The 45,044-nt window shown below is 71.1% G+C and carries 50 protein-coding genes, 2 pseudogenes and 1 riboswitch (1 of these 53 only partly in view); of the genes and pseudogenes, 21 read left to right on the forward strand and 31 right to left on the reverse strand.

All coding sequences use genetic code 11. The annotated features are described in order from the left end of the window. The 3 genes in view from ACPEH2_RS11530 to ACPEH2_RS11540 are tightly spaced (at most 57 nt apart) and all read right to left on the reverse strand, a layout consistent with a single transcriptional unit that may run on beyond the window. Window positions 1-255, reverse strand: the 5' portion of a protein-coding gene (locus ACPEH2_RS11530; protein WP_423718752.1) for an MmgE/PrpD family protein. The gene continues 1,272 nt to the left of window position 1, outside the view; 255 of the gene's 1,527 nt are visible here — the first part of the coding sequence; its start codon is at window positions 253-255; its stop codon lies off the left edge, out of view. Further along, the gene (locus tag ACPEH2_RS11535) at window positions 252-923 is read right to left on the reverse strand and encodes a GntR family transcriptional regulator (protein WP_423718753.1); all 672 of its coding nucleotides are present in this window, start codon (window positions 921-923) and stop codon (window positions 252-254) included. The genes ACPEH2_RS11530 and ACPEH2_RS11535 overlap by 4 nt, the downstream gene beginning before the upstream one ends. Before the next feature lie 57 nt (window positions 924-980). Beyond that, window positions 981-1,589: a TetR/AcrR family transcriptional regulator gene (locus tag ACPEH2_RS11540; RefSeq protein WP_423718754.1), complete on the reverse strand. Its 609-nt coding sequence runs from the start codon at window positions 1,587-1,589 to the stop codon at window positions 981-983. Between the two features lie 68 nt (window positions 1,590-1,657). On the opposite strand from ACPEH2_RS11540, the gene ACPEH2_RS11545 reads away from it, so the two are divergent. Next, window positions 1,658-2,635 carry a zinc-binding dehydrogenase gene (locus tag ACPEH2_RS11545; RefSeq protein ID WP_423718755.1) on the forward strand — a complete coding sequence of 326 codons (978 nt, stop codon included), beginning with the start codon at window positions 1,658-1,660 and terminating at the stop codon, window positions 2,633-2,635. A gap of 49 nt (window positions 2,636-2,684) precedes the next feature. Beyond that, window positions 2,685-3,218 (forward strand): ribonuclease H family protein, encoded by a 534-nt coding sequence (locus ACPEH2_RS11550; protein WP_217532471.1) that lies wholly within the window; start codon window positions 2,685-2,687, stop codon window positions 3,216-3,218. A 109-nt stretch (window positions 3,219-3,327) separates the two neighbouring features. Here the strand turns inward: ACPEH2_RS11550 and ACPEH2_RS11555 are convergent, their stop codons facing one another. From ACPEH2_RS11555 to rlmN, 3 genes are all read right to left on the reverse strand, one after another. Beyond that, the gene (locus ACPEH2_RS11555) at window positions 3,328-3,807 is read right to left on the reverse strand and encodes an NUDIX domain-containing protein (protein ID WP_423718756.1); all 480 of its coding nucleotides are present in this window, start codon (window positions 3,805-3,807) and stop codon (window positions 3,328-3,330) included. Between the two features lie 16 nt (window positions 3,808-3,823). Beyond that, window positions 3,824-4,837 carry an aldo/keto reductase family protein gene (locus tag ACPEH2_RS11560; protein WP_423718757.1) on the reverse strand — a complete coding sequence of 338 codons (1,014 nt, stop codon included), beginning with the start codon at window positions 4,835-4,837 and terminating at the stop codon, window positions 3,824-3,826. 80 nt (window positions 4,838-4,917) lie between these two features. Beyond that, window positions 4,918-6,174: a 23S rRNA (adenine(2503)-C(2))-methyltransferase RlmN gene (rlmN, locus tag ACPEH2_RS11565; RefSeq protein ID WP_423718758.1), complete on the reverse strand. Its 1,257-nt coding sequence runs from the start codon at window positions 6,172-6,174 to the stop codon at window positions 4,918-4,920. Between the two features lie 58 nt (window positions 6,175-6,232). Here rlmN and ACPEH2_RS11570 point away from each other — a divergent pair, with 58 nt between their 5' ends. The 3 genes from ACPEH2_RS11570 (at window position 6,233) to ACPEH2_RS11580 (ending at window position 10,721) form a co-directional block, all read left to right on the forward strand. Next, the gene (locus ACPEH2_RS11570) at window positions 6,233-7,126 is read left to right on the forward strand and encodes a PRD domain-containing protein (RefSeq protein ID WP_423718759.1); all 894 of its coding nucleotides are present in this window, start codon (window positions 6,233-6,235) and stop codon (window positions 7,124-7,126) included. Window positions 7,127-7,345: 219 nt separating this feature from the next. Then, window positions 7,346-9,205, forward strand: coding sequence for a beta-glucoside-specific PTS transporter subunit IIABC (locus ACPEH2_RS11575; protein ID WP_423718760.1), 1,860 nt, complete (start codon window positions 7,346-7,348; stop codon window positions 9,203-9,205). Window positions 9,206-9,305: 100 nt separating this feature from the next. Further along, window positions 9,306-10,721 (forward strand): glycoside hydrolase family 1 protein, encoded by a 1,416-nt coding sequence (locus ACPEH2_RS11580; protein ID WP_423718761.1) that lies wholly within the window; start codon window positions 9,306-9,308, stop codon window positions 10,719-10,721. A gap of 52 nt (window positions 10,722-10,773) precedes the next feature. Here the strand turns inward: ACPEH2_RS11580 and mmuM are convergent, their stop codons facing one another. After that, entirely contained in the window at window positions 10,774-11,652 is an 879-nt protein-coding gene (mmuM, locus tag ACPEH2_RS11585; protein ID WP_423718762.1) for a homocysteine S-methyltransferase, read from the reverse strand. 55 nt (window positions 11,653-11,707) lie between these two features. On the opposite strand from mmuM, the gene ACPEH2_RS11590 reads away from it, so the two are divergent. Further along, window positions 11,708-12,175: a GNAT family N-acetyltransferase gene (locus tag ACPEH2_RS11590; RefSeq protein WP_253035262.1), complete on the forward strand. Its 468-nt coding sequence runs from the start codon at window positions 11,708-11,710 to the stop codon at window positions 12,173-12,175. A gap of 46 nt (window positions 12,176-12,221) precedes the next feature. Next, a complete protein-coding gene (locus ACPEH2_RS11595; RefSeq protein WP_423718763.1) occupies window positions 12,222-13,070 on the forward strand; it encodes a Cof-type HAD-IIB family hydrolase in 849 nt (282 codons plus the stop codon). 50 nt (window positions 13,071-13,120) lie between these two features. On the opposite strand, the gene ACPEH2_RS11600 is transcribed toward ACPEH2_RS11595, so the two are convergent. From ACPEH2_RS11600 to ACPEH2_RS11615, 4 genes are all read right to left on the reverse strand, one after another. Next, the gene (locus ACPEH2_RS11600; protein ID WP_423718764.1) at window positions 13,121-13,951 is read right to left on the reverse strand and encodes an SDR family oxidoreductase; all 831 of its coding nucleotides are present in this window, start codon (window positions 13,949-13,951) and stop codon (window positions 13,121-13,123) included. A gap of 15 nt (window positions 13,952-13,966) precedes the next feature. Beyond that, window positions 13,967-14,737: an enoyl-CoA hydratase/isomerase family protein gene (locus tag ACPEH2_RS11605; protein WP_423718765.1), complete on the reverse strand. Its 771-nt coding sequence runs from the start codon at window positions 14,735-14,737 to the stop codon at window positions 13,967-13,969. 11 nt (window positions 14,738-14,748) lie between these two features. Continuing rightward, window positions 14,749-15,510 (reverse strand): SDR family NAD(P)-dependent oxidoreductase, encoded by a 762-nt coding sequence (locus ACPEH2_RS11610; RefSeq protein WP_423718766.1) that lies wholly within the window; start codon window positions 15,508-15,510, stop codon window positions 14,749-14,751. 168 nt (window positions 15,511-15,678) lie between these two features. After that, the gene (locus tag ACPEH2_RS11615) at window positions 15,679-16,026 is read right to left on the reverse strand and encodes a hypothetical protein (protein WP_423718767.1); all 348 of its coding nucleotides are present in this window, start codon (window positions 16,024-16,026) and stop codon (window positions 15,679-15,681) included. Window positions 16,027-16,077: 51 nt separating this feature from the next. On the opposite strand from ACPEH2_RS11615, the gene ACPEH2_RS11620 reads away from it, so the two are divergent. Further along, window positions 16,078-16,581 carry a GNAT family N-acetyltransferase gene (locus ACPEH2_RS11620; protein ID WP_423718768.1) on the forward strand — a complete coding sequence of 168 codons (504 nt, stop codon included), beginning with the start codon at window positions 16,078-16,080 and terminating at the stop codon, window positions 16,579-16,581. Between the two features lie 8 nt (window positions 16,582-16,589). Here the strand turns inward: ACPEH2_RS11620 and ACPEH2_RS11625 are convergent, their stop codons facing one another. The 3 genes from ACPEH2_RS11625 to ACPEH2_RS11635 all read right to left on the reverse strand — a co-directional run bounded on the left by ACPEH2_RS11625 (window position 16,590) and on the right by ACPEH2_RS11635 (window position 19,479). Then, entirely contained in the window at window positions 16,590-17,384 is a 795-nt protein-coding gene (locus tag ACPEH2_RS11625) for an energy-coupling factor transporter transmembrane component T family protein (protein WP_423718769.1), read from the reverse strand. Continuing rightward, the gene (locus ACPEH2_RS11630; RefSeq protein ID WP_423718770.1) at window positions 17,381-18,727 is read right to left on the reverse strand and encodes an ABC transporter ATP-binding protein; all 1,347 of its coding nucleotides are present in this window, start codon (window positions 18,725-18,727) and stop codon (window positions 17,381-17,383) included. Before ACPEH2_RS11630 ends, ACPEH2_RS11625 begins: the two co-directional genes overlap by 4 nt. 113 nt (window positions 18,728-18,840) lie before the next feature. Beyond that, window positions 18,841-19,479, reverse strand: coding sequence for an ECF transporter S component (locus ACPEH2_RS11635; RefSeq protein WP_423718771.1), 639 nt, complete (start codon window positions 19,477-19,479; stop codon window positions 18,841-18,843). Next, window positions 19,473-19,582, reverse strand: a riboswitch (TPP riboswitch). (Overlaps the previous gene by 7 nt.) A 38-nt stretch (window positions 19,583-19,620) precedes the next feature. Between ACPEH2_RS11635 and ACPEH2_RS11640 the strand changes: the two genes are divergently transcribed. Continuing rightward, on the forward strand, window positions 19,621-21,006 hold the full coding sequence (locus ACPEH2_RS11640) for a D-alanyl-D-alanine carboxypeptidase family protein (RefSeq protein WP_423718772.1): 1,386 nt from the start codon (window positions 19,621-19,623) through the stop codon (window positions 21,004-21,006). 3 nt (window positions 21,007-21,009) lie between these two features. Here ACPEH2_RS11640 and ACPEH2_RS11645 read toward each other — a convergent pair whose 3' ends face one another. The 8 genes from ACPEH2_RS11645 to ACPEH2_RS11680 all read right to left on the reverse strand — a co-directional run bounded on the left by ACPEH2_RS11645 (window position 21,010) and on the right by ACPEH2_RS11680 (window position 27,194). Further along, a complete protein-coding gene (locus ACPEH2_RS11645; protein WP_423718773.1) occupies window positions 21,010-21,942 on the reverse strand; it encodes a J domain-containing protein in 933 nt (310 codons plus the stop codon). Between the two features lies 1 nt (window position 21,943). Beyond that, complete coding sequence (locus tag ACPEH2_RS11650) at window positions 21,944-23,005, reverse strand: enoyl-CoA hydratase/isomerase family protein (RefSeq protein WP_423718774.1); 1,062 nt, start codon at window positions 23,003-23,005, stop codon at window positions 21,944-21,946. A gap of 44 nt (window positions 23,006-23,049) precedes the next feature. Continuing rightward, window positions 23,050-23,526, reverse strand: coding sequence for a hypothetical protein (locus ACPEH2_RS11655; RefSeq protein ID WP_253035249.1), 477 nt, complete (start codon window positions 23,524-23,526; stop codon window positions 23,050-23,052). A gap of 72 nt (window positions 23,527-23,598) precedes the next feature. Beyond that, window positions 23,599-24,426: a uroporphyrinogen-III synthase gene (locus tag ACPEH2_RS11660; protein WP_423718775.1), complete on the reverse strand. Its 828-nt coding sequence runs from the start codon at window positions 24,424-24,426 to the stop codon at window positions 23,599-23,601. A gap of 184 nt (window positions 24,427-24,610) precedes the next feature. After that, a complete protein-coding gene (locus ACPEH2_RS11665) occupies window positions 24,611-24,877 on the reverse strand; it encodes a hypothetical protein (RefSeq protein WP_423718776.1) in 267 nt (88 codons plus the stop codon). Next, entirely contained in the window at window positions 24,867-25,277 is a 411-nt protein-coding gene (locus ACPEH2_RS11670; protein WP_423718777.1) for a phage holin family protein, read from the reverse strand. The genes ACPEH2_RS11665 and ACPEH2_RS11670 overlap by 11 nt, the downstream gene beginning before the upstream one ends. Beyond that, complete coding sequence (locus tag ACPEH2_RS11675; protein WP_064003418.1) at window positions 25,274-25,690, reverse strand: hypothetical protein; 417 nt, start codon at window positions 25,688-25,690, stop codon at window positions 25,274-25,276. The genes ACPEH2_RS11670 and ACPEH2_RS11675 overlap by 4 nt, the downstream gene beginning before the upstream one ends. Before the next feature lie 88 nt (window positions 25,691-25,778). Beyond that, the gene (locus ACPEH2_RS11680; protein WP_423718778.1) at window positions 25,779-27,194 is read right to left on the reverse strand and encodes a protoporphyrinogen/coproporphyrinogen oxidase; all 1,416 of its coding nucleotides are present in this window, start codon (window positions 27,192-27,194) and stop codon (window positions 25,779-25,781) included. Window positions 27,195-27,245: 51 nt separating this feature from the next. Between ACPEH2_RS11680 and ACPEH2_RS11685 the strand changes: the two are divergent. After that, a pseudogene (locus ACPEH2_RS11685) lies at window positions 27,246-27,344 on the forward strand (HhH-GPD-type base excision DNA repair protein); the annotation flags it as partial. Between the two features lie 75 nt (window positions 27,345-27,419). Here the strand turns inward: ACPEH2_RS11685 and ACPEH2_RS11690 are convergent. Both ACPEH2_RS11690 and ACPEH2_RS11695 read right to left on the reverse strand, forming a co-directional pair. Continuing rightward, the gene (locus tag ACPEH2_RS11690; protein WP_423718779.1) at window positions 27,420-27,737 is read right to left on the reverse strand and encodes a hypothetical protein; all 318 of its coding nucleotides are present in this window, start codon (window positions 27,735-27,737) and stop codon (window positions 27,420-27,422) included. A 5-nt stretch (window positions 27,738-27,742) separates the two neighbouring features. After that, window positions 27,743-28,264 (reverse strand): hypothetical protein, encoded by a 522-nt coding sequence (locus tag ACPEH2_RS11695; RefSeq protein ID WP_423718780.1) that lies wholly within the window; start codon window positions 28,262-28,264, stop codon window positions 27,743-27,745. Window positions 28,265-28,407: 143 nt separating this feature from the next. Between ACPEH2_RS11695 and ACPEH2_RS11700 the strand changes: the two genes are divergently transcribed. Then, window positions 28,408-28,983, forward strand: coding sequence for an HhH-GPD-type base excision DNA repair protein (locus ACPEH2_RS11700; protein ID WP_423718781.1), 576 nt, complete (start codon window positions 28,408-28,410; stop codon window positions 28,981-28,983). 3 nt (window positions 28,984-28,986) lie between these two features. Continuing rightward, window positions 28,987-29,412, forward strand: coding sequence for a DUF1801 domain-containing protein (locus ACPEH2_RS11705; RefSeq protein WP_423718782.1), 426 nt, complete (start codon window positions 28,987-28,989; stop codon window positions 29,410-29,412). Between the two features lie 96 nt (window positions 29,413-29,508). On the opposite strand, the gene ACPEH2_RS11710 is transcribed toward ACPEH2_RS11705, so the two are convergent. Next, window positions 29,509-30,897, reverse strand: coding sequence for a glycine--tRNA ligase (locus ACPEH2_RS11710; protein WP_423718797.1), 1,389 nt, complete (start codon window positions 30,895-30,897; stop codon window positions 29,509-29,511). 103 nt (window positions 30,898-31,000) lie between these two features. Further along, window positions 31,001-31,378 carry a DUF4870 domain-containing protein gene (locus ACPEH2_RS11715; RefSeq protein ID WP_423718783.1) on the reverse strand — a complete coding sequence of 126 codons (378 nt, stop codon included), beginning with the start codon at window positions 31,376-31,378 and terminating at the stop codon, window positions 31,001-31,003. 129 nt (window positions 31,379-31,507) lie between these two features. On the opposite strand from ACPEH2_RS11715, the gene ACPEH2_RS11720 reads away from it, so the two are divergent. The 5 genes from ACPEH2_RS11720 (at window position 31,508) to ACPEH2_RS11740 (ending at window position 36,187) form a co-directional block, all read left to right on the forward strand. Beyond that, window positions 31,508-32,983 (forward strand): SPFH domain-containing protein, encoded by a 1,476-nt coding sequence (locus ACPEH2_RS11720; RefSeq protein ID WP_423718784.1) that lies wholly within the window; start codon window positions 31,508-31,510, stop codon window positions 32,981-32,983. After that, complete coding sequence (locus ACPEH2_RS11725) at window positions 32,980-33,471, forward strand: hypothetical protein (protein WP_423718785.1); 492 nt, start codon at window positions 32,980-32,982, stop codon at window positions 33,469-33,471. Before ACPEH2_RS11720 ends, ACPEH2_RS11725 begins: the two co-directional genes overlap by 4 nt. 78 nt (window positions 33,472-33,549) lie before the next feature. Continuing rightward, entirely contained in the window at window positions 33,550-34,350 is an 801-nt protein-coding gene (locus ACPEH2_RS11730; protein ID WP_423718786.1) for an SDR family oxidoreductase, read from the forward strand. 70 nt (window positions 34,351-34,420) lie between these two features. After that, entirely contained in the window at window positions 34,421-35,821 is a 1,401-nt protein-coding gene (locus tag ACPEH2_RS11735) for an MFS transporter (protein ID WP_423718787.1), read from the forward strand. A 96-nt stretch (window positions 35,822-35,917) separates the two neighbouring features. Next, window positions 35,918-36,187: a hypothetical protein gene (locus tag ACPEH2_RS11740; protein WP_064003430.1), complete on the forward strand. Its 270-nt coding sequence runs from the start codon at window positions 35,918-35,920 to the stop codon at window positions 36,185-36,187. Window positions 36,188-36,204: 17 nt separating this feature from the next. Here ACPEH2_RS11740 and menC read toward each other — a convergent pair whose 3' ends face one another. The 3 genes from menC to ACPEH2_RS11755 are packed head-to-tail and all read right to left on the reverse strand — an operon-like array spanning window position 36,205 to window position 38,967. Then, window positions 36,205-37,338 carry an o-succinylbenzoate synthase gene (gene menC / locus ACPEH2_RS11745; RefSeq protein ID WP_423718788.1) on the reverse strand — a complete coding sequence of 378 codons (1,134 nt, stop codon included), beginning with the start codon at window positions 37,336-37,338 and terminating at the stop codon, window positions 36,205-36,207. 21 nt (window positions 37,339-37,359) lie between these two features. Next, complete coding sequence (locus ACPEH2_RS11750) at window positions 37,360-38,055, reverse strand: GNAT family N-acetyltransferase (RefSeq protein ID WP_423718789.1); 696 nt, start codon at window positions 38,053-38,055, stop codon at window positions 37,360-37,362. Between the two features lie 18 nt (window positions 38,056-38,073). Next, window positions 38,074-38,967 (reverse strand): WcbI family polysaccharide biosynthesis putative acetyltransferase, encoded by an 894-nt coding sequence (locus ACPEH2_RS11755; RefSeq protein ID WP_423718790.1) that lies wholly within the window; start codon window positions 38,965-38,967, stop codon window positions 38,074-38,076. A 105-nt stretch (window positions 38,968-39,072) separates the two neighbouring features. On the opposite strand from ACPEH2_RS11755, the gene ACPEH2_RS11760 reads away from it, so the two are divergent. The 3 genes and pseudogenes from ACPEH2_RS11760 (at window position 39,073) to purU (ending at window position 42,231) form a co-directional block, all read left to right on the forward strand. After that, entirely contained in the window at window positions 39,073-40,788 is a 1,716-nt protein-coding gene (locus tag ACPEH2_RS11760; protein ID WP_423718791.1) for a long-chain-fatty-acid--CoA ligase, read from the forward strand. 31 nt (window positions 40,789-40,819) lie between these two features. After that, window positions 40,820-41,296, forward strand: a pseudogene (locus ACPEH2_RS11765) (MFS transporter); the annotation flags it as partial. A 56-nt stretch (window positions 41,297-41,352) separates the two neighbouring features. Further along, window positions 41,353-42,231: a formyltetrahydrofolate deformylase gene (gene purU / locus ACPEH2_RS11770; protein WP_064003436.1), complete on the forward strand. Its 879-nt coding sequence runs from the start codon at window positions 41,353-41,355 to the stop codon at window positions 42,229-42,231. A 238-nt stretch (window positions 42,232-42,469) separates the two neighbouring features. On the opposite strand, the gene ACPEH2_RS11775 is transcribed toward purU, so the two are convergent. Then, complete coding sequence (locus ACPEH2_RS11775; RefSeq protein ID WP_423718792.1) at window positions 42,470-43,249, reverse strand: SDR family NAD(P)-dependent oxidoreductase; 780 nt, start codon at window positions 43,247-43,249, stop codon at window positions 42,470-42,472. Between the two features lie 81 nt (window positions 43,250-43,330). Here ACPEH2_RS11775 and ACPEH2_RS11780 point away from each other — a divergent pair, with 81 nt between their 5' ends. Continuing rightward, a complete protein-coding gene (locus ACPEH2_RS11780; RefSeq protein WP_423718793.1) occupies window positions 43,331-43,795 on the forward strand; it encodes a MarR family winged helix-turn-helix transcriptional regulator in 465 nt (154 codons plus the stop codon). A gap of 111 nt (window positions 43,796-43,906) precedes the next feature. Here the strand turns inward: ACPEH2_RS11780 and ACPEH2_RS11785 are convergent, their stop codons facing one another. Further along, window positions 43,907-44,710 (reverse strand): MerR family transcriptional regulator, encoded by an 804-nt coding sequence (locus ACPEH2_RS11785; RefSeq protein WP_359919617.1) that lies wholly within the window; start codon window positions 44,708-44,710, stop codon window positions 43,907-43,909. Window positions 44,711-45,044: the final 334 nt, after the last annotated feature.

Below are 45,044 nucleotides of genomic sequence, written 5' to 3' on the forward strand. Positions count from 1 at the left end.
CACCGTGCCGCCGTAGCCGCCCGTCGACACCGGGTGCGACAGCGCCTGCGAACGGGCTGCGCTGACGGGACGACGGGTGAGGGATGCCGCGGCCACCGCCGCGTTGTCGATGACCCGGTTCACGATCATGTCGACGACGTCGTCCTCGACGGCGACCGGGTCGACGGCGACCTGGGCGATCTTGTGGGCGAGCTGCTCTTCGCGGGGCAGCGGTTCGTCGCTGCGGTACACGCGGACGTGGTGGGTGACGGTCATGTCGTTTCCTCCGGGGTGTCGGACAGGGAGTCGAGGATCGAGGCGAGCGCGTTGTGCAGGTGCACATGCGTCGCGTGGGCGGCGAGGTCGCCGTCGCCGGCGGCGATCGCGCCCGCGATGAGGCGGTGCTCGGCGACCGAGGCGGCGAGGCGTTCGGGGTTGTCGCGAGCCAGGCGCCGCACGCGCACGAGGTGAGTGCGGACGGTGCGCAGCGCCGAGGTGAGGTAGTCGTTGCGGACGGCGACGTCGAGTTCGGCGTCGAAGCGGGCGATGAGCGCGTAGTAGGCGTCGGCGTCGGATGCCGCTCCGCCCGACGCCTGCGTCGCTGCGAACTCGGCGGCGAGCGCAGCGAAGACGGCACGATCGCCCGCTCGGGCCGCCAACCGGGCCGCGGTCTCCTCGAGCGCGCGGCGCACGGCGAAGAGGGCCTCGATATCGGAGGCGTCGATGCCGGCGACGACGGTGACCCGCGGGGACGCCTGCTCGACGAGCCCGTCGGCGGCGAGTCGGCGGAGTGCCTCGCGGAGCGGCGTCCGGCTCACGCCGAGTCGTGCGGCCTGCTCGACCTCGGCCAGAACGGCCCCGGGAGGCAGCGCCCCGTCCTGGATCTCGCGCAGCAGCGTCTCGTACGCGCGGACCCCGGCGTACCGCGCGGGTGCATCCGTCATGATCTCAGTGTATGCACAGTGGGCCTAATCGTGGGCGAAAGAGAGAAGATCCCCGCCTTATGTATACACAGGCGTCACGCCGACATCCCACGACGCGACAGCGGTGAGGACCGCGCCGAGGCTGCGATCAGCGGCATCCGGATCCACCCTCGCCACGGCGAGCGCGGCGATCACCAGCGACGCACAGACCTCCGAGAGAGCCGCGCGCGAGGCTGCCGAGATCTCCGGCCGCGCGGAATCCACACCCGCGGCGATCGCTATACGGAGCTCATCGGTGTACGCCGTGACGAGCGCGCGCACGTCGGGGTCGTCGTCGACGACGGGCGCGCACGCGGCGTTGAGCAGCAGGCATCCCGCCTGCGCCCGTGGTGTGCCGCTCGCGATCGCGCGCCGCATCTCGGCGACGTAGTGCTCGAGCGCGTCGGGACCGGCATCCGATCGCTGCAGACGGCCGATGCGGGAGCGCACGACCTCGTCGAGGTACCGCGCGACGACGGCCTCGAACAGACCCTTCTTGCTGCCGAACGCGTGGTACAGGCTCGAGCGCTTGAGCCCCGTCGCCGCTTCGAGTTCCGCCACACCGGTCTCGGCGTACCCGCGCGCCCAGAAGACGTCGCGCGCAGCGCGGACGACGTCGTCGCGGTCGAATGTCGCCGTGCGTCCCATGGATGCCCCTCTCAGCCGTCGGTACTATATTAGACCGATCGTTACAAAATGACGCCTTGGAGGAGAACATGCGCGCAGTCACCCACCCCGTCTTCGGCGAACCGGCCGACGTCCTCGAGACCACGGAGCTCCCCGACCCCACCCCCGGTGCGGGAGAGGTCCGGGTGCGGCTGCTCGCCTCGCCGGTCCACAACCACGACCTGTGGACCATCCGCGGCACCTACGGCTTCAAGCCGGAACTCCCCGCCCGTTCGGGCACCGAGGCCGTCGGCGTCGTCGAGGAGCTCGGTGAGGGCGTCGAGAACCTGCAGGTCGGCCAGCGCATCGCCACCGGCGGCACCTTCGGCGTGTGGGCCGAGCAGTTCATCGCCCGCGCCGCGACTCTCATCCGCGTTCCCGAGGGCCTTCCCGACGAGCAGGCCGCACAGCTCGTCTCCATGCCGTTCAGCGCCATCAGCCTCATCGACTTCCTCGACGTGAAGCCGGGCGACTGGATCGTGCAGAACGCCGCGAACGGCGCCGTCGGCCGCATGGTCGCGCAGATGGGTCGCGCCCGCGGCCTCAACATCCTCGGCCTCGTCCGCCGCAGCGCCGCCGTCACCGAGCTCGCCGAGCAGGGCATCGACCGCGTCGTCGCCGTCGACACCGACGACTGGCGCGACAAGGTCGCCGAGATCACCGGCGGCGCCCCCATCATCGCCGGCGTCGACTCCGTCGGCGGCGAGTCGAGCGGTCACGTCCTCTCGCTCCTCGGCGAGAACGCCACGCTCGTCGTCTTCGGCGCGATGGACGCTCCCGTCATGCAGCTCGCGTCGGGCCCGGTCATCTTCCGCCACATCACGATCAAGGGCTTCTGGGGAAGCAAGGTGAGCACCGAGATGGATGCCGCCACGCGCGGCCGGCTCTTCGGCGAACTCGCCCAGCACCTCTCGTCCGGCGTCCTGACCCTGCCGGTGTCGGCGACGTTCCCACTCGAGCAGGCGCGCGACGCCGCCCGTGCGAGCCTGACCGCCGGCCGCGTCGGCAAGGTTCTGCTCCGCCCGTGATCCCCGACCCGCGCGCGGCCATCGTGCCGCGCGCGGGTAGCGTGGTCGGGTGACAGAATCCTCCCGCTATGTCGTGGCCACCGACGGCGCCTGCAAGGGCAACCCCGGACCGACGGGCTGGGCGTGGGTCGGCGAGGACGGCCACTGGGCGGCGGGCTCGATCATCCAGGGCACGAACAACGTCGGCGAGCTGATGGGCCTGCTCAAGGCGATCGAGGACCATGCGGATGTCCGCGAGCTCGTCGTGCAGGCCGACTCCAAGTACGCCATCGACACGTACGAGAAATGGATGGACGGTCACCGCCGCCGCGGCTGGAAGACGTCCACCGGCGCGCCCACGAAGAACGTCGACCTGCTCGAGCAGCTGATCACCGCGCGCGACGCTCGACGCGCCGCGGGCCTTCCCGACGTGGTCCTCGAGCACGTCCGCGGACACCGCGGTCACGTCCTCAACGAGTGGGCCGACGAGCGCGCCGTGCGCGGCGCCGAACATGCGGCATCCGGCAAGGAATCGGCGTGGTCGTCGCTCGGCGGCCTGCACGAGCGGCTCGACGTGTCCGAGGCGCCGAAGAAGAAGCGCTGACCCGCGCGCCGGTGCGGGCACGGACCGCGGAGTCTTCGCCGAGGTCGAGCTCCGCAACCGGTTCCGACCCGCGACCCCCGCGAATGCTCCGCGGTTGTTGCCGCGGCCGTCAGGTGTCCGCGGCGCTCAGCAGTTCGGCCAACCGATCGAACGCCGGCCGCTGCCCCTTCACGACCCGCTCGCGCGCGCGATCCAGCGGCATCCATTCGGCGCGGTCGACCTCGGAGAAGGATGCCGTCCGACCCGATCGCGGCGGCCACTCCATCTCGAACTCACCGAACACGAACCCCTCCGCCTCGAAGCCCGCACCGTCGGCGACGAACACCGTCACCCGCTTGCCCGACGAGTACGCGAACGTGCCGAGCTCGGCGTAGTCGGCCTCGGGAGGGGCGACGCCGAGCTCCTCGCGGAACTCCCGCTTCGCGGCATCCAACGCTTCTTCGCCGTCTTCGAGTTCACCCTTCGGGACCGACCAGGCACCCTCGTCCTTCGACGCCCAGTACGGCCCGCCCATGTGAGCGACGAACGCCGACACCCCGCCCCCACCGTCGAGACGGTAGAGCAGGATGCCGGCGCTCTGCGTGGCCACGAACGGGCGGCGCTCGTCAGATCAGACGGGACTTCGGCGAGACGGAGTACGTCTCCTCCGGGTCGGTGACCGCCACCGGCGCCAGCGCCTCGTTGATCGCGGCGTACGTGTCGTCGTCGAGCTCGATGCCCGAGGCCTTCACGGTGTCCTCGAGCTGCTCGGGACGCGACGCCCCGATGATCGCCGCGGCGATGTTCGGGTTGTGCAGCACCCACGCGAGGGCGAGCTGCGGCATCGTGATGCCCGCGCCCTCGGCGATCGGCTGCAGCTTCTGCACCGCGGTGAGGGTCTCGTCCTTCATGAAGCGCTCGATCATGTCGGATCCGCCCTTCTCGTCCGTCGCGCGCGAGCCCTCGGGCGCCGGCTGACCGGGCTGGTACTTGCCCGTCAGGACGCCCTGCGCCAGCGGCGACCAGACGATCTGCGAGATGCCGAGCTCCGCAGAGGTCGGGACGACCTTGCCCTCGATGACCCGCCACAGCGCGGAGTACTGCGGCTGGTTCGAGATGAGCTGGAAGCCGAGCTCCTTCGCCAGCGCGTGCCCGGCCCGCAGTTGCTCGGCGGTCCACTCGCTGACGCCGATGTAGAGCGCCTTGCCCTGACGGACGATGTCGGCGAAGGCCTGCATCGTCTCCTCGAGCGGGGTCTCGTAGTCGTAGCGGTGCGCCTGGTAGAGGTCGACGTAATCGGTGTTCAACCGCTTCAGCGAACCGTTGATGCCCTCGAGCAGGTGCTTGCGCGACAGACCGTGGTCGTTCGGCCCCTTGGGACCGGTCGGCCAGTAGACCTTCGTGAAGATCTCGAGGGATTCGCGGCGCTGACCCTTCAGCGCCTCGGCGAGGACGGACTCGGCCGCCGTGTTCGCGTAGGCGTCGGCGGTGTCGAACGAGGTGATGCCGAGGTCGAGGGCCTTGTGGACCGTCGCGATCGCCGCGTCGTTCTCGACCTGCGAGCCGTGGGTGAGCCAGTTGCCGTAGGTGAGTTCGGTGATCTTGAGGCCGCTGTTGCCCAGGAATCGATAGTTGACCATGCCGACGACGCTACTCTCGCGCCCCGGTCGACTCCGCGGGCCTTGACAGGGTTACGCCGCCGGCGGAATCGCCTCCGGAGTCAGACGGATGCCGCCGCGGCCTGGTCCTCTTCGGTCGCGACGAGCTGACCGCACGCGCCGTCGATCTCCTTGCCGCGGGTGTCGCGGAGGGTCGTCGGGATGCCGGCGTCGTTGAGCCTGCGGACGAACTCGTTCTGCACGTCGACGTCGGACGAGGTCCAGATCGAGCCGGGGGTCGGGTTCAGCGGGATCGGGTTCACGTGCACCCAGCCGCGACCGCGCGCGTTGAGCTTCTCGGCGAGGAGATCGGCGCGCCAGGCGTGGTCGTTCATGTCCTTGATGAGCGCGTACTCGATCGAGACGCGACGCCCGGTCTTGTCGAAGTACTCGCGCGCGGCGTCGAGGGCCTCATCGACCTTCCAGCGCGAGTTGACCGGGATGAGCTCGTCGCGCAGGTGGTCGTCGGGGGCGTGCAGCGACAGTGCGAAGGTGACCGGGATCTCCTCGGCGGACAGCTTGCGGATCGCCGGCACGAGCCCGACGGTCGAGACCGTGATGCCGCGGGCGCTCATGCCGAGCCCGTGCTTCTTGTCGACCATCGTGCGGACGGCCTGCATGACGCGGGCGTAGTTGGCGAGAGGCTCCCCCATGCCCATGAAGACGATGTTCGTGACGCGCTCGTCCTTGTGGCCGACCTTGCGGGGATCGCCCAGGCCGCCGTCGGCGATGAGGCGGTTCGCGCGGACGACCTGGTCGACGATCTCGGCCGCCGACATGTTGCGGGTGAGGCCCGCCTGGCCGGTGGCGCAGAAGGGGCAGTTCATGCCGCAGCCGGCCTGGCTCGACACGCACAGCGTGATGCGCCCGGTGTAGCGCATGAGCACGGACTCGACGAGCGCGCCGTCGTGCAGGCGCCACAGGAACTTGATCGTGTCGCCGCCGTCGGTCTCGAGCCGGCGCACCTCGGTCATGAGGTTCGGCAGCAGCCCGCCGACGAGCTCGTCGCGGTTCGCCGCCGGCAGGTCGGTCATGTGGGCGGGGTCGGAGGTGTAGTGCTGGAAGTAGTGCTTCTCGAGCTGAGCGGCGCGGAACCCCGGCATCCTGAGCTCCTTCAGCTTCTCGACGCGCTGGTCGTGGCTGAGGTCGGCGAGGTGCACGGGCGGCTTGCCCCGCTTGGGGCTCGCGAACTGCAGGAGCGGGCGGCCTTCGGCATCCTTCGCCTGCGTCCACCCCTCGGTCGCGGGACGCACCTGCTTGGGCGTCGTCGAGCGCACGGCGGACAGGCCCTCGGGGCGCGCGGGAGTGGACTCGGTCATGCTTCCAGGCTACCGGCGGCGGGCTGGGCGGATGCCGGGCGACTCTAGACTCGTCGCCATGACGGATGGGGCTCCGCAGCGGCGCGGGACGGTCGTGCACAAGGTGCTCAACAACAACGTCGTCATCTCCCTCGACGAGCAGGGCCGCGAGCGGGTGCTCATGGGCCGCGGGCTCGGCTTCCAGCTGAAGCCCACCGACACGATCGATCCCGCGAAGGTCGAGAAGACGTTCATCCTCGAGACGGGCGAGGACGGCGAACGCGAACGGCGGATGCTGGCGGACACCCCGTACGCGATCGTCGAGGCGGTCTCCCGCGCCGTCGATCAGGCGGAGCGCTCGCTCGGCCACCACCTCGGGCGCCAGCTCACCATGGCGGTCATCGACCACGTCCAGTTCGTGCTCGAGCGCCTCGAGAAGGGCATCCGGATCCCCGCCGCGAACATGCCCGAGCTGCGGGTGCTGCACCCGGCCGAGTTCGCCGCGGCCAGGACCATGGCCGAGTCGATCTCCGCCGCGCTGGACACCGAACTGCCCGCCGAGGAGGCCGTCTTCCTCACGATGCACGTCCTCAACGCGACCCGCGACGAACCCAACGGGACGGCCGCCCTGCTGTTCCGACGCGTGCAGCACGTCGTGATGACGGTCGAGAACGGGCTCGGGGTGAAGCTCGACGTCGAGAGCCCCGACTACGCCCGGTTCGTGCTGCACATCCAGTTTTTGCTGCAGCGACTGGTGTCGCGGTCCATGCTCCGCAGCGCCGACAGCTCGTTCTTCGAGTTCGCCAAGCACAGCTACCCGCGCTCGTTCGCCATCGCCCAGGAGGTCAAGGCCTACGTCAAGGCCGCGACCGAGTCCGAACTGACCGATGAGGAGCTGCTGTACGTCATCGTGCACGTCGAGCGGCTCGCGTCGCAGGTCGCGGCACCGCCGGCATCCGCTGCGGAGGAATGACGCTGGCGTCCTATTCGGATGCATGCTAACGTCTCCCCTCGCAGGCCGATGCAGACCTGCGACGCGACGGATTGTTACTGCGGCAGCAGGCAAAACCTGAACTCACATCGCTCACACGAGCGGTGAACGAGTTCAGGTTTTTTTGTTGCCCGGAAACGGCTCGGCCGCGTGTACCACCCGAGACTGCCGCGCCGATGCGGCAAGAAAGAGCGTGTCCCGATGGACTACTCGAAGACCGCGGCCGGCGTCCTGAAGGGCGTCGGCGGAGAAGAGAACGTCAGTTCGCTCGTGCACTGCGCCACCCGCCTGCGCTTCGTGCTGAAGGACGAGTCGAAGGCCGACACCGCCGCCGTCAAGGCGACCCCCGGGGTCGTGACGGTCGCCCAGGCCGGCGGTCAGTACCAGGTGGTCATCGGCAACGACGTCCCCGACGTCTTCGCCGAGATCGGCAAGATCTCGAAGCTCGGCGCGGCCTCGGCCGACGGTGCGACGACGGATGCCCCGAAGGGCAACCTCTTCAACCGCTTCATCTCGATGATCTCGGCGATCTTCACACCGGTGCTGTGGGCCCTCGCCGGGACCGGTCTGCTGAAGGCGTTCCTCGCCGCCGCCGTCACGTTCGGCTGGATCGCCACCGACACCTCGACCTACGCCGTCCTCAACGCCCTGTCGGACGCCTTCATCAACTTCCTGCCGATCGCCCTGTCGATCACCGCGGCGCGCTACTTCAAGGCCAACGAATGGACGTCGCTGGCGATCGCCGGCGCGCTCGTCTACCCGACGATGGCCGGCCTCGTCGGCCAGCCGGGTCTCACCTTCTTCGGCATCCCGTTCACGATGGTGAGCTACGTCTCGAGCGTCATCCCGATCATCGTGATCGTGTGGCTGCAGAGCCACGCTGAGAAGGTTCTCTACCGCGTGCTCCCCGGCGCCGTGAAGCGCTTCATGACCCCCATGATCGTCGTGCTCCTCGCCGTCCCGCTCGTCTTCGTCGTGATCGGGCCGATCTCGGACCTCCTCGGCGGCGGCCTCGGCAAGGGCATCGGCTGGGTGTTCGAGACCCTGCCGTGGCTCGGCGGCGCGATCATGGGCGGCCTGTGGCAGGTCTTCGTCATCTTCGGTCTGCACTGGGGCCTCGTGCCGCTGTTCACCCTCGAGTTCCAGACGACGGGTCAGATCTCGCTCGTCGGTCCCGTCTTCGCCGCCGTCCTCGCGCAGGCCGCCGCCGTCGCCGGCGTGTGGGTGCGCGCCCGCAACAAGAACCTCAAGTCGCTCGCCGCTCCCGCGACCCTGTCGGGCTTCCTCGCCGGCATCACCGAGCCCGCGATCTACGGCATCAACCTGCCCCTCAAGCGCCCGTTCGCCTTCGGCATCGTCGGTGGCGCGATCGGCGGTGCGATCATCGCGATCGGCAAGGTGTTCGCCACGGCGTTCGTGGTCCCCTCCGGCCTCGCCCTGCCCGCCCTGCTCGGCAACGGGAACATGGTGTTCCTCGGCATCGGTCTGCTCGTCGCGATCGCCGTGCCGTTCCTGCTGACCGTCCTCGTCGGCTTCGTCGAGCCGGCCGAGGACGCTGCGCCCGCCGCCACCACGGCCGCGACCGACCTTGAGGTGCTCAGCCCCCTCGACGGCACGGTCGTCCCGCTGTCCGAGACCCCCGACGCCGCCTTCGCCGAGGGTGCCCTCGGTGACGGCGTCGCGATCCTCCCCCGCAGCGGCGCGCTGTATGCCCCGTTCGACGCGACGATCGCCGCCGCCTTCCCGACCGGTCACGCGATCGGGCTGCGGCACGCCGACGGCGCCGAGGTGCTCATCCACATCGGCATCGACACCGTCAAGCTCGGCGGTCGGCACTTCGACGTGAAGGTCACGACGGGTCAGCAGGTGAAGGCCGGCGACCTGCTCGTCGAGTTCGACGGCGACGCGATCGAGAAGGCCGGGTACGACCTGACCACGCCGATCGTCGTCACCAACGGCGAGCTCTACCCCGCGATCTCGAACCGCGCGTCGGGCCCGATCGCCCACGGCGAGCCGCTGTTCACGGCCATCTCGGTCGAGTCGGCCGCCGTCACCGCCTGATCGACGAGCGGATGCCGGGTGCCGCCCCGCAGGATGCGGTGGCACCCGGCATCCCCCGCACCACACCCCACCCGAACACATGACACGAAACGAGAGACACATGAGCACCACCTCCTTCCCCGACGGCTTCCTCTGGGGCGGCGCGACCGCCGCGAACCAGATCGAGGGCGGGTACGACCAGGGCGGGAAGGGACTCTCGGTCCAGGACGTCATGCCGCGCGGCATCTTCGGTCCGCGCACGGCGACGCCCACCCCCGACAACCTGAAGCTCGAGGCGATCGACTTCTACCACCGGTACGCCGAGGACATCGCGCTCTTCGCCGAGATGGGCTTCGGGGTGTACCGCTTCTCGATCGCGTGGAGCCGGATCTTCCCGAACGGCGACGATGCCGAGCCCAACGAGGAGGGCCTCGCCTTCTACGACCGCGTGCTCGACGAGCTCGAGAAGCACGGCATCGAGCCGCTCGTGACCATCTCGCACTACGAGACGCCGCTGCACCTCGCCGAGACCTACGACGGCTGGACCGACCGCCGCCTCATCGGCTTCTACGAGCGCTACGCCCGCACCCTCTTCGAGCGTTACGGCTCGCGCGTGAATTATTGGCTGACCTTCAACGAGATCAACTCGCTGCTGCACGCCCCCTTCATGTCGGGTGGCATCAACACCGCGAAGGACGAGCTGAGCGAGCAGGCGCTGTACCAGGCGATGCACCACGAGCTGGTCGCCTCGGCGCGCGCCACCCGCATCGCCCGGGAGGTCGCGCCGAACGCGCAGGTCGGCTGCATGGTGCTGTCGATGCCGGTCTACCCGCTGAGCCCGTCGCCCGCCGACGCCCTCGAGGTCATGCAGTTCGACCACTCGAACCTCGTCTACGGCGACGTGCACACCCGCGGCGAGTACCCCGGCTACTTCCTGCGCACCCTGCGCGAGAAGGGCATCGAGCTCGAGATCACCGACGAGGACCGCGAGGACCTGACGAACACCGTCGACTTCGTCTCGTTCAGCTATTACATGTCGGTCGCCGCGACCGCCGATCCCGCCAAGAAGGTCACGGGCGAGGGCAACATCATGGGCGGCGTACCGAACCCGACCCTCGAGGCGAGCGAGTGGGGCTGGCAGATCGACCCCACCGGGCTGCGGCTGGTCATCAACCAGTTCTGGGACCGCTGGCAGAAGCCGCTGTTCGTCGTCGAGAACGGCCTGGGCGCGAAGGATCAGCTCGTCGAGGTCGACGGCGTGAAAACCGTCGTCGACGACTACCGGATCGCGTACTTGAACGATCACCTCGTTCAGGTCGGCGAGGCGATCGAGGACGGCGCCACCGTCCTCGGCTACACCGCGTGGGGCTGCATCGACGTCGTCAGCGCGTCGAGCGCCCAGCTGAGCAAGCGCTACGGCTTCATCTACGTCGACCGCAACGACGACGGTTCGGGCTCGCTCGAGCGGTACAAGAAGAAGTCCTTCGACTGGTACGCCGAGGTCATCCGCACGAACGGCGCGTCGCTGACGCGCTGACCCAGACCGGTGCGGCCGCGGTGACCCGGACCCGCGGCCGCACCATCCACCGTCAGCCCTTCAGCCGGCGGGCGAGGCCGGCGATGTCCTCGGGTGTCGTGCGGCAGCATCCGCCGATCAGCCGTGCCCCCGCCTCCACCCAGGCGTCGACGTCGGCGAAGGTGGCCGTCGCGTCGCCGTGCCACGAGCGCGAGGCGGCGTCCCAGACCTCGCCGCTGTTCGGGTAGATGACGCCGGGCGTCGCCGGCGGCATCCGGTCCAGCACACGGGCCAGTGCGGCCGGCGGGCAGCAGTTCGCACCGACCGCGACGATTCCTGGGGCCGCCGCGGCGGCCGCCAGCGCAGCGGCGAGCGCGTCGTCGCGCTCGAACGCCGTACTCGCGCCCGACAGCGAGATCCAGACCGGGATGCCCACGCCCTCGAGCGCGGCCGCCAGCGCCTCGGCCTCGGCGGGCGACGCGATCGTCTCGACGGCGAGGAGGTCAGGCCCCGCCTCCGCGAGCGCGAGCAATCGCCGGCGGTGCCACGCGGTCAGCTCGGCCACCGACAGACCGTACGCACCGGTGTACTCGCTGCCGTCCGCGCGCACGGCACCGAAGGGACCGACGGATGCCGCGACCCACGCCCGGCCGTCCGACGCCTCGCGGGCGAGGCGGACCGAGGTGGTCAGCAGCGCATCGACCTCGGCGGCATCCCGCCCCGCCGCGGCGAGGTTGTCGTACCCGAGCTGGTAGGAGGCCGTCGTGACGACGTCGGCGCCGGCCTCGACGAACGCGGCGTGCACGTCGCGCACGTCACCGGGCGCGTCGATGAGCACGCCCGCCGACCAGAGCACTCCGCTGAGATCGTGGCCGCGGGCCTCGAGCATCGTCCCGAGCCCACCGTCGAGGACGAGCGGACGGGTGGCGATCGCGGCGGCGACATCGGGCATGCGGTCACTCTAAGCCGCCGGCCGCGGGCCGCCGAAGGCGGATTACGCTGAACGGATGAGCACCGCCCGCATCCGTCCCATCACCGTCGACGACGCGGGCGAGGTGCTCACCCTGCAGCGGGCCGCCTTCGTGCAGGAGGCGCTCATCTACGACGCCGTCGACATGCCGCCGCTCACGCAGACGCTCGACGAGGTCCGCGCCGAACTCGAGGACAACCTCGGATGCGTCGCCCTCGACGGCGAGCGCATGGTGGGCTGCGTGCGCGCCCGCGTCGACGGCGACCTGCTCCTCATCGGCCGCATCGCGATCGCACCCGATCAGCAGGGCTCGGGCCTCGGGACCGCGCTGCTGTCGGCGGTCGAGGAGCGCGGCCGCGAGGCCGGCGCCACGACCGCGGAGCTGTTCACCGGCTCGCTCAGCGAGGCGAACCTGCGCCTCTACGAGCGCGAGGGGTACGAGGAGAGCGAGCGCGTCCCCGGCGACGACGGCACCGCGCAGGTGTTCCTCCGCAAGCAGCTCTGACCCGCCCGCGCACCGAGCGTTCATCCGCGTCCGGGAGAATGGACGGATGACGCGCATCGCTTTTCTGGACGTGGACGGAACCATCCTCGAGCACGGAACGGCCATCGCCGACTCGACGATCACCGCGATCCGGACGGCACGCGAGAACGGCCACCTCGTCTACCTCTGCACGGGACGCGCGGCCGGCGACATCCACCCCAAGGTCCGCGAGATCGGCTACGACGGCGCGATCACCAACGGCGGCGCCTACGCGGTGCGCGGCGACGAGCTGCTGTTCGCCGACCCGATGCCGCGCGAGGACACCGACCGGCTGATCGCCTACTTCGAGGCGGAGGACATCGACTACTTCCTGCAGTCGAACGAGGCCGTCTACGCGAGCGAGGGGGTCGGTGCGATGCTCGACGAGTACTTCGCCGAGCGCCGCAAGCGTCACCTCGAGGACGCCCGCCGGCTCGGACAGACCGATGCCGTCGACCCGGAGCCGATCGTCACCTACCGTCCCGTCGGCGAGGCGGACCTGGACGCCATCGCGAAGACCACGTTCATCAGCAAGCGCTCCGACAGCGTCGACAAGGCCCAGGCCGACCTCGGCGAGCGCTTCCACGTCATCCCCGGCAGCATCCCGCTCCCCGGCGGATCGAACGGCGAGATCGGCCTGCGCGGTGTGAACAAGGGCTCGGCGATCCTCCGGGTCCTCGACACGCTGGGCCTCGACGCCGCCGACGCGATCGGCATCGGCGACAGCTGGAACGACGCCGAGATGTTCGACGTCGTCGGCACGCCCGTCGCCATGGGCAACGCCGACCCCGCCCTCAAGGAGCGCGCCGGCAACGTCACCACCGACGTCCTCGACGACGGCGTGTGGAACGCGTTCGTGAAGCTCGGCCTGGTCTGACGCGCGGGCGCGCGTTTGCGCGTTCACGGCCGCGCGTCCGGCCGTGGGCCTCAGTCGAGGAAGATGTCGGGGAACAGCTCGGCGTCGGGTGTCCCCGGCGTCGCGGCGTAGCGCGAGAAGTCGGTGACACCGGCATCCCTCAGCACGTCCTCGACGATGAGAGTCTGCCCGGTGTACTCACGCGCCGGCTTGCAGAGCACCTCGTACGCGGCGTCGGCGTAGACCTCGGGCGTACGGCTGACCTTCATCATCCGGTCGCCGCCGAGGGCGAACTGCACCGCGGCCGTGGCGATCGTCGTCTGCGGCCAGAGGGTGTTGGCGGCGACGTCGTCCTTCGCGAACTCGGCGGCCATGCCGAGGGTCGCCATCGTCATGCCGTACTTCGCGAGCGTGTAGCCGGTGTGCGCGCCGAGCCATTTCGGCGACAGGTTGAGGGGCGGCGACAGCGAGAGGATGTGGGGGTTGGCGGCATCCTTCAGCATCGGGAGCGCCGCCCGCGACAGCATGAACGTGCCGCGCACGTTGACGTCCTGCATGAGGTCGTACTTCTTCGCGGCGAGCTCGAGCGAGCCCGACAGGTCGATGACCGAGGCGTTGTTGACGACGATGTCGATGCCGCCGAACTCGCCCTGCGTCTTCATGACGGCCTCGGTGATGTCGCCGTCGTCGCGGACGTCGCCGACGATCGGCAGCGCACGACCCCCCGCCGCGCGGATCTGCTCCGCCGCCGAGTGCACCGTGCCCTCGAGCTTGGGATGCGGGGTGTCGGTCTTGGCGAGCAGCGCGATGTTCGCGCCGTCCCGCGCGGCGCGCAGCGCGATCGCGAGGCCGATGCCGCGGCTGCCGCCCGACATGAGGATGGTCTTTCCGGCGAGGGTCATGGGTTCTCCAGTGGGTCAGGAACGGCGCGAACGGGATGCCGCGGCGAACGCGGCGATCCGCGTCGCCGCATCGGGGGTGTCGAACGCAGCACCGATCGTGCGGGCTTCGTCGTCGAGGTTGTCGGCGAACGGGCGCGCGGCGCCGGTGCGGACGAGGCGCTTCGCCTGCCCGAACGCGCCGGTCGCGCCGTCGAGCCAGGCCCGCGCGATCTCGTCGGCACGCTCCCCGGGCTGGTCGACGACCTCGGCGATGAGCCCCCACTCGTGCGCAGTCGGCGCGTCGATCGTCGTGTCGGTGAGCAGCATCTGCAGCGCGCGGCGCTGTCCGACCGCCGCCGGCAGCAGCGTCGAGACTCCCAGATCAGGGGTGAGCCCGATGTTCGCGTACTTGCTGACGAACACGGCTCGCGGCGACGCGACGATGTAGTCCGCCGTCAGCATGAGACCGAGGCCGCCGCCGGCGACCGCTCCCTGCACCGCCGCGACCATCGGGATCGACGACTCCACGAAGGTCCGGATGCCGTCGTGGATCACTCCGGCCATCTCGGTGATCGTGCCACCGCTGCCGCCGGAGGTCGCCATCTGCACGACGTCGCCGCCGGCGCAGAACGCCGGGCCCGCGGCATCCAACACGATCGCGCCGACCGTGTCGTCGCTCGTCAGCTCGTGCGCGAGGTCGCGCCAGCGCGTGCCCATCTCGAAGTCCATCGCATTGAGGGACGCTGGGCGGTGGAAGGTCAGCCGGGCGAGGGCGCCCTCGCGGCGCAGCAGGATCGAATCGCTCATCGGGTCTCCACTCACTTCGGGGCCATGCGGATCGAACCGTCGAGACGGATCGTCTCGCCGTTGAGATAGCCGTTCTCGACGATGTGATGAACGAGCGCGGCGTACTCGTCGGGCTTGCCAAGCCGCGCCGGGTAGGGCACCTGCTGGCCGAGCGACTCCTGCGCCGCCTCGGGGAGCCCCGCGAGCATCGGGGTCTCCATGATCCCGGGCGCGATCGTGCAGACGCGGATCGCCGAGCGCGCCAGTTCGCGCGCGATCGGCAGCGTCATCGCGTGCACACCGCCCTTGCTGGCCGCGTACGCGGGCTGCCCGATCTGACCGTCGAAGGCCGCGACCGACGCGGTGTTCACGATGACGCCGCGGTCCCCGGATGCCGTCGGTTCGGTCGCCGCCATCGCCGCCGCCGCGTGGGCGATGACGGTGTAGGTGCCGATCAGGTTGATGCGGATGATCCGCTCGAAGTCGGCGATCGGGCTCGGCGAACCGTCGCGGGTGAGGACCTTCGCGGGCGGCGCGATCCCGGCGCAGTTGACGGCGACGCGCAGCGGGGCGACGGCGGATGCCGCGGCCACGGCCGCCTGCACCTGCGCGGCATCCGTCACATCGGCGGCGGCGAAGGTCCCGCCGAGCTCCGCGGCGACGTTGGACCCGGATGAGGTCGGCAGGTCGACGATGACGACGTGCGCACCCTGCGCGGCGAGGCGGCGGGCCGTGGCGAGACCGAGTCCGCTGGCCCCGCCGGTGACGACGGCGGATGATCCGGCGATGTCCATGCGCTCTCCTTCGAACGGGATCGGGTTCCACCCTATGCGCGACTGGGTGCCACGGTAGCAGGATGCCTCCAGGCTAGCCGTCCGCGCCGCCTCGCGCGCGGTGCGGCGCTCCTGCCGGTGAGGAGCGCCTCGCCTCCCACCGCGACCTCTGGAACGCGACCTGACCCGTCAGCGCACCGCGCCGTCGAAGACCACAGCGGCCGCGAGGTAGCCCGCCACGACGACGGATACCGAGACGAGCGGCACCCACGCGAGGTCGCGCCCCGTGCGCCACGCGACGACCGCGGCGGCCGCGGTGAGGACGAGGCTCGCGAGGATCGCGCCGCCGAAGAGCATGCCCGCGGCATCCGCCGCCCCCCAGTCGCACGCCGGAGAGCAGGACCCGCCGGCGAAGACGCCCCGCAGGAACCACAGCACCCCGGTGACCACGATCGCGACCGCCTGCAGCATCCCGACCGCGAGGACGGCGCCGGCACCGCTGCGGCGCAGACGCGGCGGCACGGCAGGGGCGGTCATACCGCGGACGCTACCAGCCTCGACGCCCCCGCGGGCGCTTAGGCTCGACCGGTGAGCGAACGGACGAGCACCGGGTCCCGCATCCTCGAGGTCGCGTGGGACGACCCGCGCGCGGCGGCGCTGCGCGACGAACTGGATGCCGACCTCGGTGCCCGCTACGACGGGTTCCACGGCGACGAGCCCGCCGAGTGGAAGGCCGCGCGCTCCCGCGCGCTCGCAATGCATCCGGACGAGATCGTCGCGACCCTGATCGCGGTGGATGCCGACGGCACACCGACCGGCCACGTCATCCTCCGTCGCCTCGGCGAGGAGTGGGAGATCAAGCGCCTCGTCGTCACCGAGGCGGCGCGGGGTCGCGGCATCGCGCGAACCCTCATGGGCGCCGCGCTCGACCGGGCACGCGCGGGCGGTGCCGATCGGGTCATCCTGCAGACCGGCATCCCGCAGCCCGAATCGGTCGCCCTCTACGAGTCGCTCGGATTCACCCGCATCCCGGTCTACGAGCCGTACGCCGAGACGATGCCCCGTTCGATCTGCTTCGCCTACGCGTTCTGACCGGCGACTCACATCCAGACGACGCGGAACGAGCCGACGGCCACGGCGACCGCGATCGCCACGGCCACGATCGTCAACGCACCGACCACGGCGACCGCGTCCCGGCGGGACAGCCGCGACGTGCGGGCCCACGTCCGCTCGACGGGCGCGCCGAACCCGCGCGCCTCCATCGCGGTCGCGAGGCGCGTGCCGCGACGCACCGCGAAGACGAGGAGCACGAACGCCATCGAGAAGAACCGGCGCACGGCGTTGCGGTCCCCCACGCCGCGCGCCCGCCGCGCGAGGCGCATGGCCCGCCAGTCGTCGACGAACAGCCCGAGCGTGCGCGTCCCGGCCAGCACCCCGAGCACGAGTCGCGCGGGCAGCCGCACGATCTGAGCGAGCGCCGCGGCGAGCTCGATCGGGTCGACGCGGCTGAACAGCAGGACCGTCGGGAGCGCGAGCGCGATGACCCGCACCCCGACCGCCACCGCGAACCCGATCGACGCGTCGCTGATCGTCGCGTACCAGAACGAGGCGTACACGCGCCCGCCCGGCTCGGCGTACAGCAGCATGCTCAACCCGGCGACCGGCATCAGCACGAGCACGGGCGCCATCCGTCGCAGCGTCGCCCCGAACCCGACCCCGGTCAGCGGGATGCACAGCACCATCAGCACGACGGCGACACCGGCGCTGACCACGTCGATCGTCGTCAGCAGCGGGATGGCCAGGACGAAGGCGAGGAGGATGCGGACCGCCGGGTTCACCCCGTCGAGCCACGCGTCCCGCCTCGCGGTCGAGGTGCCGGCCGCCGCGAGGATCATGACGCGACCGCCGCGAGCTCGATATGCCGTCCGCCGAGCAGCCGCACCGCGTCCTCGTCGTGCGTCACCGCGACGACCGCGCGCCCGTCGGCGACCTGCGCCTGCAGCAGCGAGACGATGCCGGCCCAACCGCGACGGTCCTGCCCGAACGTCGGCTCGTCGAGGACGATGACCTCGGGCGATGTCGCGAGGACGGTGGCCACCGACAGCCGCCGCTTCTGACCGCCCGACAGCGTGAACGGATTGGCGCGCGCGAGCGCGGTGAGCCCGAGCTCGTCGAGCAGCCGGTCCACGACGGCGTCGATCTCGCGGGGCGGGCGCCGGAGGGCGCGCGGTCCGACCTCGAGTTCTGCGCGCACCGTCGAGGCGAGGAACTGGTGCTCGGGGTCCTGGAACACGGTGCCGATCCGAGTGAGGAGCTCGCGCGAACTCCAGCGGGAGGGCCGCGCCCCCCGACGCCCCGCGGGCACGGTGCCCGCCTCGACGGTTCCGGCGAACTCCGGCAGGAGCCCCGCGAGGGTCAGCGCGAGTGTCGATTTGCCGACGCCGTTGGGTCCGGTGATGACGGATGCCGCCCCCGCCGCCACCTCGAGGTCCAGTCCCTCACGCACCGGCGTCCGCCCGTCCCGTGAGACGGCCAGCCCCCTCGCCCGGAGGGCGGCGGGGACGTCCGCCGTCACGGCCGGCAGCGCGGGCAGGTCGACGGGGTGACCCGGCAGCCAGACCCCGGCCGCGAGCAGGGTCGCCGCGTGACGGGTGAACACTTCGGCGGGTGTTCCGTCCGCGAGCAGACCCCCCTCGGCGTCGAGGACCACGACCCGCGTCATGAGGTCCACCCATACGTCCGTCCGGTGCTCGATCACGACGAGGGTGGCGCCCGTGGCCTCCACCGCCCGTCCCACCGCGGCGCGCACCTCGCGGACCCCGACGGGGTCGAGGTTGGCGGTCGGCTCGTCGAGCAGCAGCAGACCCGCGTCCATCGCGAGGGCGCCGGCGATCGCGAGGCGCTGCTTCTGGCCGCCCGAGAGCCGCGCGGTCTCGCGGTCGAGCGGGACGTCGAGCCCGACGGCGTCGAGCGCGGCGCGCACCCGCACCGGGATGCGTTCGGGCGGGACGCCGAGGTTCTCGCAACCGAATGCCACGTCGTCGCCGACGCGGGAGAGCACGACCCCGGCGTCGGGATCCTGCAGCACGAGGCCGACACGGCCGCGCTGCGTGCTCGGGTCGGCGCCGTCGATCGTCATCCGACCCGACGCCTCGCCGTCCTCGTCGCCGCCGAGCAGCCCCGCCATCCCCGCCAGGAGCGTCGACTTGCCCGCGCCCGATGCACCGAGCAGGAGCACCCGCTCGCCGGGGGCGATGTCGAGGTCGACGTCCGCGACGGCCGGTCGGCGGCGGCCCGCGTAGCGCCACCCCCAGCCGCGTGCGCGGAGTCCGGCCGGGCGGGACCCGGTGGTCAGACCTCGTCCGCCTGTTCTCGACCCGAGGCGAACCGGCTGAGGGCACCGGTCTTCGCGAGAGCCCGGACGAGCAGCCAGCCCACGACACCGGCGAGCACGACGCCCGAGACGATGATCGTGCCGAGGTAGATGAGGTTGAACTCGAGCGTCTTCAGGATGTTCGGGGTCGAGCCGAAGAACAGTTCGAAGATCCACGCGGCGACGCCCGCGCCGACGCCGGCGAGTGCGGCCACACCGATGCCGAAGCGGCGGTAGAGGAACACCGCGAAGATGAGCTCGGCGCCGAGGCCCTGGACGAGGCCCGACAGCAGCGTCGACGGGCCCCAGATGTTGCCGATCGTGGCCGAGACGGCCGCAGCGACGACCTCGACGAGCAGCGCGGCGCCGGGCTTCCGGATCACGAGACCGCCGATGACACCGCCGATGAGCCAGATGCCGACGGCGAAGCCGCCGAGGCCGGGGGTCGCGGCATCCATCACCTCGAACCAGCCGTAACCGACCCCGTTCCAGAACCAGAACAGCAGGCCCACCGCGACGCCGAGGACGGCGGCGACGACGATGTCGACGACACGCCAGCGGTAGCGGTTCGGCGACGTGGTGGTCCGGGTCTCGGACGTGGACGCGACAGCGTGCATTTCTCTCTCCTCCCTGCGCCGGCATGATCCGGATCAGGTTCGACGGTCGAAGCGTGGATCGCTTCCTCTCAGCCCGGCTCACCGGACTCCCGTGGTTGTGCGTCGAGTATAGCCACAGGGAGAGCGCGCTACCGTTGTCCGGTGACCGTGGACGACGCCGATTCCCGCACGCGCCGACGCCGGCGCGGTGCGACGCCTGCATCCCCTGCCGCCGATCACCGTGCGCTCGGGTGGGTCGACGAGGAGGGACGTCCGGTGAGCGCCTCCCAGGCTCAGCCCGCGACCTTCGAACTGCTGCCGCCCGAGCGTCGGCGGCGCGGCATCCCGCTCGCCGTCCTCGGCATCCCGGCCCTCGCCGTCCTGGCGGTCGTGACGGCCTACACCAGCGCCATGCTGCTCTGGCCCTTGAACAACGTGACGCCCTCGGCGACGACGACCGACGCCGCCGCTCTGACGGGGGCGCCGAGCGCGATCGCGTGGCCCGCCGAGGGCGAATCCGCCGTCGGCATCACCGGGTTCGCTGCCGCGGCCTCGTCCGAGACGCCGGCGCAGATGGCGAGCACGACCAAGCTGGTGACCGCCCTCGTCATCCTCGACCAGACGCCCCTCGCCGTCGGCGAGCAGGGTCCCGAGTACGCGTTCACGTACGCCGACCGCCTGGAGTACTGGGACTACGTCGGGCAGAACCAGTCGGCGCTCAACGTCCCCGACGATGGCTCGCTGACCCAGTACCAGATGCTCCAGGGCATGCTCATCGCCTCGGCCAGCAACTACGCCGACCGTCTCGCGACCGACGCGTTCGGGTCCGTCGAGGAGTACGTCACCGCCGCGAATGCGTGGCTCGCCGAGAACGGGCTCGACGGCATCACGGTGACGGATGCCTCCGGCTACGACCGCGGCAACGTCGCCACCCCGGCGGCCATGGTCGCCCTCGCCGAGGAGGCGCTCGCCAACCCCGTGATCGCCGAGATCGTCGCCACGGAGACCGCGGAGCTGCCCGGCGCGGGCGAGTTCGAGAACACCAACGCCCTGCTCGGCACCGACGGCGTCGTGGGTCTGAAGACCGGCAGCTACGCGGGCTACTACAACCTCGTCGCCGCGCGGACGGTCGACCTCGGCGGCGGCCCCACGGCGCTGTTCGCCTCCGTGGCCGGCGCACCGACGGACGGCGCCCGCGTCGACGATACCGAAGCCCTGCTCGACGCCGTCGCGCAGGAGGCGTCCGTCACCTCCACCCTCCCCGCCGGCACGGTGGTCGCCGAGGTCACCACGGCCTGGGGCGCGAAGACCACGCTCGTCACCGACGAGGACGCCGAGCTGCACCTGTGGAACGGGGCGACGGCAACGGCCGAGGCATCCTTCGACATCGAGGCGGATGCCGCGGCCGGAGCGGATGCGGGCACGCTCGTCCTCTCGGGGCCGGCCGACCAGGTCGAGCTGCCGGTGAGCGTGAAGACCGCGATCTCCGGCCCCGACCCGTGGTGGCGCCTCACGCACCCGATGCAGCTCGTGGGCGGCGGCGACTGAGACTCAGGCGAAGCGGACGGTCTGCTGCAGTCGCGTCCGCACGTCGAAGAGCTCGTTGCCGCCGATGTCGCGCGCACCGCTGACGCCGCGGCGGAGGACCGTCGCGAGGACGCTGCGGGCGACGACGGCGACGGGCAGACCCTTCACCTTGCCGAGTTCCTCCACCGCCGTCGCGACGTCGTCGTCGGGGAGGACGACGAGCGCGGCGCTGAACCGCACCTTCGCCGCACGGCCGAGCGCGCGCGCCGCGAGCACGAGCTGCGCGACGGGAGCGCCGACGACCGCGTCGCCCTCGAGTTCGCCGCGGCGGGTGCGCACCGGCGCGCCGAAGTCCTCCGACAGCACGGCGTAGAGGCCGCTCGGCCCCAGCACGATGTGGTCGAGCTTCACGTCCGGGTTCCGCGCATCGGCCGCCACGTCGTGCCACACGGTGTACCCCATGCCGAGCTCGGCGACGATCCGCGCCGTCGCCTCCTCGGCGAGCGCATCCGCGAGCAAGCGTCGCACCTCGTGCGGTGCGCTGCGGACGAGGGCGGGATCGTACGGGTCGGCGAGGTCCACCCCGCGACCCGCCCACTCGCGGATCAGGTCGAGGTACCGCTCGCGACGCCAGCCGCCGGGCTGTCCGAACGAGCGGGCGCGCGGCCGGGTGTCGGCCTGCCGGGCAGGGGGCCGCCACATCGGGGCCGACGTATCCGGGCCGTACGAGGCGGTCTCGCCGAAGCCGTGGCCGCGGTCGTACGCCGCGCGGGCCTCGGCGGTCCCCACGAGCTCCCACGCGCGCTGCACCTGCACGAACTGCGCGGCGTCGCCGCCGGTGTCGGGATGCGTCTGCCGCAGACGCAACCGGTAGGCCTTGCGCAGGTCGTCGTCGCTCGCGTCGGCGGCCACGCCGAGGACCTCGTACGCCGACGCGGAGAGGGGACTGTCGAACACGTCAGCTCCAGAGGGGGACGCTCGGGCGGAACGCGAGCGCGGTGTCGGCGGTCTCAGCGGGGACCTCGTGCAGGCGGGCCGGCTGCCAGCGCGGCGCCCGGTCCTTGTCGACGAGTTGCGCGCGGATCCCCTCGACGAGGTCGGGCTGGGTGCGGCCGAACCATTCGACGAGCGCGTACTCCTGCGCCAGGGCCGCGCGCAGGTCCGGCAGCCCGCGTGCCGAGCGCACGGCGGCAAGGGTGACGGTCAGCGCGGTCGGAGCCTGGGTCTCGAGCAGGTCCGCCGTGGCCGCGGCATCCGCTTCGGGGCGCTCGCGAAGGCGGGCGATGATCTCGGCGACCGTGTCGGCGGCGAACGCGTCGTCGATCCACGCGCGCGAGGCGGCGAGACGACCGGGTTCGGGGGTCTCGTCGAACAGCATCGCGATCTCGGTCGGTGTGTCCGGGTCGGCCCGCGTGACGAGGGCGTGCCGCACGTCGCCGAGGCGGTCGGCGGGCACGAGGTGGTCGGCGAATCCGGCGTGGATCGCGTCGGCGGCATCCATCGTCCCGCCCGTCAGGGCGAGGTACTCGCCGAGCCGTCCCGGCGCGCGGCCGAGCAGCCACGACCCGCCCACGTCGGGGGTGAAGCCGATGCGGGTCTCGGGCATCGCGAGCCGGGAGCGCTCGGTGACCAGGCGCACCGAGGCGTGCCCCGCCAGGCCGATGCCGCCGCCCATCGTCACGCCGTCGGCGAAGACGACGACCTGCTTCGGGTACTCCGCGATCCTCGCGTTCAGCGCGTACTCGTCGCGGAAGAACGCCATCGCCGCCTCGGCCTCGCCCGCCAGGATCTGCTCGCGCAGCGCGCGCACGTCGCCGCCCGCGCAGAAGCCCCGCTCGCCCGCGCCGTCGAGCAGGATCAGGCGGATGTCGGGGTGATGCTCCCACGCGTCGAGCGCGTCGGCGATGCCGCGGATCATGCCGTGGTCGACGGCGTTGATCGCCTCGGGCCGGTTCAGCGTGATGCGTCCGACGCTCCCCTCCGCACGGACGAGCAGACGGGATGCGGCGGGTTCACTCACCCCGGCAACGTTACCGGCCGGATCCTCGGTGCCGGCCGAGCGCGTCAGGCCTGCGCCGGCCGTGGCGCCCGGCGACGCGGCGCCCGCACGGGCCCGTCCGCCGCGGCATCCGGTCGCTGCACCGGGATCTCCGTCGTCACGAGCTCGACGACGTCGACCGGCTCATCGTCGGCTTCGAGGCGCAGGGCCTGGACGAGGGCGAGCCCGTGTCGCGTGGTGATGACGAGGCGCTGGAACTCGGGGTCGCCGTCGAGGTCGATCACGACCGAGGGGCGCCGCCGCCGCACGAGCACGAAATCGTCGCCGCCGGCGGAGCGCCACCGCCCCATCGCGACGGTCCGCGGGATGACGGTGCCGGGGGTCGGCACCCCGCGCAGCCAGGTCCACGGGTCGTCGACGAGCTGCACCTTCGCGATGTGGGTGCGCTCGACGCGGACGGCGTCCTTGCGGAACGACAGCGCACGCTCGGTGGCCGAGAGCGCGACCTCCAGTCGCGACGAGTCGAGCAGCAGCGTCACCATGGGATCAGTCTGCCAAACGCGTCCCGTACGACGGATGCCGCATCCGCAACGATCCGGTCTCGGCCATCCGCCTCAGCCCTGGATGCGGGGGAACGAACCGGTCGGCGGGGCGAACTCGTCGATCGCGTGCGGCAACGGGAACTGGGCCACGGCGGCGATGAGCCCGGCGACCGTCTGCTCCTTCGCGATCACGCTGACCCCCAGCCCGGCGCGGCGGGCGTCCTTCGCCGTGCGGGGACCGATCGCGGCGATCACGGTGCCCGCCGGGATCTCGGGGAACTGCTCGTGGACCTGTTCGGCGACGGAGCCACTGGTGACCAGGATCGCGTTGATGCGCCCGGAACGGACGTCGGTGGCCACCTTCTCGGTGACCGGCACCCCGACGGTGCGGTACGCCACGACACTGCGGACGTCGTGACCCGCCTCGACGAGCAGCCGCGTCAGGACCGGCTTGGCCAGTTCGCTGCGGAGCGTCAGCACGCGCATGGGCTTCGGCTCGAGAGCGATGAGCTGCGCCGCCATCCCCGCAGCCGAGTTGTCGTCGTCGGGGACCAGGTCGACGCGGTAGCCGACGGCGCCGAGCGCCGCGGCGGTCGTCTCACCCACGGCGGCGACGCGGGTGGTGGGAGGGATGACCGCACGGTAGGCGTGGAGGACGTCGACGGTCGTCGAACTCGTGAGCGTCACCCAGTCGAAGGCGCCCGACGCGAGGTCGCGGAGCGCCGATTCGAGGTCGGTCGGGTCCTCGGACGGGGCGAAGTTGATGAGCGGCGCGATCACCGGCGTCGCACCCTGCGCGCGCAGCGCCGCGGCGACGCTGTCTCCCCAGGGACCCCCGCGCGGGACGAGCACCCGCCAGCCCTTGAGGGGCTTCGGTGCTGCCGCAGCAGGTGTGTTCATGGTTCGACTCTCGTGTCGGCGGTGGCCGCCCCCGAGCGAGACGGCCGACGCTCAGCGGAGGGATGCGCGCAGATGCGCACGTTCGGGACCCTGTCGTCGGCAGCATCTGCACCATCGCCGCTGCCTGCTCCGAGCATACCCCCGGTCGTCAGCGACGTCGCGGCGACGGGGTCCGCCGCACCGATCAGCGCGTGTACAGCCGGACGGCACCCCAGACGACGAGCCCGATGGCGGCCGCGACACCGACCGCGGCGACGACGGCACCCGAGGGGTTGCGGTCCGCGAACTCGCGGGCCGAGACCTGGGCGCGCCGCGTGGCGCGGGCGGCCCGCTTGGGGACGTTCGCCTTCTCCTCGATCGCGGCGAGCGCGGCCTTCAACTCGGCGCGCGCACGCTCGACGGGGTCCGTGATGCCGAGCGGAACGGCGGTGCGGGGCACGTCAGAACTCATCGGCCACTTCCTTCACGATTCGGGCGTCGGTCGACAGGGCCTTCGCGGGGTTCTCACGGTTCTTCATGCGCTTGATCCGCAGCATCCCGAGGATCCCGAAGATCACCACGAGCAGCAGACCGAGCACGACGAGGATGAGCGCCGCCAGCCAGGGCGCCATCCACGAGGACAGACCGATGACCGTGAAGGCACCGATCGCCGGGAGGGTCCAGAACAGGACGAACAGCGCCAGGACGAACCAGAGGCCGACGACCCCGGCATCCTTCCCGGTCCGCGTCGCCCAGGCCTTCGCGGCGTTGATCTCGGCGACGATGAGGTTCTTGACGAGCTCGGGGAGCTCACCGAGGAGACCGAGGAGGCTGTCGTCACCCCGGTCGCGGAATCCGCGAGGCGTGCTCATGAGGCGGACGAGGACTTCTTGGTGCCGGTGCCGGACGAACGCTTCGCGGTGCCCGAGCCGGTCGACCGCTTCGCGGAGCTCGACACGGCGTCGGCGGTCGTCTCGGCGGCATCCTTCACGTCGTCCGCAGCGTCCTTCGACGCGTCGAGGGCGGCGTCGAGCTTGTCGCCCGCGGTGCCCTTCGTGGTGGCGGCGCGGGTGATCTTCACCGCGCTGCTCCACAGCACGCTCGGCAGGGCGAAGGCCGCCGACTTGCCGAACTCGCCGACCTTGTCGACCTGCTTCTGGACGGCGGGGGTGTTGTAGACGCGCAGGTACGCGTCCTTGATCTGCTCGTAGCGCTGGCGGCCCGCACGAGCCCCGAGCACGTAGCCGGCGGTGAGCCCGACGACGATTCCGATCTTGCCCTTCATGGCGATTCCTCACGTTCGAAGCGATGTGATGCCGAGGACCCAGCGTAACGGCGCATTCCGTTCGCGGCATCCACCCTTGACAGGCGGCTCAGGTGGAGGCAGCCTGCCCGCCCGCGTGCCACAGCAGGCCGGATCGGATGCGCTCCGCTTCGTCCTTCGCATCGGCGACGACGCGCGTGAGGCCGGTGCCGTCGACCCACGCGCCGACGACGCCGAGCCGCTCGTCCTGCCGGACGGCGCGGCGCACCTCGTCCCGCGCGGGTGACAGAGCGGAGGACGGCAGCGACCGCGACCAGCGGGCGCGGTGCGTCCCGCGCACGGTGCCCAGGTCGACGCCGAGCAGCTCGGCGGCGGCGGCGGTGGACGCGGCGATCGCGTCGCCGTCGCCCAGGTCGCTCGCCGGTGTCGTCACCCGGACGATGTGCGGCTCGCCCGCAAAGTGCGGCCAGGTCGCCGTCGCGTGCACGACCGCGATCGCCGCCGCGGCGCCCGGAGCCGCGTAGACGGCGTGACCGCGCGGGCGGGCGTCGAGGGCGGGGGCATCGAGGACGAGCGTCACGACGTCGACGTCGTCGGGCGAGAGGACGGCGCCGTCGATGCCGGGCAGGTGGGGCGCGAGCAGTCGCCGAGCGGGCCCCTCGGGGGTCGCGACGATGACCGCGTCGACGTCGAGCGTCTGCTCCTCGTCCTCCGCCGTCCACGTCACGGTCCAGCCGTCGTCGGTACGCCGCAGCCCGGTGGCCGCGGTTCCGGTGCGGACGTCGACCTCGAGGTCGGCGAGGCGCTGCGCGATGGCGTCGACGAAGACCGACATGCCGCCCTCGATCGTGGCGCGCGAGGGGCCGGCGTCGCCGTCGGGCAGCTGCTGCGCGACGGCGCCCGAGAGCGAACCGGTGCGCGTGAGCGCGGCGTTCAGGCCGCGGGCTGCCCGGTCGACGTCGACCTCCTCGGGAGGGACGCCGTGGATGCCGAAGGTCAGCGGCGCGACCATCCGCTCGAGGACCCGCGGACCCATCCGGCTCTCGACGAGGGCCCCGAGGCTGCGCTGGGCGCCGATCGTCAGCGGCGGCCGCAGCCGGTCGACATAGGCCCGCCAGGTGCCCGACCATCCGATGATCCGGCGCACGCGGGCGTCGAAGGGGTTGGCCGGGATGCCGAGGATCGACGCATCCGGCAGCGGTGCGACCCCGTGAGGGCCGGCGACCCAGGTCTCGCCCTCGCGTGCGGGCACGACCGCGTCGCGGAGGCCGAGGTCGTCGAGGAGCTCCTGCAGGGCACCCGGAGCGACGCGGAAGCCGTCGGCGGCGACATCGACCCGCCGGCCGTCGAGCTCGGCGGACGCGACGATGCCGCCGAGTCGGCCCCCCGCCTCGAACAGGGTCACCCGGATGCCGAGCTTGGCGCACTCGAGCGCTGCGACGAGCCCGGCGACACCGCCTCCGACGACGGCGACGCGCGCACGTCGCGCCTGCGAGATGAGATCGGGGGCGGCCGCGGCATCCATGGTGTCCATCCTCCCCCACCCCGCGCGAGCCGAGAGTGGGAACATGGACGCATGGCCCTCCACATCACCGGCGACGAGGCTGCCGACGCGCTCCTCACCGACGAACCGCTCGCCCTCCTGATCGGCATGCTGCTCGACCAGCATGTTGCCTAACCATGCGCAGGTGGCCATCGACGCCCGTACAACATACGAGTTCCCAGTCGACGCCTCCAAGCGCGCGCTAGCTCATCGAATATTGTTCTCTGGGTGCGTGATGCCCCATTGCCGCCGGGTCGTGGACGTTGGCCACCGGTGGATATCACCCAAGCACTCAAGGATCTCCTCCTCAGAGGCAAACCCCGTCGTGTACCCGTAATAGATCTTGAGCGGCTTCCCTCCGTCGCGGCGGACAGCGACCATGTAGTTCCTTCCAGGCGTCCACTCAAAACGATCGATGGAGATCGCCTCGGTTACACGACGCAGAAGCGGAAGGTTGGCGTCGGGAAGACCGCGTCCGAGCCATGCTGATCCGATCGAATACCACGTCTTCACGTTCTTCGTCATGTCCTCTAACCTTCCGAATGCTGCGCCATGAGGCGCGCTTGCTTGAGGACATCGGCATACTCCTCTACCGACAGCCCCGGATCGTGCTCCTTCAGGTTCATGTCTCGAAGCCCGTACATCCGGTCCCCGGTCCCCGGGTCGATGACGTGACTCTGCCATCCCACCGGGAAACCAGAGGCTCCCCCCTTACCCGCGAATCGGTTGATCTTCCCTCGGATACTGTCCGCATCTCGAAGGTTCAGCCGCTCGACAATCTCGCTCGCGGAAACAAGGCCGGGGGCGGCGTCGATCCACATGTTCCAGATGACACGCTCCGAGGGATTCAACAGTCGCCACCATCGAGACGCAGCTCCAACGAAGTCACCGCTTTCAGCGTTCACGCTGACCCCGTATGACGTGGCCTTCTCCTGAGCCCCTGCCAGCGAGCCTCGATCGTGCGCGCCGTCGCTCCAGTCCGCGAACCAACGGTAGAAGTCGCTTACGCGCTCCACGGGCACCGGTACCGTAACCTCCTGCATTTCACTCATTTGCCGCTCCTCTCATATGGAACAATATGACATATATCGCACATATGTCAATGTGTCCGATATCAGTGCAGCATCTCGGCTCATGTCTACGAGTGCACAGGATTCAGGGCAGCCTACGGCGGCGAAGGTGGGACCATGGAGTCATGGCCCTTCACATCACCGGAGACGCTGCCGCCGACGACCTGCTCACGAACAACCCGCTGGCGCTGCTGGTGGGCATGCTGCTCGACCAGCAGATCGCGATGGAGACGGCCTTCGCCGGGCCGCTGAAGATCCGCGATCGCACGGGCGGGCTCGACGCCGCCGGCATCGCCGCCGCAGACCCCGAGGAGTTCGCCGCCGCGTTCGGTCAGACCCCGGCCGTGCACCGCTTCCCCGGGTCGATGGCCGGTCGCGTGCAGGCGCTGTGCCAGGCACTCGTCGACGAGTGGGGCGGGGATGCCGCTGCGCTGTGGACCGAGGGCGACCCGGACGGCGCGACCGTCCTGAAGCGGCTGAAGGCACTGCCGGGTTTCGGCGATCAGAAGGCGCGGATCTTCCTCGCGCTCCTGGGCAAGCAGTACGGCTTCACGGGAGCCGGCTGGCGCGACGCCGCCGGCGCCTACGGGGAGGAGGGCTCGTTCCGCTCCGTCGCCGACATCGTCTCGCCGGAGTCACTCGCGAAGGTCCGCGAGCACAAGCGCGCCGCCAAAGCCGCCGCGAAGGCCGCGAAGGGCTGACCCGTGGAGCGCACGGGGCGGGACGTCGGCGAGTTCGTCGCGCAGGTCACGCCCGCGACGCGCCGCTCGGATGCCGAGACCCTCGTCGCGCTGCTGCGGGAGCTCACCGGGCGCGAGCCGCAGATGTGGACCGGGTCGATCATCGGCTTCGGCGCCTGCCGCTACCGCTACGCGACCGGCACCACGGGCGAGATGCCGCTGCTCGGCTTCTCGCCCCGCAAGGCCGCCACGACGATCTACCTCGACCGGGCGGACGCGCACACGGAGGCGCTCGCGAGGCTCGGGCCGCACACGACGGGCGCCGGCTGCCTCTACGTGAAGGACCTCGCGGCGGTCGACGGGACCGTGCTGCGCGGCATCCTCTCCGACACCCTGCGCCGGGTCGTCGACGACGAGCTGCCGGGCGCGACGATCACCGTCCTCGACTGACCGGCCCTTCGCGGGACGGAACGCATCTCAGCGCTTCCGCGCACCCGCCGAGCGTTCGACGAGCACCGCGACGATCCGCACCGCGCCGCGCCCGACTCAGGCGCCGCGGAGGCGCGGAGCGAGGTAGGCGTGCAGCTCGGTGAGGGCCACGCGCTCCTGCGCCATCGAGTCGCGGTCGCGGATGGTCACGGCGTCGTCGTCGAGCGAGTCGAAGTCGACCGTGACGCAGAACGGCGTACCGATCTCGTCCTGGCGGCGGTAGCGGCGGCCGATCGCGCCGGCGTCGTCGAAGTCGACGTTCCAGCCGTTCGCGCGCAGGTCGTCGGCCACCTTGCGGGCCAGCGGTGACAGGCGCTCGTTGCGGCTGAGCGGCAGCACCGCCACCTTGACGGGCGCGAGGCGCGGGTCGAGGCCGAGCACCGTGCGGGTGTCGGTGCCGCCCTTCGCGTTCGGCACCTCCTCCTCGCGGTACGCGTCGACGAGGAACGCCATCATGGCGCGGGTCAGACCGAACGACGGCTCGATGACGTACGGGACGTAGGTCTCGCCGGATGCCTGGTCGAAGTAGGTGAGCTTCTGCCCGGAAGCCTCGATGTGGCTCGACAGGTCGTAGTCGGTGCGGTTGGCAACACCCATCAGCTCGCCCCACTCTTTACCCGCGAACCCGAAGCGGTACTCGACGTCGATCGTGCCGGCGGAGTAGTGCGCGCGGTCCTCCTCGGGCACGTCGAACTGGCGCATGTTCTCAGGGTCGATGCCGAGGTCGATGAACCAGTTCCAGCAGGCCTGCACCCAGTGGTCGAACCACTCGCCCGCCTCGGCCGGGGGCGTGAAGAACTCGATCTCCATCTGCTCGAACTCGCGCGTGCGGAAGATGAAGTTGCCGGGGGTGATCTCGTTGCGGAACGCCTTGCCGACCTGGCCGATGCCGAACGGCGGCTTCTTGCGGCTCGCGGTGAGGACGTTCGAGAAGTTCACGAAGATGCCCTGCGCCGTCTCGGGACGCAGGAAGTAGAGGCCGCTCTCGTCGTCGACGACACCGAGGTAGGTCTTCACGAGACCCGAGAACGACTTCGGCTCGGTGTACTGGCCCTTCGTGCCGCAGTTCGGGCAGGGCACGTCGCCGAGACCGTTCTCGGCCTTGCGCCCCTTGCGCGCCTCGAAGTCCTCGATGAGCGTATCCTCGCGGAACCGCTTGTGGCATTGCAGGCACTCCACGAGCGGGTCGGTGAAGGTCGCGACGTGACCCGACGCCTCCCAGACGCGCTTGGGGAGGATGATCGACGAGTCGAGCCCGACCATGTCGCCGCGACCGCGGACGAAGGTCTGCCACCACTGCTGCCGGATGTTCTCCTTCAGCTCTGTGCCGAGGGGACCGTAGTCCCACGCCGACCGCGACCCGCCGTAGATCTCGCCCGCCTGGAAGACGAACCCGCGGTGACGGGCGAGGGCGATGACTTTGTCGAGGCGGGACTGCTCGGCCACGGTGGCTCCAATGGTCGTCGTGAAGAGGGTGCGCGAGGGCGCGGACGCCGCGACACGCGGCATCCCTCAGTCTATCCGGGCCCGTTCCGGCGCTCGACGAGGGTCAGGAGACGAAGCGGATGCTGAGGGGCGGCGTGTACCACTGCCCCTGGCTCGCCTTCACGGCCGCAACGATCTCGATCACGAGGGCGTAGACGCCCACCGCGAGCAGCAGCAGGAAACCGATTCCGATGAACGACAGCGGGATGCACACGAACACGGCGATCAGCACCGTGAGCTGGAAGTTCAGGGCGGCGGCGCTGTGGGCGCGGATGAACGGCCCCCGGTCGCGCAGCACGAGGTAGACGACGAGCGCGCCCACGAACGAGAGGAAGATGCCGCTCAGGTGGGTCAGCGTCGCCCACAGCTTCTCGTCCTCGGGACGCAGCGGCGGCGCGACCGGGTACGGCTGCGCGGGCGGCGGGGGCGGCGGCATCGTCATGGCGCCAGCGTAGGGGCAGGGGCGGGATGCCGCGAACCTCGTCACGCGGCTGGAGTAACCGATACGTTCGACGTGGGCACGTTCGCCGTGCCACACGAAGGACATCGAGACTCACGGGGGAACTCACGTATGGATGCACTCATCGCGGGAGGCGCGTTTGTGGTCGGCGGCATCATCGTCGTCGCCGTCATCGTCTTCATCATCATCTTCATGGTGGTGCTGCGCGCCTGGTACAAGGTCGCGAAGGCCGACCAGGCGCTCGTCATCGTCGGCCGCAATCAGAAGAACGCGGCGGGTGACTCGTCCCGCATCTCGGTGATCACCGGCGGCGGCGCCCTGGTCAACCCGCTCACGCAGCGCGCCGAGATGATCTCGCTGCGCGCGCGCCAGATCAAGATGGAGCCGACGGCCCAGGCATCCAACGGCGTCACCGTGAACGTCAGCGGTGTCGCCCTCGTCAAGATCGGCTCCGACCCCGAATTCGTCCGTCGCGCGGCCGAGCGCTTCCTCTCGCAGGACGGCGCGATCGAGCAGTTCACCACCGAGCAGCTCGAGGGTGCGCTGCGCGGCGTGGTCGCGACCCTGACCGTCGAGCAGCTCATGAAGGACCGGCAGAAGCTGTCGGACCAGATCGCCGAGGGCATCAAGAGCGACCTGCTCGCCCAGGGCCTCATCCTCGACTCGTTCCAGATCCAGGGCGTCACCGACAAGAACGGCTACATCGACGCCCTCGGCGCCACCGAGGTCGAACGCGTGCGCCGCGAGGCCGAGGTCGCCCGCATCAACGCGGCCCGCGAGGTCAAGGCGCGTCAGATCGCCACCGACGAGGCGAACCTCGTCGAGCAGACCGCGTACGACCGCAACACTGCCCAGGCCTCCGCCGAGGTCGGCCGCGCCCGCGCCGAGGCCGAGCAGGCCGAGGCCCTCGCCCGCGCCGAGCGCGAGCAGGCCGTCCTCCTGCAGCAGGCCGAGAACCGTCAGGCCCAGCTCGACGCCGACGTCAAGAAGGTCGCCGACGCGTCGCTCTACGAGCGCCAGCGCTCGGCGGACGCCGACGCATACACGCAGGTCAAGGCCGCCGAGGCCCGCGCGCAGATCGCGGCCCAGGAAGCCGAGGCGACGCGCCTTCGCGCCCAGGCCGAGGCCGACGCGATCCGGCTCGAGGGTGAGGCCCGCGCCGAGGCGATCAAGGCCGAAGCCGCGGCCATCGCGCAGAACCAGGAGGCACTGCTCGCACAACGCGCGATCGAGGCCCTCGTGCCGCTCATGACCGAGTTCGCCCGCGGCTTCGACAAGGTCGGGTCGATCACGGTCCTCGGCGGCGAGGGCGCGTCGAGCCACATCGCCGGCGAGAGCGCCTCAAGCATGCGCGCCACCTTCGACGCCGTTCAGGCGGCGACGGGCATCGACCTGCGCGGCATCATCCAGGGCCAGGCCACCGGCCGCGGCATCGCCCAGGGGCTGCAGCAGGAGCAGGACGCGCAGGCTTCCGCCCCGCTGCGCCGCCGTGCGTCGGCGGAGCCCGCGGCGCCGGTCGCCGAGTCCGCGACCGCCCCGGCCGCCGAGCCGGCCGCGCCCGCCGCGCCGTCCCCGGACGCCGTGTGACCTCAGCCGAGGGGGCCAGGTCGCTCGTCGTCGACGAGCACCTGGCACCCCGACTGGCGCGCGGGTTCCTGCGCTGGCAGCTTCGTCGCCCGTCGTGGATCCTGCTCCTGAGCGTGACCGCCGTCGTCGTGGCGCTGAGCGTGTTCCTCACCGCGACCGGCAGCGACGGCGCCGCGTGGGTGGGCGTCGCGCTCGTCGTCCTCATCAGCGCGACGGTCATCGTGTCGTGGGTGGCGGTGCGATCCTCCATCCTCCGGGCGTACCCGGTCGGCTCCGTCGCCACCGCGACCCTCACCGACGACGCGCTGCACGCCACGTCGGCGCTGGGAACGAGTGAGATCCGGTTGACGGCGTTCCGCAGGGTGGATGCGGTCGGCGACGCGCTCCTGCTGAAGGTCGGCTCGTGGGCCGGCGGGGTCGCGGTCATGCCGCGTGCACTGCTGTCCGAGGAAGAGGTCAAGCGGCTGCAGGCGGCTGCGGGGCGCTGACGCGGACGGGTGTTGCGGGGCGGCCCGCCGCTGTCAACCCCGCCCCCTGTCCGCGGCGCGGTCCGTAGCGTCGGCGGCATGACCTTCACCCCTCGCCGCGCCATCGTGACCGCCTCCGACTCCGGCATCGGACGGGCGACCGCCCTCGCCCTCGCCGACGCCGGCATGGACGTCGGGGTCACGTGGCACTCCGACCAGGAGGGCGCCGAGGAGACCGCCGCCGAGGTGCGCCGCCGCGGCCGGAACGCCGTCGTCGCCCAGTTCGACGCGACCGACCTCGACTCGGTGCCCGGCGTCATCCGCGGCCTCGCCGCCGAGCTCGGTGGGCTGGACGTCTTCGTCAACAACGCCGGCGGCGGGACCGGCGGCCCCTTCCTCGAGATGGACATCGAGGGGTGGCGTCAGGTCGTCGGCCTCAACCTCGACGGCGCGTTCGTCGGGATGCACACGGCGGCGACGCTGATGGCGCATGCCGGTCAGGAGGGACGCATCATCGCGGTGACGAGCGTGCACGGCTCGCAGCCGCGGGTCGGGTCGGCCGCGTACGTCGCGTCGAAGCACGGCCTCGAGGGCCTCGTGAAGACGATGGCGCAGGAACTCGGCGCGAAGGGCATCACGGTCAACTCGGTCGCCCCCGGCGAGATCGCGACACCGATCAACGACATGGATGCCGAGGACGCCGAGAACACGCATCGCCCCGGCATCCCGATCCCGCGTCCGGGTAAGCCGGAGGAGATCGCGGACGTGATCGCCTTCCTCGCGTCGCCGGCGTCGTCGTACGTCACCGGGGCGACGTGGGTCGTCGACGGCGGGATGCTGCAGATGGGGCCGCAGGCCGGGTCGCACCTCGAGTCCGACGCCTGGCGCAGCGCGGGCTGAGCGCGTCCGGCAGCGCGCGCCGCGGATAGCCTGAAGGGATGGCCCGGACGACAGACGCAGACTGACCCGGATGCCACGACAGGGCGCGATCGTCGCGGTGCTGGCGATCGCGGGTCTCGCGTCGTCGTTCATGTTCACCCTCGTGGTGCCGATCCAGTCGAAGCTGCCCGAGTTGCTGAACGCGAGCCGGGAGGACACGGCGTGGGTCGTGACGGCGACCCTGCTGGCCGCGGCCGTCTTCACCCCGATCGCGGGGCGCCTCGGCGACATGTACGGCAAGCGCCGCATCGTGCTGGTGCTGCTCGGCCTGCTCATCGTGGGTTCCGTGATCGCCGCCCTCTCCCCCGGGATCGGCGGCGTGATCGTCGGGCGTGCGCTGCAGGGTGCCGTGACGGGTGTCGTGCCGCTCGGGATCTCGATCATGCGCGACGTGCTGCACGAGGACCGGGTGGATGCCGCGATCGCCCTCATGTCGGCGACGCTCGGTGTCGGCGGCGCGGTCGGCATGCCGGTCAGCGCGATCATCACCGAGACGAGCGACTGGCACGTGCTGTTCTGGATGGCCGCGGGGCTCGGCGCGGTGGTGTTCGTGCTCGTCGCCCTCATCGTGCCGCCGAGCGTCCTGCGCACGGCGGGACGCTTCGACTTCGCCGGCGCCGCCGGGCTCGCCGTCGGCCTCACCGGTGTGCTGCTCGCCGTGTCGCGCGGCAACGAGTGGGGCTGGACGTCGCCCGCGACCCTCGCGCTCGGCCTCGGCGGGGTCGCGGTCCTGCTGCTGTGGGGCTGGTTCGAGCTGCGCATCCGCGAGCCGCTCCTCGACCTGCGTGTCGCCGCGCGGCCGGCCGTGCTGCTGACGAACCTCGCCTCGGTGGCGATGGGCTTCTCGCTGTTCGGCTCGAACGTGTCGTATCCGCAGATGCTCGAACTGCCGGCATCCGTCGGCGGATTCGGGCTCACCCTCTTCCAGGCCAGCCTCATCGTCATGCCCGCAGGCCTCGTGATGATGATGCTGTCGCCGTTCTCGGGACGCCTCGCCCGCACGATCGGACCGCGCGTGCTGCTGATCATGGGCGCGAGCGCGCTGATCGTGGCCTACGCGTACTCGCTGCTGTGGGCGTCGGAGGTGTGGCACATCCTCGTTGCGAACCTGCTCATCGGCGTGGGCATCGGGTTCGGGTACGCCGGCATGCCGATGCTCATCATGCGCTCGGTGCCGCAGAGCGAGACGGGTGCCTCGAACGGGCTGAATGCGCTGTTCCGCTCGCTCGGCACGTCGATCGCGGCGGCCGTCGTCGGCGCCGTCCTCGCAGGACTGTCGACCGTGCAGAACGGGGTCGCCGTACCGACCCCCGCCGCCTTCCAGGTCTCCTTCGCGCTGGGACTCGGCGCCGCCGTCGTCGCGCTCGGCGTCGCCCTGTTCATCCCGCAGCGACGCGACCCGCACGAAGCGCACCCCTCGCTGCCGCGCTGACAAGGCGGCGCCGAGACAAGAGCGGGTGCACTAGCACGCCGCACGATTCGGGACAGCCCCATCGCGGCATCCGACGCCTCAGGGGAGGATGGATCCATGTCCTACGCCACCGAACGCCGCTCGAACCCGACCGCCTGGGCCGCCTTCTGGGTGGGGCTCCTCGGCCTCATCCTCATGCCGATTCCGGCCTTCATCGGGCTGATCCTCGGCGGCGGACTGTCGCTCATCGCGGCCGTGCTCGTCGTCATCGCTCTGCTGAAGGGTCTCGCCCGGCGGGGGAAGGGCATCGCCCCCGTCGTCTTCGCGGGCATCTTCGTCCTGCTCACCTGGGGTGGGATCTCGCTCGGCGGCGGCATCTGGTGGTGACGCCCGCCTGAGCGCCCTCAGCGCCGCAGCGTCTCGCGCGCCACGGTGAACCGCTCGAGCGCGTCGAGGTCGACCTCGACGCCCAACCCGGGACCGGTCGGTACCCGCACGTGCCCGTCCTCGAGCACGGCTGGCTCCGTCACGATGTCCTCCGTGTAGAACCGAGCGGATGCCGAGACGTCGCCCGGCAGCGTGAACGCAGGGTGCGCGGCGAGCGCCGCGTTCGCGGCACGTCCGATGCCGGTTTCGAGCATGCCGCCGCACCACACCGGGATCCCCGCCGCCTCGCAGAGGTCGGCGATGCGGAGCGCCTCGAGGTAACCGCCGACGCGGCCCGCCTTGACGTTGATCACGGTCGTCGCGCCGAGGGCCAGCGCGTCACGCGCGGCCTTCACCGAGGTGATCGACTCGTCGAGGCAGATCGGGGTCTTCAGCTGCTGGGCGAGGGCGGCGTGGTCGACGATGTCGTCCTCCTGCAGCGGCTGCTCGATGAGCAGCAGACCGAAGCGGTCGAGCTGCGCCAGGGTGTCGGCGTCGGCGAGGGTGTAGGCGGAGTTCGCGTCGACCTGCAGCGGGATCTCGGGGAACGCGGAACGCACGGCATCCGTCTCGGCGATGTCGCGACCGGGCTTGATCTTGATCTTGATGCGGACGTACCCCTCGTCGAGGTAGCCGCGGACGGTCTCGACGAGCGCCGCCGGGTCGGATTGGATGCCGACGCTCACCCCCGACGGGATCGTCGCCGCCGTGGCGCCGAGGTACGACGCGAACGAGCGTCCCTCGGAGCGCAGCGCCGCGTCGAGGACGGCGAGCTCGAGACCGGCCTTCGCCATGCGGTGGCCGACGAACGGATCGAGCGTCGGGGCGACCTGCTCGGGAGCGAGCTCACCGCGGTGCAGCAGGGCCGGGCCGAGCCAGCGGGTCGCGACGTCCCAGGCGCCCTGCGTGTACTCGCTCGAGTAGACTGGCGCGCTCTGCGTGACGATCTCGCCCCAGCCGTCGCCCGCGTCGGTCCGCGCGCGCACGACGATGACCTCGCGATCGGTCATGGTCCCGAACGACGTCGTGAACGGCGCGACGAGCGGGATGCGCAGGACCCGCAACTCGATTTGGTCGAGGCGGACGGATGCGGCGGGCTGGGCGAGCGGCATGGGCTCAGGCTACGCGCGGCGTCACGGCCGGACGAAGAGGTAGCCCTCGCCGGTGCGGAACCCGCCCACGACGAGACCCGCGTCGAGCTGCGCCCGGAACGCGGCGCGCACCTCGTGGCGCGCCCGGGCCGCGGCATCCGGATCCGTCCGACGGAGCGCCTCGACGTCGGTCGGGACCGCGACGATTGCGACCACCTCGGCTGCGTCGGGCGTGGGCTCCGGCGAGGCGAGGTGCCACGCGACGTGCAGCCGGTCGCTCTCGTCGCCGCTGTTGATCGCGTCGCCCATGTCGCCGTAGTGGTCGACGAGGTAGTCGGTGACCCGCGCGCCGAGGACCGCGAGGTTGAAGTGCGCGTTGCGGGCGATGAGCGGGTCGAAGGTCCAGGTGATCGTGCCGACCTCGCGCGCGAACGCCCACTCGCGCTGGTGCGCCTTCAACGCCCGCCCGATCCCCCGCGCCTGCGCATCGGGGAGCACACCCGTGACGTGGGAGTGCATGCTGCGGGATGCCGGGGGCCCGAAGAACGCCGCCGACGCCGCGATCATGCGGTCGCCGTCGTACACCCCGACGACGTAGTTGCCGGAGTGTTCGAGAGCCCGCAGCAGGTTGGGCGGCATCCCGCCGTCGGGCGAACCCCAGACAGCTTCGAACACGCCGCTCGCGGCGACCATCTCGTCGATCGTGTGCAGTTCGCGGATGTCGAGCCCGTCAGCCATGCCGCCACGCTACGCCGATCAGCGGCGCCAGCGCTCCAGCGTGGGCCGCAGCCGGTCGACCGCGCCGCGGACGAATTGCGGGTGCTCCCGGTACCAGGCGAGGTGCGCGTCGCGGACCTCGGCGGGGTCGACGCGTCGCCCGTCGACCGTCCAGTCCGGGACCGCGTCGGCGTCGAGACCCCACGCGTCGATCACCCAGTCCTCGCGCGGCGCGTGGACCGCGTTCAGGAGGGGTCGGCCCGGGTCGCGCGCGGCACCGTCGCGGCCGAGCGCACGCAGGATCCGGTCGCCGAGCGCGAGGATCACCCCGTTGCCCGGATGGTTCACCGTGCGGACGAGGTCGAACCGGGGCTCGGCGAACAGATCCGACGCCGCGACGTCGAGGGTCTCCTCGCGCCGGCGGAGTTCGGCGAGCGAGGCGGCGGCCTCGGCGCGCACGCCGTCGGGGTCGAGCCGCTCCCGCACCGGCGCCCCGGCCGCCAGCGCGAGCGTGCGGACGTCGTGGTACGCGACGAGCGGCGGCGTCTCCTCGACGCCCGGCACGTGCAGCGCGGCCTGGAAGGGGTGCAGGCCGGTGAAGCGGACGATCGGGAACGTGACTGCCCGGCCCGACGGCGGGAGGGATGCCGCGAGCTGCCGCGTCCCCAGGGGAAGCCCGTGGTAGTCGTCCTTCACCGGCTGCGCGATGAGCGCCGCGGCGCCCGCGACCACCTCGTGCAGGCGGCGGGTCGCGGCGGCATCCAGCAGGTACACGGGAGGGACGCGCACGAGCGGCAGCTCGTCGGAATCGAGGACGAGGCGCACCGATTCGGCCTGGCAGTTGCCGACGACGACCCCGTAGTCCGTGCGGGGCAGGTCGCCGAAGAAGCGGGCGTCGTGGTCCCGGGGGGCGGGGTGCGCATCGGTGATCATCGCTCGAGCGTCGCAGGCCGCATCCGTCGCCGCGACCGCTTGCGCGCGTGCCCCTCGCGAGCAAGGGGCACGCGCTCGCCACCTCCGCTGCTTAGGATCGTCGCCGTGCACCTGAACGAGACCCGCGCCTGGAACCGCTTCTACGCCGCCGGCACGCCGGTCGACATCGAACCCGTCACGGGCTCGCTCGTCGACCTGCTCGAGCAGCGCGTCGCCCAGTACGGCGAGCGCGACGCGATCGCGTTCTTCGGCCGGACGGTGACCTACGACGAGCTCGGGGCGCGGGTCGCGCGCGTCGCCGAGGGCCTGCGGAAGCTCGGCGTCGGCGCCGGCGACCGCGTCGCGCTGATCATGCCCAACGCCCCGCAGCACGTCATCGCGTTCTACGCGGTGCTGCGGCTCGGTGCCGTCGTCGTCGAGCACAACCCGCTCTACACGCGGGACGAGCTCGAGGTGCAGTTCCGCGACCACGGCGCGCGCACCGTCATCGCGTGGGACAAGGTGGCGCCGCTCGTGCAGTCGCTGCCGGCCGAGCTCGGCATCCGCGACGTCGTCTCGGTCGACGTGACCACCGCGATGCCGCTGACGACGCGGATGCTGCTGCGCCTCCCCGTCGCGAAGGCCCGGGAGTCGCGCGCCAAGCTCACGGGCGCCGCACCCGGGACTATCCCGTTCGGGCGGCTCGAGAACTCTCCCGCCCTGGCCGCGAGCCATCCGCGGCCGAGCCGCGACGACCTCGCCTGCCTGCAGTACACCTCGGGGACCACCGGGGCGCCGAAGGGCGCCATGATCACCCACGGCAACCTGTGGGCCAACGCTCGCATGGGCGCCGCGTGGATGCCCGACTTCCGACACGGCGAGGGCAGCATCTACGGGCTGCTTCCCATGTTCCACTCGTTCGGGCTGCTGCTGTCGGTCATCTACTCCGTCGAGACCGGGTCGCGCGCCGTCCTGTTCCCGACGTTCGACCCTGAACTGGTGGTGGATGCCGCGAAGCGGTTCCCTCCGACGTTCATCCCCGCCGTCCCGCCGATGTTCGACCGGCTGGCCCGGGTCGCCCGCGACGGCGACCTCGACCTGAGCCGCGTCGTGTATTCGATCTCGGGTGCGATGACCCTCACGCCCGCGGTCGTCTCGCGCTGGGAGAAGCTCGCCGGCAGCATGCTCAACGAGGGGTACGGCCTCACCGAGACGAGCCCGATCGCCCTGGCCAACCCGTTCGACGAGTCGCGCCGCATCGGGGCCATCGGCATCCCGTTCCCCTCCACCGACATCAAGGTCGTCGACCCGGAGGAACCGACCCGCGAGGTGGCGCAGGGAGAGACCGGCGAACTGCTCATCCACGGGCCGCAGGTGTTCGCCGGCTACTGGAACCGCCCCGAGGAGACGGCGGCGACACTGCTCGAGGGCGGCTGGGTGCGCACCGGCGATCTCGTGCAGCAGGACGAGGACGGCTTCGTCACGGTCGTCGACCGCACGAAGGAGCTCATCATCACGGGCGGCTTCAACGTCGCCCCGTCGGAGGTCGAGCAGGTCGTGACCGGGACGCCGGGCGTCGCCGAGACGGCGGTCGTCGGCATCCCCCGCGGCGGTGGCGCCGAGGTCGTCACGGCGGTCGTCGTCTTGGAGGACGGTGCCGCCTTCGACGAGGCCGCCGCACGCGAGCTGGCTCGTGAGCGGCTCGCGGAGTACAAGCGGCCGACGACCTACGTCGTCTGGGAGGAGCTGCCGAAATCCCTCATCGGCAAGGTGCTCCGTCGTCGCGTGCGCGACACCCTTGTCGCCGACCGGCACGCGACGCGCGCCGCTGACGCGGACTGATACACCCGCGCGGGGTGCGACACAACCTCGGGTGCAGTCGATCAACCCGGTGTTCATCATCCTGCTGGCGGGCGTGTTCACGGCCGTCTGGTCGAAGCTCGGCTCGCGTCAGCCCTCGACCCCGGTGAAGTTCGCGCTGGGTGTCGCCGTCATGGGTGTCGCGTTCCTGCTCTTCCTGCCGTTCGCCGGTGGCGGGGCGAACTCGACGCCGCTGCTGGCGATCGTCGGCATCCTGCTCGTCTTCACGATCGCGGAGCTGATGCTCTCGCCGGTCGGCTTGTCGGCGGCGACGAAGCTCGCGCCGGAGCGGTTCCAGACGCAGATGGTCGCGCTGTTCTTCCTCTCGGTGTCGCTCGGCACCGCGATCGCCGGTCAGCTCGCGACGCTGTACGACCCGACGAACGAGGTGCCGTACTTCGCGACGCTCGGCGGGATCTCGATCGCGATGGGCGTGCTGCTGCTCGTCTGCGTGAAGCCGGTGCTGTCGCTCATGAAGGGCGTGCGCTGACGGATGCCGCGCGTCACGCGGTCGGCATCCGTCATCTCACAGGGCAGAATCGAGGGATGACGTCGCCCGCCCCGCAGCTCCACCCCGACCACGCCTGCCTCATCGTGCACGGCAAGGACAGCCCGGGGATCATCGCCGCCGTCTCGGCGATGATCACGCGGATCGGCGGCAACATCGTGCAGTTCGACCAGTACTCCGACGACCCCCGGGGCGGCGCGTACTTCCAGCGCGTCGTGTTCCACCGGCCCGGCTTCGGTGCGCAGCGCCCCGCGATCGAGGCGGAGATCGCGGAGACCCTCGCCCCGTTCGAGCTCGAGTGGTCGCTGACGGACCAGTCGGTGCCCAAGCGCATGGCGATCCTGTCGTCGAAGCAGGACCACTGCCTGCTCGACCTGCTGTGGCGCAACCGTCGCGGCGAGCTGCCCACCAGCATCCCGATGGTCATCTCCAACCACACGTCGTCGGCGGAGGACGTCCGCTCGTTCGGGGTGCCGTTCTTCCACGTGCCGTCGACGCCCGGCCCCGACAAGTCGGCGTCCGAGGCGAAGATCCTCGAGCTGCTGAAGGGCAACGTCGACTTCGTCGTGCTCGCCCGGTACATGCAGATCCTGTCGCCGGAGTTCCTCGAAGAGCTCGCGGTGCCGGTCATCAACATCCACCACTCGTTCCTGCCCGCCTTCATCGGTGCCGAGCCGTACCGCAAGGCCAAGGAGCGCGGCGTGAAGCTCATCGGCGCGACGAGCCACTACGTCACCGGCGACCTCGACGAGGGCCCGATCATCGAGCAGGACACGATCCGCGTCACGCACGCCGACACGACCGCCGAGCTCGTCCGCCGCGGCGCCGACGTCGAGCGCCAGGTGCTGTCCCGCGCGGTGCGCTGGCACTCCGAGGACCGCGTCATCCGCCACGGGAACCACACGATCGTCTTCTGACGCGGGGCGCGGGGGCCGGGGGCCGTTCCGGGGACGCGATTCGTCGCTCGGACGGCGCGCACGCGACAGTTCGCGGCCCTGGAATGCGCTGCCCGGGTTCCGGGGACCCGACTCGTCGCGCGGGCGACGGCGAGGCGACAGTTCGCGTCCCTGGAACGTGCGCTGACCGGGTTCCGGGGACGCGACTCGTCGCGCGGGCGGCCTGCACGCGACAGTTCGCGTCCCCGGAACGCCGGGGTCACAGCATCCCGGTCAGCACCCCCCCGTCGGCGCGGAGCGCGGCGCCGTTGATCGCCGACGCACGCGGACTCGCCAGGAACGCGACGAGCGCCGCGATCTCCTCGGGTCGGATGAAGCGCTGCAGCAGCGTCGTCGTGTTCCGACCGATGACGGATGCCACGACGGCGTCGGCCGGCACGCCCTGCGCCGCCGCGATCGACTCGATCACGGTCGCGACGCCGTCCGAGTATGTCGGCCCGCCGAGCACGGTGTTGACGGTGACCTGCGTGCCCCGCGTGAGTTTCGCGAGGCCGTTTCCGAGTGCGATCGTCGCCGCCTTCGAGACGCCGTACGGGATCATGTCGGCCGGGACGTTCACGCCCGACTCGCTCGCGATGAAGAGAATGCGGCCCCACCCGCGCTGGAGCATGCCCGGCAGCACGCGGCGCGAGAGGCGGACGCCGGCGGTCAGGTTCACGTCGAGGTATCGCTGCCACTCCGCGTCGTCCGCGTCGGCGAACTCATTCAGCCCGAACGCGCCGGCGTTGTTGACGAGGATGTCGAGCTCGGGAAGGCCGGCGAGCGCCGCCGGGTCGGCGACGTCCCCGGGCGCGACGCTGACGTCTGCTCCGGGGACGAGTGCGCGGAGCCGATCCGCAGCCGCGTGCGTGCGGGGGGCATCCCTCCCGTTGAGGATGACCGCGGCGCCTTCGAAGGCAAGTGCTTCGGCGATCGCGAAGCCGATGCCTTGCGTCGAACCGGTGATGAGAGCGCGCGTGTCACGCAGCTGGAAGTCCATGGATGATGCCTTTCACTTGACTGAGCAAGTGACGGTAGCCCGGATCACTTGACTGAGCAAGTCATGACATAGGCTCGGAAGGTGGCTGCGGACGACGACCTCTCCCCCGACGACCTCGAGACCTGGTCGTCGCTGGCGACGCTGCTCGAGTGGCTGCCCGCGGCGCTGGACGCCCAGTTGCAGCGGGATGCCGCACTCACGCACTTCGAGTACGGCATCCTCTACGCCCTGTCCCGCGCCGAGGACGGGCGGCTGCGGATGAGCACGCTTGCCGGGTACGCCCACAGCTCGCTCTCGCGCTTGTCCCGCGCGGCGACCCGCCTCGAATCGCGCGGATACCTCCGCCGTGAGACCGACCCCGCGGACGGCCGTTACACCCTCGCGATCCTCACGGATGCGGGGGCCGAGGTCCGTCGCGCGGCGGGCCCCGGCCACGTCGATCTGGTGAGACGCGCGGTGCTCGACCGGCTCACCGCCGCGCAGCAGAAGCACCTGCGGACGATCACCGCCCGCATCCTCACCGGCCTCGGCGATGAGCCCGGGTAGAGCGCGTGACGCAGGCCCGAGCCGCCTGTCGGGAGCTTCCAGGGACCCGAATCGTCGTCGTCACCGCGACCGCGCGACAATTCGCGTCCCCGCAGCACGACCGCCGGATACTCAGGCCACGGGCTGCTGCAGATCGACGATCCAGCGCGAGCCGGGACCGTCGTAGGGCGTCTGCTCGTAGATCTCGCGTGCCGGGCCGTCGAACCGCAGCCCGCGGCGCTCGATCTCGGCGACGAGCGCCTGCCACGCGGCCTGAATGCCGCTGAGGTCGGCCGCGTCGAAGCGGGTGGAGACGGCACGCGGATGCCGCGGCACCACCGCGCGCTCGAGTTCATCGGGCACGGGCGCATCGCCGATCTGCTCCGCCGCCGCGGCGATCATGCCGTCGTCGACCGTCGTGTAGACGGCGACGCCCGGACCGACGCGCGTCGCACCGGCGGCCTCGATCAGCGCGCCGACTTGCTGGAACATTCCGCTGATCTCGCCTTCGATCTGGGACATCTCGTCGACCTTCGCCGACAGCTGCACGATCGTCAGCTCGGGCAGCGCAGTCTCGGTGTACTCGGACATGGGATTCTCCTTCTCGATCGATCGGAGTCTCGTCTCGACCTCGTGCAGGCGCTGCCGGTCCGCATCGATCTGGGCCGCGAGCTCGACCCGCCGCTCGCGCAGGAGCGCGGCGACCTCGCTCGACGACATTCCGTCGTCGAGCATGCGGCCGACCTGCTCCAGCGTGAAGCCGAGGTCCTTCAGCGCGACCAGTCGATTCGCGCGGTCCAACTGCGACGCGCCGTAGGAGCGGTACCCCGAGAAGGGGTCGACCCTCTGCGGACGCAGCAGACCGAGCCGGTCGTAGTGACGCAGCATCCGCACCGAAACGCCGGCGAGGCGGGCGAACTCTCCGATACTCAACATGGTGATCCCAGGCCACAGTCTGACACCGTGAGAGGGTCAAGCCCCGGCGGATTCAACCGAGTGCGCCTCGTTCGTTGTGACGCTCTGAGCACCTCGTGCAGAGGCTGCCACCGAACCCTGCTCTTGCGGCCGCCGACGAACTGCCTGGCCGCGCAGAGCCGGAAACGATCGTTTTCGGCAGGCCGGCCGAAACTAGGTTTCATGTATGGCCCTGATCAAACGACCGCACCCCGACCGGTTGAGCCGCCCCCTTCATTCGGTCCGGACGTTCTGTGAGTCGTCGGTTTCCATTTGATGGGTGCACTGTCGAGCGTACTCGGCTGGGGGTAGGTAG

This window comes from Microbacterium sp. NPDC064942, from assembly GCF_049545525.1.
GTDB classification, from domain to species: domain Bacteria; phylum Actinomycetota; class Actinomycetes; order Actinomycetales; family Microbacteriaceae; genus Microbacterium; species Microbacterium gawkjiense.

What these genes read in the sequence shown, in the direction of transcription:
- ACPEH2_RS11535 (WP_423718753.1), bottom strand. Translation starts at nt 923, where the DNA reads ATGACGGATGCACCCGCGCGGTACGCCGGGGTCCGCGCGTACGAGACG.
- ACPEH2_RS11540 (WP_423718754.1), bottom strand. Translation starts at nt 1,589, where the DNA reads ATGGGACGCACGGCGACATTCGACCGCGACGACGTCGTCCGCGCTGCG.
- ACPEH2_RS11545 (WP_423718755.1), top strand. Translation starts at nt 1,658, where the DNA reads ATGCGCGCAGTCACCCACCCCGTCTTCGGCGAACCGGCCGACGTCCTC.
- ACPEH2_RS11560 (WP_423718757.1), bottom strand. Translation starts at nt 4,837, where the DNA reads ATGGTCAACTATCGATTCCTGGGCAACAGCGGCCTCAAGATCACCGAA.
- rlmN (WP_423718758.1), bottom strand. Translation starts at nt 6,174, where the DNA reads ATGACCGAGTCCACTCCCGCGCGCCCCGAGGGCCTGTCCGCCGTGCGC.
- ACPEH2_RS11570 (WP_423718759.1), top strand. Translation starts at nt 6,233, where the DNA reads ATGACGGATGGGGCTCCGCAGCGGCGCGGGACGGTCGTGCACAAGGTG.
- ACPEH2_RS11575 (WP_423718760.1), top strand. Translation starts at nt 7,346, where the DNA reads ATGGACTACTCGAAGACCGCGGCCGGCGTCCTGAAGGGCGTCGGCGGA.
- ACPEH2_RS11580 (WP_423718761.1), top strand. Translation starts at nt 9,306, where the DNA reads ATGAGCACCACCTCCTTCCCCGACGGCTTCCTCTGGGGCGGCGCGACC.
- mmuM (WP_423718762.1), bottom strand. Translation starts at nt 11,652, where the DNA reads ATGCCCGATGTCGCCGCCGCGATCGCCACCCGTCCGCTCGTCCTCGAC.
- ACPEH2_RS11590 (WP_253035262.1), top strand. Translation starts at nt 11,708, where the DNA reads ATGAGCACCGCCCGCATCCGTCCCATCACCGTCGACGACGCGGGCGAG.
- ACPEH2_RS11595 (WP_423718763.1), top strand. Translation starts at nt 12,222, where the DNA reads ATGACGCGCATCGCTTTTCTGGACGTGGACGGAACCATCCTCGAGCAC.
- ACPEH2_RS11600 (WP_423718764.1), bottom strand. Translation starts at nt 13,951, where the DNA reads ATGACCCTCGCCGGAAAGACCATCCTCATGTCGGGCGGCAGCCGCGGC.
- ACPEH2_RS11605 (WP_423718765.1), bottom strand. Translation starts at nt 14,737, where the DNA reads ATGAGCGATTCGATCCTGCTGCGCCGCGAGGGCGCCCTCGCCCGGCTG.
- ACPEH2_RS11610 (WP_423718766.1), bottom strand. Translation starts at nt 15,510, where the DNA reads ATGGACATCGCCGGATCATCCGCCGTCGTCACCGGCGGGGCCAGCGGA.
- ACPEH2_RS11615 (WP_423718767.1), bottom strand. Translation starts at nt 16,026, where the DNA reads ATGACCGCCCCTGCCGTGCCGCCGCGTCTGCGCCGCAGCGGTGCCGGC.
- ACPEH2_RS11625 (WP_423718769.1), bottom strand. Translation starts at nt 17,384, where the DNA reads ATGATCCTCGCGGCGGCCGGCACCTCGACCGCGAGGCGGGACGCGTGG.
- ACPEH2_RS11635 (WP_423718771.1), bottom strand. Translation starts at nt 19,479, where the DNA reads ATGCACGCTGTCGCGTCCACGTCCGAGACCCGGACCACCACGTCGCCG.
- ACPEH2_RS11655 (WP_253035249.1), bottom strand. Translation starts at nt 23,526, where the DNA reads ATGGTGACGCTGCTGCTCGACTCGTCGCGACTGGAGGTCGCGCTCTCG.
- ACPEH2_RS11660 (WP_423718775.1), bottom strand. Translation starts at nt 24,426, where the DNA reads ATGAACACACCTGCTGCGGCAGCACCGAAGCCCCTCAAGGGCTGGCGG.
- ACPEH2_RS11665 (WP_423718776.1), bottom strand. Translation starts at nt 24,877, where the DNA reads ATGAGTTCTGACGTGCCCCGCACCGCCGTTCCGCTCGGCATCACGGAC.
- ACPEH2_RS11670 (WP_423718777.1), bottom strand. Translation starts at nt 25,277, where the DNA reads ATGAGCACGCCTCGCGGATTCCGCGACCGGGGTGACGACAGCCTCCTC.
- ACPEH2_RS11675 (WP_064003418.1), bottom strand. Translation starts at nt 25,690, where the DNA reads ATGAAGGGCAAGATCGGAATCGTCGTCGGGCTCACCGCCGGCTACGTG.
- ACPEH2_RS11680 (WP_423718778.1), bottom strand. Translation starts at nt 27,194, where the DNA reads ATGGATGCCGCGGCCGCCCCCGATCTCATCTCGCAGGCGCGACGTGCG.
- ACPEH2_RS11690 (WP_423718779.1), bottom strand. Translation starts at nt 27,737, where the DNA reads ATGACGAAGAACGTGAAGACGTGGTATTCGATCGGATCAGCATGGCTC.
- ACPEH2_RS11695 (WP_423718780.1), bottom strand. Translation starts at nt 28,264, where the DNA reads ATGAGTGAAATGCAGGAGGTTACGGTACCGGTGCCCGTGGAGCGCGTA.
- ACPEH2_RS11700 (WP_423718781.1), top strand. Translation starts at nt 28,408, where the DNA reads ATGGCCCTTCACATCACCGGAGACGCTGCCGCCGACGACCTGCTCACG.
- ACPEH2_RS11715 (WP_423718783.1), bottom strand. Translation starts at nt 31,378, where the DNA reads ATGACGATGCCGCCGCCCCCGCCGCCCGCGCAGCCGTACCCGGTCGCG.
- ACPEH2_RS11720 (WP_423718784.1), top strand. Translation starts at nt 31,508, where the DNA reads ATGGATGCACTCATCGCGGGAGGCGCGTTTGTGGTCGGCGGCATCATC.
- ACPEH2_RS11730 (WP_423718786.1), top strand. Translation starts at nt 33,550, where the DNA reads ATGACCTTCACCCCTCGCCGCGCCATCGTGACCGCCTCCGACTCCGGC.
- ACPEH2_RS11735 (WP_423718787.1), top strand. Translation starts at nt 34,421, where the DNA reads ATGCCACGACAGGGCGCGATCGTCGCGGTGCTGGCGATCGCGGGTCTC.
- ACPEH2_RS11740 (WP_064003430.1), top strand. Translation starts at nt 35,918, where the DNA reads ATGTCCTACGCCACCGAACGCCGCTCGAACCCGACCGCCTGGGCCGCC.
- menC (WP_423718788.1), bottom strand. Translation starts at nt 37,338, where the DNA reads ATGCCGCTCGCCCAGCCCGCCGCATCCGTCCGCCTCGACCAAATCGAG.
- ACPEH2_RS11750 (WP_423718789.1), bottom strand. Translation starts at nt 38,055, where the DNA reads ATGGCTGACGGGCTCGACATCCGCGAACTGCACACGATCGACGAGATG.
- ACPEH2_RS11755 (WP_423718790.1), bottom strand. Translation starts at nt 38,967, where the DNA reads ATGATCACCGATGCGCACCCCGCCCCCCGGGACCACGACGCCCGCTTC.
- purU (WP_064003436.1), top strand. Translation starts at nt 41,353, where the DNA reads ATGACGTCGCCCGCCCCGCAGCTCCACCCCGACCACGCCTGCCTCATC.
- ACPEH2_RS11775 (WP_423718792.1), bottom strand. Translation starts at nt 43,249, where the DNA reads ATGGACTTCCAGCTGCGTGACACGCGCGCTCTCATCACCGGTTCGACG.
- ACPEH2_RS11785 (WP_359919617.1), bottom strand. Translation starts at nt 44,710, where the DNA reads ATGTTGAGTATCGGAGAGTTCGCCCGCCTCGCCGGCGTTTCGGTGCGG.